General features: G+C 55.2%; 49 protein-coding genes and 3 tRNA genes (2 of these 52 cut by a window edge). 37 read left to right on the forward strand and 15 right to left on the reverse strand.

From position 1 onward, the window contains the following. Together recB and recD are read left to right on the forward strand one after the other, a co-directional pair. Positions 1-2,729: the 3' portion of an exodeoxyribonuclease V subunit beta gene (recB, locus tag ABGB15_RS04740; protein ID WP_369064113.1), read on the forward strand. The gene continues 814 nt to the left of window position 1, outside the view; 2,729 of the gene's 3,543 nt are visible here — the last part of the coding sequence; the start codon falls outside the window, past its left edge; it ends in the stop codon at positions 2,727-2,729. Next, entirely contained in the window at positions 2,726-4,546 is a 1,821-nt protein-coding gene (recD, locus tag ABGB15_RS04745; protein WP_215722587.1) for an exodeoxyribonuclease V subunit alpha, read from the forward strand. Before recB ends, recD begins: the two co-directional genes overlap by 4 nt. 33 nt (positions 4,547-4,579) lie before the next feature. Here recD and argA read toward each other — a convergent pair whose 3' ends face one another. Continuing rightward, on the reverse strand, positions 4,580-5,911 hold the full coding sequence (argA, locus tag ABGB15_RS04750) for an amino-acid N-acetyltransferase (protein WP_152082081.1): 1,332 nt from the start codon (positions 5,909-5,911) through the stop codon (positions 4,580-4,582). A 227-nt stretch (positions 5,912-6,138) separates the two neighbouring features. Between argA and amiC the strand changes: the two genes are divergently transcribed. Further along, positions 6,139-7,392: an N-acetylmuramoyl-L-alanine amidase AmiC gene (amiC, locus tag ABGB15_RS04755; protein WP_152082080.1), complete on the forward strand. Its 1,254-nt coding sequence runs from the start codon at positions 6,139-6,141 to the stop codon at positions 7,390-7,392. Positions 7,393-7,479: 87 nt separating this feature from the next. Here amiC and ABGB15_RS04760 read toward each other — a convergent pair. The 3 genes from ABGB15_RS04760 to ABGB15_RS04770 all read right to left on the reverse strand — a co-directional run bounded on the left by ABGB15_RS04760 (position 7,480) and on the right by ABGB15_RS04770 (position 7,776). Then, positions 7,480-7,556: transfer RNA gene (locus ABGB15_RS04760), tRNA-Met, on the reverse strand. Positions 7,557-7,589: 33 nt separating this feature from the next. Then, positions 7,590-7,666, reverse strand: a tRNA-Met gene (locus ABGB15_RS04765). 33 nt (positions 7,667-7,699) lie between these two features. After that, positions 7,700-7,776, reverse strand: a tRNA-Met gene (locus ABGB15_RS04770). 208 nt (positions 7,777-7,984) lie between these two features. On the opposite strand from ABGB15_RS04770, the gene mltA reads away from it, so the two are divergent. Together mltA and tcdA are read left to right on the forward strand one after the other, a co-directional pair. Next, complete coding sequence (mltA, locus tag ABGB15_RS04775) at positions 7,985-9,082, forward strand: murein transglycosylase A (protein WP_152082079.1); 1,098 nt, start codon at positions 7,985-7,987, stop codon at positions 9,080-9,082. 77 nt (positions 9,083-9,159) lie between these two features. Next, positions 9,160-9,966, forward strand: coding sequence for a tRNA cyclic N6-threonylcarbamoyladenosine(37) synthase TcdA (gene tcdA / locus ABGB15_RS04780; RefSeq protein ID WP_152082078.1), 807 nt, complete (start codon positions 9,160-9,162; stop codon positions 9,964-9,966). Here the strand turns inward: tcdA and csdE are convergent. Continuing rightward, on the reverse strand, positions 9,957-10,403 hold the full coding sequence (gene csdE, locus ABGB15_RS04785) for a cysteine desulfurase sulfur acceptor subunit CsdE (protein WP_215722588.1): 447 nt from the start codon (positions 10,401-10,403) through the stop codon (positions 9,957-9,959). The genes tcdA and csdE overlap by 10 nt on opposite strands. After that, on the reverse strand, positions 10,403-11,608 hold the full coding sequence (csdA, locus tag ABGB15_RS04790) for a cysteine desulfurase CsdA (protein WP_215722630.1): 1,206 nt from the start codon (positions 11,606-11,608) through the stop codon (positions 10,403-10,405). The genes csdE and csdA overlap by 1 nt, the downstream gene beginning before the upstream one ends. Before the next feature lie 192 nt (positions 11,609-11,800). Between csdA and ABGB15_RS04795 the strand changes: the two genes are divergently transcribed. The 4 genes from ABGB15_RS04795 to rlmM all read left to right on the forward strand — a co-directional run bounded on the left by ABGB15_RS04795 (position 11,801) and on the right by rlmM (position 14,822). Then, a complete protein-coding gene (locus tag ABGB15_RS04795; RefSeq protein ID WP_008499648.1) occupies positions 11,801-12,028 on the forward strand; it encodes a YgdI/YgdR family lipoprotein in 228 nt (75 codons plus the stop codon). A 348-nt stretch (positions 12,029-12,376) separates the two neighbouring features. Further along, a complete protein-coding gene (gcvA, locus tag ABGB15_RS04800; RefSeq protein WP_152082076.1) occupies positions 12,377-13,294 on the forward strand; it encodes a glycine cleavage system transcriptional regulator GcvA in 918 nt (305 codons plus the stop codon). Between the two features lie 39 nt (positions 13,295-13,333). After that, positions 13,334-13,729 carry a DUF423 domain-containing protein gene (locus tag ABGB15_RS04805; protein ID WP_152082075.1) on the forward strand — a complete coding sequence of 132 codons (396 nt, stop codon included), beginning with the start codon at positions 13,334-13,336 and terminating at the stop codon, positions 13,727-13,729. Continuing rightward, positions 13,722-14,822, forward strand: a complete 1,101-nt coding sequence (rlmM, locus tag ABGB15_RS04810; protein WP_215722589.1) for a 23S rRNA (cytidine(2498)-2'-O)-methyltransferase RlmM — start codon at positions 13,722-13,724, stop codon at positions 14,820-14,822. Before ABGB15_RS04805 ends, rlmM begins: the two co-directional genes overlap by 8 nt. A 41-nt stretch (positions 14,823-14,863) precedes the next feature. Here rlmM and xni read toward each other — a convergent pair whose 3' ends face one another. From xni to queF, 5 genes are all read right to left on the reverse strand, one after another. Next, complete coding sequence (gene xni / locus ABGB15_RS04815; protein ID WP_215722590.1) at positions 14,864-15,619, reverse strand: flap endonuclease Xni; 756 nt, start codon at positions 15,617-15,619, stop codon at positions 14,864-14,866. Positions 15,620-15,731: 112 nt separating this feature from the next. Then, positions 15,732-17,099 carry an L-serine ammonia-lyase gene (locus ABGB15_RS04820; protein WP_215722591.1) on the reverse strand — a complete coding sequence of 456 codons (1,368 nt, stop codon included), beginning with the start codon at positions 17,097-17,099 and terminating at the stop codon, positions 15,732-15,734. Between the two features lie 63 nt (positions 17,100-17,162). After that, the gene (locus ABGB15_RS04825) at positions 17,163-18,452 is read right to left on the reverse strand and encodes an HAAAP family serine/threonine permease (protein ID WP_152082071.1); all 1,290 of its coding nucleotides are present in this window, start codon (positions 18,450-18,452) and stop codon (positions 17,163-17,165) included. Between the two features lie 514 nt (positions 18,453-18,966). Next, a complete protein-coding gene (gene ppnN, locus ABGB15_RS04830; protein WP_152082070.1) occupies positions 18,967-20,331 on the reverse strand; it encodes a nucleotide 5'-monophosphate nucleosidase PpnN in 1,365 nt (454 codons plus the stop codon). Between the two features lie 116 nt (positions 20,332-20,447). Continuing rightward, positions 20,448-21,290: an NADPH-dependent 7-cyano-7-deazaguanine reductase QueF gene (queF, locus tag ABGB15_RS04835; protein ID WP_152082069.1), complete on the reverse strand. Its 843-nt coding sequence runs from the start codon at positions 21,288-21,290 to the stop codon at positions 20,448-20,450. Positions 21,291-21,359: 69 nt separating this feature from the next. On the opposite strand from queF, the gene syd reads away from it, so the two are divergent. From syd to ABGB15_RS04875, 8 genes are all read left to right on the forward strand, one after another. After that, a complete protein-coding gene (gene syd / locus ABGB15_RS04840) occupies positions 21,360-21,905 on the forward strand; it encodes a SecY-interacting protein (RefSeq protein WP_369064114.1) in 546 nt (181 codons plus the stop codon). Positions 21,906-22,536: 631 nt separating this feature from the next. Then, positions 22,537-22,866 carry a YqcC family protein gene (locus ABGB15_RS04845; protein WP_152082067.1) on the forward strand — a complete coding sequence of 110 codons (330 nt, stop codon included), beginning with the start codon at positions 22,537-22,539 and terminating at the stop codon, positions 22,864-22,866. Further along, positions 22,863-23,648, forward strand: coding sequence for a tRNA pseudouridine(65) synthase TruC (truC, locus tag ABGB15_RS04850; RefSeq protein WP_152082066.1), 786 nt, complete (start codon positions 22,863-22,865; stop codon positions 23,646-23,648). The genes ABGB15_RS04845 and truC overlap by 4 nt, the downstream gene beginning before the upstream one ends. Before the next feature lie 15 nt (positions 23,649-23,663). After that, positions 23,664-24,113: a flavodoxin gene (locus tag ABGB15_RS04855; protein ID WP_152082065.1), complete on the forward strand. Its 450-nt coding sequence runs from the start codon at positions 23,664-23,666 to the stop codon at positions 24,111-24,113. 332 nt (positions 24,114-24,445) lie between these two features. Next, the gene (locus ABGB15_RS04860) at positions 24,446-25,801 is read left to right on the forward strand and encodes an MFS transporter (RefSeq protein WP_152082064.1); all 1,356 of its coding nucleotides are present in this window, start codon (positions 24,446-24,448) and stop codon (positions 25,799-25,801) included. Beyond that, positions 25,801-27,141 (forward strand): glucarate dehydratase family protein, encoded by a 1,341-nt coding sequence (locus tag ABGB15_RS04865; RefSeq protein WP_215722593.1) that lies wholly within the window; start codon positions 25,801-25,803, stop codon positions 27,139-27,141. The genes ABGB15_RS04860 and ABGB15_RS04865 overlap by 1 nt, the downstream gene beginning before the upstream one ends. A 15-nt stretch (positions 27,142-27,156) precedes the next feature. Next, positions 27,157-28,494, forward strand: coding sequence for a glucarate dehydratase (gene gudD / locus ABGB15_RS04870; protein WP_152082062.1), 1,338 nt, complete (start codon positions 27,157-27,159; stop codon positions 28,492-28,494). A gap of 77 nt (positions 28,495-28,571) precedes the next feature. Next, positions 28,572-29,717, forward strand: coding sequence for a glycerate kinase (locus ABGB15_RS04875; RefSeq protein WP_152082061.1), 1,146 nt, complete (start codon positions 28,572-28,574; stop codon positions 29,715-29,717). Positions 29,718-29,800: 83 nt separating this feature from the next. On the opposite strand, the gene barA is transcribed toward ABGB15_RS04875, so the two are convergent. Beyond that, positions 29,801-32,563 (reverse strand): two-component sensor histidine kinase BarA, encoded by a 2,763-nt coding sequence (barA, locus tag ABGB15_RS04880; RefSeq protein WP_369064115.1) that lies wholly within the window; start codon positions 32,561-32,563, stop codon positions 29,801-29,803. Between the two features lie 57 nt (positions 32,564-32,620). Here barA and rlmD point away from each other — a divergent pair, with 57 nt between their 5' ends. The 5 genes from rlmD to eno all read left to right on the forward strand — a co-directional run bounded on the left by rlmD (position 32,621) and on the right by eno (position 40,305). Continuing rightward, positions 32,621-33,919 (forward strand): 23S rRNA (uracil(1939)-C(5))-methyltransferase RlmD, encoded by a 1,299-nt coding sequence (rlmD, locus tag ABGB15_RS04885; protein ID WP_215722594.1) that lies wholly within the window; start codon positions 32,621-32,623, stop codon positions 33,917-33,919. A 51-nt stretch (positions 33,920-33,970) separates the two neighbouring features. Further along, a complete protein-coding gene (gene relA, locus ABGB15_RS04890; protein WP_152082058.1) occupies positions 33,971-36,202 on the forward strand; it encodes a GTP diphosphokinase in 2,232 nt (743 codons plus the stop codon). Positions 36,203-36,271: 69 nt separating this feature from the next. Then, entirely contained in the window at positions 36,272-37,063 is a 792-nt protein-coding gene (gene mazG / locus ABGB15_RS04895) for a nucleoside triphosphate pyrophosphohydrolase (RefSeq protein WP_152082057.1), read from the forward strand. A gap of 223 nt (positions 37,064-37,286) precedes the next feature. Further along, positions 37,287-38,924: a glutamine hydrolyzing CTP synthase gene (gene pyrG / locus ABGB15_RS04900; protein WP_152082056.1), complete on the forward strand. Its 1,638-nt coding sequence runs from the start codon at positions 37,287-37,289 to the stop codon at positions 38,922-38,924. Positions 38,925-39,006: 82 nt separating this feature from the next. After that, positions 39,007-40,305, forward strand: a complete 1,299-nt coding sequence (gene eno / locus ABGB15_RS04905) for a phosphopyruvate hydratase (RefSeq protein WP_152082055.1) — start codon at positions 39,007-39,009, stop codon at positions 40,303-40,305. A 52-nt stretch (positions 40,306-40,357) separates the two neighbouring features. Here the strand turns inward: eno and ABGB15_RS04910 are convergent, their stop codons facing one another. Next, positions 40,358-41,182: a MurR/RpiR family transcriptional regulator gene (locus tag ABGB15_RS04910; RefSeq protein WP_152082054.1), complete on the reverse strand. Its 825-nt coding sequence runs from the start codon at positions 41,180-41,182 to the stop codon at positions 40,358-40,360. 167 nt (positions 41,183-41,349) lie between these two features. On the opposite strand from ABGB15_RS04910, the gene ABGB15_RS04915 reads away from it, so the two are divergent. Genes ABGB15_RS04915 through queE form a run of 3 tightly spaced genes read left to right on the forward strand, consistent with a single transcriptional unit; the run spans position 41,350 to position 44,342 of the window. Further along, complete coding sequence (locus ABGB15_RS04915; protein WP_215722595.1) at positions 41,350-42,909, forward strand: maltose/glucose-specific PTS transporter subunit IIC; 1,560 nt, start codon at positions 41,350-41,352, stop codon at positions 42,907-42,909. Beyond that, a complete protein-coding gene (locus ABGB15_RS04920) occupies positions 42,909-43,616 on the forward strand; it encodes an N-acetylmannosamine-6-phosphate 2-epimerase (protein WP_215722596.1) in 708 nt (235 codons plus the stop codon). The genes ABGB15_RS04915 and ABGB15_RS04920 overlap by 1 nt, the downstream gene beginning before the upstream one ends. Positions 43,617-43,670: 54 nt before the next feature. Next, positions 43,671-44,342, forward strand: coding sequence for a 7-carboxy-7-deazaguanine synthase QueE (queE, locus tag ABGB15_RS04925; protein ID WP_148388027.1), 672 nt, complete (start codon positions 43,671-43,673; stop codon positions 44,340-44,342). 86 nt (positions 44,343-44,428) lie between these two features. On the opposite strand, the gene queD is transcribed toward queE, so the two are convergent. Continuing rightward, positions 44,429-44,794, reverse strand: coding sequence for a 6-carboxytetrahydropterin synthase QueD (gene queD / locus ABGB15_RS04930; protein ID WP_167515535.1), 366 nt, complete (start codon positions 44,792-44,794; stop codon positions 44,429-44,431). 303 nt (positions 44,795-45,097) lie between these two features. On the opposite strand from queD, the gene cysJ reads away from it, so the two are divergent. From cysJ to cysH, 3 genes are all read left to right on the forward strand, one after another. After that, entirely contained in the window at positions 45,098-46,903 is a 1,806-nt protein-coding gene (cysJ, locus tag ABGB15_RS04935) for an NADPH-dependent assimilatory sulfite reductase flavoprotein subunit (protein ID WP_215722597.1), read from the forward strand. Beyond that, complete coding sequence (cysI, locus tag ABGB15_RS04940; protein ID WP_152082050.1) at positions 46,903-48,615, forward strand: assimilatory sulfite reductase (NADPH) hemoprotein subunit; 1,713 nt, start codon at positions 46,903-46,905, stop codon at positions 48,613-48,615. Before cysJ ends, cysI begins: the two co-directional genes overlap by 1 nt. A gap of 76 nt (positions 48,616-48,691) precedes the next feature. Further along, positions 48,692-49,426 carry a phosphoadenosine phosphosulfate reductase gene (gene cysH, locus ABGB15_RS04945; protein ID WP_152082049.1) on the forward strand — a complete coding sequence of 245 codons (735 nt, stop codon included), beginning with the start codon at positions 48,692-48,694 and terminating at the stop codon, positions 49,424-49,426. A 93-nt stretch (positions 49,427-49,519) separates the two neighbouring features. Here the strand turns inward: cysH and ABGB15_RS04950 are convergent, their stop codons facing one another. Further along, positions 49,520-50,563, reverse strand: a complete 1,044-nt coding sequence (locus ABGB15_RS04950) for an aminopeptidase (protein ID WP_152082048.1) — start codon at positions 50,561-50,563, stop codon at positions 49,520-49,522. Between the two features lie 237 nt (positions 50,564-50,800). On the opposite strand from ABGB15_RS04950, the gene cysG reads away from it, so the two are divergent. The 9 genes from cysG to truD form a co-directional block, all read left to right on the forward strand. After that, the gene (cysG, locus tag ABGB15_RS04955) at positions 50,801-52,159 is read left to right on the forward strand and encodes a siroheme synthase CysG (protein ID WP_215722598.1); all 1,359 of its coding nucleotides are present in this window, start codon (positions 50,801-50,803) and stop codon (positions 52,157-52,159) included. 9 nt (positions 52,160-52,168) lie between these two features. After that, on the forward strand, positions 52,169-53,077 hold the full coding sequence (gene cysD, locus ABGB15_RS04960; protein WP_006811770.1) for a sulfate adenylyltransferase subunit CysD: 909 nt from the start codon (positions 52,169-52,171) through the stop codon (positions 53,075-53,077). Positions 53,078-53,086: 9 nt separating this feature from the next. Then, the gene (cysN, locus tag ABGB15_RS04965; protein WP_152082046.1) at positions 53,087-54,511 is read left to right on the forward strand and encodes a sulfate adenylyltransferase subunit CysN; all 1,425 of its coding nucleotides are present in this window, start codon (positions 53,087-53,089) and stop codon (positions 54,509-54,511) included. Beyond that, positions 54,511-55,116, forward strand: coding sequence for an adenylyl-sulfate kinase (gene cysC, locus ABGB15_RS04970; RefSeq protein ID WP_152082045.1), 606 nt, complete (start codon positions 54,511-54,513; stop codon positions 55,114-55,116). The genes cysN and cysC overlap by 1 nt, the downstream gene beginning before the upstream one ends. Positions 55,117-55,174: 58 nt before the next feature. Beyond that, positions 55,175-55,501 (forward strand): DUF3561 family protein, encoded by a 327-nt coding sequence (locus tag ABGB15_RS04975; protein ID WP_152082044.1) that lies wholly within the window; start codon positions 55,175-55,177, stop codon positions 55,499-55,501. Positions 55,502-55,580: 79 nt separating this feature from the next. Next, entirely contained in the window at positions 55,581-55,892 is a 312-nt protein-coding gene (gene ftsB, locus ABGB15_RS04980) for a cell division protein FtsB (protein ID WP_003862095.1), read from the forward strand. A gap of 19 nt (positions 55,893-55,911) precedes the next feature. Next, positions 55,912-56,622 (forward strand): 2-C-methyl-D-erythritol 4-phosphate cytidylyltransferase, encoded by a 711-nt coding sequence (gene ispD / locus ABGB15_RS04985; RefSeq protein ID WP_215722599.1) that lies wholly within the window; start codon positions 55,912-55,914, stop codon positions 56,620-56,622. Further along, on the forward strand, positions 56,622-57,101 hold the full coding sequence (gene ispF, locus ABGB15_RS04990) for a 2-C-methyl-D-erythritol 2,4-cyclodiphosphate synthase (RefSeq protein ID WP_006811766.1): 480 nt from the start codon (positions 56,622-56,624) through the stop codon (positions 57,099-57,101). The genes ispD and ispF overlap by 1 nt, the downstream gene beginning before the upstream one ends. After that, positions 57,098-57,671, forward strand: partial view of a tRNA pseudouridine(13) synthase TruD gene (gene truD / locus ABGB15_RS04995; protein WP_215722600.1) — the 5' portion only. It continues 476 nt past the right edge of the window; 574 of the gene's 1,050 nt are visible here — the first part of the coding sequence; its start codon is at positions 57,098-57,100; its stop codon lies off the right edge, out of view. Before ispF ends, truD begins: the two co-directional genes overlap by 4 nt.

The following is a 57,671-nucleotide window of genomic DNA, read 5'->3' on the forward strand; positions in this document are numbered from 1 at the left end:
GGGCGCAGGAAGAGACGCGTGGTTATCAGCTCCCGGATGCGCTGGAAAAATTCTCCCAACGCTTTCTGATTGAGCGGACCAAAGCCGATGGCATCGTCCCGGAGCATCCCCTGTTTGTTGCCATTGAGACACTCCTTGCGGAGCCATTAACGCTCAATGACCTGATGATCACCCGAGCCATGGCGGAGATTCGTGAAGCCGTGGCGCGTGAAATGCGTCGCCGGGGCGAGCTTGGGTTTGACGATATGCTAAGCCGCCTGGATGCCGCGCTGTGCAGTGAAAATGGTGAAGCCCTTGCTGCCGCCATTCGAACCCGTTTCCCGGTGGCGATGATTGACGAATTTCAGGATACCGACCCTCAGCAGTACCGCATTTTTCGCCGTATCTGGCGACAGCAGCCGGAGACCGCGCTGTTACTGATTGGTGACCCTAAGCAGGCCATTTACGCTTTCCGCGGCGCAGATATTTTCACCTACATGAAAGCCCGTAGCGAGGTTTCTGCGCACTATACCCTGGAGACTAACTGGCGCTCTTCCCCCGGTATGGTTGAAAGTGTTAATACGCTGTTCAGCCGGATGGATACGGCGTTCATGTTCAGGGAAATTCCTTTCCTGCCGGTGAAATCAGCACCGAAAAATTCTACCCTGCGCTTTGAATACAAGGGGGCGATGCAGCCAGCCATGAATTTCTGGTTGCTGGACGGCGAAGGCTGTGGCGTGGCGGATTATCAAAATGCGATGGCGCAGCATTGTGCTGCACAAATTCGTGACTGGTTAAGCGCAGGTGCTCGCGGTGAGGCGCGTTTGTGGAGAGGGGAGCATGCGAGTCCCGTTAAGGCGTCGGATATCACGGTGCTGGTACGCAGCCGTCAGGAGGCATCGCTGATCCGCGATGCACTGACGTTGCTGAACATTCCTTCAGTCTATCTCTCGAACCGTGACAGCGTATTCGAAACCCTGGAAGCTCAGGAGATGCTGTGGTTGCTCCAGGCCGTACTGTCGCCAGAGCGTGAAAATACGCTTCGCAGCGCACTGGCAAGTTCCATGCTGGGGTTGAACGCGCGCGATATTGATACTCTGAATAACGACGAAACCGCCTGGGATGCGGTGGTGGAAGAGTTTGTCCATTACCGGGAGCGCTGGCAAAAACGCGGTGTGATGGCGATGCTACGCGAATTGATGGCCCAGCGTCATATTGCGGAGAACCTGCTTGCGACATCTGGCGGTGAACGCCGCCTTACTGATATTTTGCATATCAGCGAGCTGTTGCAGGAAGCTGGCACCCAACTGGAGAGTGAACATGCTCTGGTACGCTGGCTGGCGCAGCAAATTGCTGACCCAAACAGCAACGCGTCCAGCCAACAAATGCGTCTGGAAAGCGATAAACATCTGGTGCAAATCGTCACCATCCATAAATCGAAAGGGCTGGAATATCCGCTGGTCTGGCTGCCGTTTATCGCTAATTACCGCGTTCAGGATCAGGCGTTTTATCACGATCGTGAATCTTTCGAAGCGGTCCTCGATCTTAGCAAGGCTGAAACCAGCGTTGAACTGGCGGAAGCAGAACGTCTGGCGGAGGATTTACGTCTGCTGTATGTAGCGCTGACCCGGTCTGTCTGGCACTGCAGCCTGGGTGTCGCACCGCTTTTCCGCCGCCGTGGTGAAAAGTCCGGCGAGACCGATTTTCATTTAAGCGCACTGGGGCGGCTTATCCAGGTTGGTGAGCCAAAAGATGCCGCAGGGCTGCGAGTGTGTCTTGAATCCCTGTGCTGTGAGCATATTGCGCTGCAAATCCCCACGTCACCCGATAACAGCCGCTGGCAGATGCCTGAACAGCGTGAACCGGAACTGCATACCCGTAAGATTGTGCGAACCCTTGTCGATGACTGGCGTGTCACCAGCTATTCAGGCTTACAGCAACACGGCCAGAGTATCGCGCAGGATCTGATGCCAAAACTGGATGTGGATGCCGCAGGCGTGGGGGAGGTTAATGTCGAGCCAACCTTAACGCCTCACCAGTTCCCTCGTGGCGCGTCACCGGGGACATTTTTGCATAGCCTGTTTGAGGAGCTGGATTTCACCCAGCCCGTTTCGGCGGAGTGGGTGCTGAAGATGCTGCAAAGCGGAGGCTATGACGCGCAATGGCAATCGGTGCTGACTGACTGGGTAAATACCATTTTGCAGGTGCCGCTCACGGAGCAGGGCCTCTCCCTCAGCCAGTTGACTGCCAGAGATAAACAGGTGGAGATGGAGTTTTACCTCCCTATCGCCAGCCCGCTCAAGGCGGATGCGCTGGATGCGCTGATACGCGAGTACGATCCGCTATCCGCTGGCTCTCCGCCACTGAACTTCCGTCAGGTTCAGGGGATGTTGAAAGGGTTTATCGACCTGGTGTTCCGCCATGAAGGGCGTTACTACCTGCTGGATTACAAATCGAACTGGCTTGGCGAAAACAGCGAAGCGTATACGCAGCAGGCGATGGCTTCGGCCATGCAAATGCATCGCTACGATCTGCAGTACCAGTTGTATACGCTGGCGCTCCATCGCTACCTGCGCCATCGCATTGCGGATTACCGTTACGACGACCACTTTGGCGGTGTTATCTACCTGTTCCTGCGCGGCGTGGACGCGACGGACGCGCGGTCGGGCATTTTTAGTACGCGCCCGGACGCGGCATTGATTGAAAAGATGGATAACCTGTTTGCCGCAGGTACGGAGGAAGTCGCATGACGATGCAGGAATTATTGCTGGAAGCGGTAGAACAACGCTTGCTGCGTCAACTGGATGTGCAATTCGCCATGATGGTCGCAGGTGAGCATCCCGCCGTCATGCTCGCGGCTGCCATCCTCAGTAAAGATGCGGGCGAGGGGCATGTCTGCCTGCCGCTTTCGCGCCTGGAGGTTGATGAGAAAACGCCTCCGGTGCTGCAATCCTGTTTTTCCTTGCTTGGTGAACGGGTGGACTGGCAGGACGTACTTTTGAATTCAACTGCCGTGAGCGGCGGAGAGAGACAAACACCCATAATATTTATCGGCGATCGTTTATACCTTAACCGCCTGTGGCGCAACGAGCTGACTGTTGCTCGTTTCTTCTGCGAGTCAAATGCGCCTCTTCCCTGCGATGAAGCGCAACTCCGGAAAACGCTGGATGCCTTGTTTACTTCTGACGAGGCTACCGACTGGCAGAAAGTGGCGGCAGCCGTCGCCTTAACGCGGCGGATTTCGGTGATTTCCGGAGGGCCGGGAACCGGAAAAACAACCACCGTGGCGAAGCTGCTTGCTGCGCTGATCCAGCTTGCGGGTGAGCAAAAGTGTCGTATTCGCCTGGCTGCACCTACGGGCAAGGCTGCGGCGCGACTGACGGAATCGTTAGGCGGCGCACTGCAAAAATTGCCGCTCACTGAGGATCAGCTTGCACTGTTTCCTGACGAGGCCAGTACATTACACCGCTTGCTCGGTGCACAGCCGGGAAGCCAGCGGCTGCGCTACCATGCCGGAAACCCGCTGCATCTGGATGTGCTGGTGGTGGATGAAGCCTCTATGATTGACCTGACTATGATGTCACGGTTGATTGATGCCCTGCCTCCTCATGCGCGCGTTATTTTCCTGGGCGATCGCGATCAGCTCGCCTCCGTTGAAGCCGGAGCGGTACTGGGTGATATTTGCACCTATGCCAGCTTTGGCTATACGGCTTCGCGCGCTCAGGAACTGGCGCGTCTGACCGGCTGCGCGCTTGAAGGGGATAGCTCCCCGCTGGCAAGCGCGCTGCGCGATAGCCTGTGTCTGCTGCAAAAAAGTTACCGCTTCGGCAGTGATTCCGGCATTGGTCAACTGGCGGCGGCGGTAAATCGGGGCGATCGGCATACCACGCGCGCTGTCTTTGACGGTACGTTTACGGATATCGAGAAAAAATCCCTGCAGAGTGGGGAAGAGTATCAGGCCATGCTTGAGGATGCCCGGCAGGGCTACCAGCATTTCCTGGCCTGCGTACAGCAGAAAAGCACGCCAGAAGAGGTCATCGCCGCGTTTGCTGAATACCAGTTGCTGTGCGCCTTGAGAGAAGGGCCATTCGGCGTAACGGGGCTTAACGAGAGGCTGGAACAACTGCTGGCGCAGAAGCGCAAAATTACCCGCTTGCCGCACTCGCGCTGGTATGAGGGGCGGCCAGTGATGATCTCCCGTAATGATAGTGCGCTGGGCCTGTTTAACGGTGATATCGGCATTGCGCTCGACCGCGGACAAGGGCTGCGCGTCTGGTTCCAGATGCCGGACGGTAGCGTGAAGTCGGTGCAGCCCAGCCGCCTGCCTGAACATGAAACCGCGTGGGCGATGACGGTTCATAAATCGCAGGGGTCTGAGTTCAACCATGCGGCGCTGATCCTGCCAACGCAGCTGTCGCCGGTGGTTACACGCGAATTGATTTACACCGCCATTACCCGCGCGCGTCAGCGTTTGTCTCTTTATGCCGATGACCGCGTGCTGGTACAGGCGATAGCCACCCGCACAGAACGCCGGAGCGGTTTAAGCGCGATATTCGAGTCTGTGTAATCAAAGCCCTCGCCGGACGGAGAGGGCGTTATATTACCCCAGGTCGGCCATCAGTACCTTTGACCGGCGCTGGTAGTTGTACATCTCTTTCTTACTTTCCGGCAGGGAATCAATATCTACCGGCGTAAAGCCGCGCTCCTGGAACCAGTGAATGCTGCGTGTCGTCAGGACAAACAGCTTACTGAGTCCAATCTGGCGCGCCTGGGCCGCCACCCGCTCCAGCAACATTTCGCCCCGCGATGAGCTGCGATAGTCCGGATGCACCGCCACGCAGGCCATTTCGCCGATCTTCTCTTCCGGGAACGGGTAGAGCGCAGCGCAGGCAATGGTCAGGTTATCGCGCTGGATAATGGTGAATTTGTCGATCTCCATCTCCAGCTGTTCGCGGGAGCGACGAACCAGAATCCCCTGTTGCTCCAGCGGGCGGATCAGCTCCAGGATACCGCCGATATCATTGATGGTAGCGCGACGGATCTGCTCGGCACTCTCCATCACGATCTGCGTCCCGATACCATCGCGGGAGAACAGTTCCTGCAGCAGGGCTCCGTCTTCCTGATAGCTAATCAGGTGGCTACGCCGCACACCGCTACGGCAGGCTTTTACTGCGCCACGCAAAAAACGCACGGTGCCGGAGTGATAATCCCCCTCGGCTTCCAGCGCTTCCACGCGGGCCTGGGCTTCGTTAGGGAAAAGCTCCGGCACAATCACCCCTTCATCGTTTACGACGCCCTGCGAGGAGCAAAACCCAATCATTTTTTCCGCCTTCAGTTTGATGGCCAGCTGGGTGGCGATCTCTTCAGACGTCAGGTTAAAACTTTCACCCGTCACGGATACCGCCACGGGCCCCATCAGCACGATGGCACCGCTGTCCAGCTGGCGATGAATGGCGTCTTCATCGATGCGGCGAATGCGACCGCTGTGGCAATAATCCACACCGTCGTCCACGCCAAGAGGCTGAGCGATGATGAAGTTGCCGCTCACCACGTTGATATGCGCGCCCTGCAGCGGCGTATTGTTCAGGCTCATCGACAGGCGCGCAGTGATATCCAGCTGCAACAGCCCCGCAGCCTGCTTAACCAGTTCCAGCGTTTTGGCATCGGTTACGCGGGTGTGCTTGTGGTAAATCGGCTCATGGTGGTGTGCCGCCAGGTTGGCGTCAATCTGTGGACGTGCACCATACACCACAACCAGCCGGATACCGAGGCTGTGCAGCAGGCCAATATCATTGACGATGCTGGAAAAGTTTTCATGCTCAATGGCTTCGCCGCCAAGCATGATGACAAACGTTTTTCCCCGATGGGCGTTGATATAGGGAACAGAATGGCGGAATCCCTGGACCAGTTCGGTTCTACGTTCCTTCACCATGGCACAACCCTTAATGAATGTTTATTCGTAATTTATGTATTTTTATTCGATTGTGGCCGTGCGCGCAAGCCTAAATTTTCTGCGACCCACAGAAATGAATAAGTAATCCGTGCGTTAGCACAGGAATGTTTACCCTTTTATAGATGACAGTTTATGCGTCATTCGTTAAAGTTTTCGGTCAATTTGGACGTTTTGTTTATTAATGAGATTTCTTGCTCGGGAGAAGCATGTCGGGAGCCAATTCAGCAATAAGCCGCCGCCGCTTGTTAAAAGGGGCCGGGGCGATGTGGTTGCTTAGCGTCAGCCAGGTGGGTCTTGCCGCCACAAGTCAGGTCGTGGCGGTGCGCGTCTGGCCGTCGTCGACCTATACGCGCGTGACGGTAGAATCCAATCGCGTGCTGAAATATAAGCAATTTGCCCTCAGCAACCCTGAGCGTGTCGTGGTGGATCTCGAAGGCGTAAACCTGAACTCCGTGCTGAAAGGAATGGCGGCGCAGATCCGTGGCGACGATCCGTTTATTAAGTCGGCGCGTGTCGGGCAGTTTGATCCTCAAACCGTGCGCATGGTATTTGAGCTAAAACAGAACGTTAAACCGCAACTGTTTGCGCTTGCGCCTGTTGCGGCCTTTAAAGAACGCCTGGTGATGGATCTCTATCCGGCCAATGCGACTGACATTCAGGACCCGCTGCTGGCGTTGCTGGAGGACTACAACAAAGGCGATCTCCAGCGTCAGGTTCCCCCGGCGCAAAGCGGTCCACAGCCGGGAAAAGCCGGGCGCGATCGACCGATTGTGATCATGCTCGATCCTGGTCACGGCGGGGAGGACTCCGGTGCTGTCGGCAAATATCACACGCGGGAAAAAGATGTGGTGCTGCAAATTGCGCGCCGCCTGAAGGCCTTAATCGACAAAGAAGGCAATATGCGTGCCTACATGACGCGCAACGAAGATGTCTTTATTCCGCTGAAAGTCCGCGTGGCGAAAGCACAAAAGCAGCGCGCAGACCTGTTCGTCTCTATTCATGCGGATGCGTTTACCAGCCGTCAGCCGAGCGGCTCGTCGGTGTTTGCACTGTCAACGAAAGGGGCGACCAGTACCGCAGCGAGATATCTGGCGGACACGCAGAACGCCTCTGACTTGATCGGTGGCGTGAGTAAAAGCGGCGATCGTTATGTCGATCACACCATGTTTGATATGGTGCAATCACTGACCATCACCGATAGCCTGAAGTTTGGTAAAGCGGTGCTCGGTAAGCTGGGCAATATCAACAAGTTGCATAAAAACAGCGTAGAACAGGCCGGCTTCGCGGTACTGAAAGCGCCGGATATCCCGTCGATTCTGGTCGAAACCGCGTTTATCAGTAACGTGGAAGAGGAGCGTAAGCTCAAGACAGCGAAATTCCAGCAGGAAGTGGCCGAGTCGATTCTGGCAGGGATACGGGCGTATTTCTCGGACGGGGCGACGCTGGCGCGACGCGGGTAGTTTCTTAAGCCGGGTAAACGCCCGGCAAATTCACAAACCGCAGATACAAAAAAACACCCTTAAGGGTGTTTATTGTTTAAGAAGTATTGGTTGCGGGGGCCGGATTTGAACCGACGACCTTCGGGTTATGAGCCCGACGAGCTACCAGGCTGCTCCACCCCGCGTCACCGTACTGCTTTTACTTCATCACATTGTGTTGGTTGCGGGGGCCGGATTTGAACCGACGACCTTCGGGTTATGAGCCCGACGAGCTACCAGGCTGCTCCACCCCGCGTCACCGTACTGCTTGTACTTCATCACATTGTATTGGTTGCGGGGGCCGGATTTGAACCGACGACCTTCGGGTTATGAGCCCGACGAGCTACCAGGCTGCTCCACCCCGCGTCCGTGGAAGCGCACTATACTCGGATAGGTTTGTGATGCAACCCCTTTTTCACATAATTCATTATTTTGTATGTAAATTGAACGGCATTGCGACGTTTGGACTATTTTTTGCGCAAAATTTGCCAAAGGGCATGTGATTGCATTTCATTAAAACGGGCGGTTTGTTATCTTCATCACGCGGAAATGGGCAACTAAAAGACGAGACATAATGAAAGGACGTTGGGCGAAGTATCTGATGACGGGCGCAATGGTAGCCATTCTTGCGGCCTGCTCTTCTAAACCGACCGATCGTGGTCAACAGTATAAAGACGGGAAATTATCCCAGCCTTTCTCTTTAGTTAACCAGCCCGATGCCGTCGGCGCACCGATTAACGCCGGAGATTTTTCCGAACAGGTCTACCAGATCCGCAATGCGTCGCCGCGCCTCTATGGCTCACAGAGCAACATTTATAGTGCGGTACAGGACTGGCTGCGCGCGGGCGGTGATACGCGCAATATGCGCCAGTTTGGTATCGACGCCTGGCAGATGGAAGGGGCGGATAACTACGGTAACGTCCAGTTCACCGGCTATTACACGCCGGTTATTCAGGCGCGCCACACGCGTCAGGGGGAGTTTCAGTATCCCATCTATCGTATGCCGCCAAAACGTGGCCGTTTGCCGTCTCGTGCCGAGATCTACGCCGGTGCGCTTAGCGAAAACTATGTCCTGGCCTACAGTAACTCTTTGATGGATAACTTCATCATGGACGTTCAGGGCAGCGGTTATATTGATTTTGGTGATGGTTCCCCGCTTAACTTCTTCAGCTACTCCGGTAAAAACGGCCATGCCTACCGCAGTATCGGGAAAGTGCTGATCGACCGTGGTGAAGTGAAGAAAGAAGATATGTCGATGCAGGCGATCCGCGAGTGGGGCGAAAAGCACAGCGAAGCCGAAGTGCGTGAGCTGCTGGAGCAGAACCCGTCGTTCGTCTTCTTTAAACCGCAAAACTTTGCGCCGGTGAAAGGGGCGAGTGCGGTGCCGCTGATTGGCCGCGCGTCTGTCGCGTCGGATCGCTCTATTATTCCGGCGGGCACCACACTGCTGGCGGAAGTTCCTCTGCTGGACAACAACGGCAAATTCAACGGCCAGTATGAGCTGCGTCTGATGGTTGCGCTGGATGTGGGGGGCGCGATTAAAGGCCAGCACTTCGATATTTATCAGGGCATCGGCCCGGATGCGGGCCACCGTGCGGGCTGGTATAACCACTACGGGCGCGTCTGGGTGCTGAAAGCCGCCCCAGGTGCCGGAAACGTATTCAGCGGTTGATTGTGGTATTCTGAGCAGTATAAAGATAACTGAGCAGGGGTGAGGATTAACCTCACCCTTTTTACATTTGAGGTTCTATGTCTGTGGTAATCAGCGATGCCTGGCGTCAGCGTTTTGGCGGCACGGCACGTTTATATGGTGAAAAAGCCCTGCAGCTGTTTGCGGATGCGCATGTCTGCGTTGTGGGCATCGGGGGCGTTGGCTCCTGGGCGGCGGAAGCGCTGGCGAGAACCGGTATTGGCGCGATCACGCTGATTGATATGGATGACGTCTGCGTGACCAACACCAACCGCCAAATTCACGCCCTGCGGGATAGCGTCGGGCTGGCGAAATCCGAGGTGATGGCGGAGCGTATTCGCCTGATAAACCCGGAGTGCCGCGTCACGGTGATTGATGACTTTGTAACGGCAGATAACGTTGCAGAGTACATGAGCAAAGGCTACAGCTATGTGATTGACGCCATTGACAGCGTGCGTCCAAAAGCGGCGTTAATCGCATATTGTCGCCGTTATAAGGTTCCACTGGTCACCACTGGTGGGGCGGGCGGGCAAATCGATCCGACGCAGATCCAGGTGGCCGATCTGGCGAAAACCATTCAGGACCCGCTGGCCGCCAAGCTGCGCGAACGGCTAAAAAATGACTTCAACGTGGTGAAAAACAGTAAAGGCAAGCTGGGCGTGGACTGCGTATTCTCTACTGAAGCGCTGGTCTACCCGCAGGCAGACGGTTCGGTGTGTGCAATGAAAAGCACGGCGGAAGGGCCAAAAAGAATGGATTGCGCCTCCGGTTTCGGAGCGGCCACTATGGTGACCGCGTCCTTCGGTTTTGTGGCGGTGTCTCACGCCCTGAAGAAGATGATGGCGAAGGCGGAACGTCAGGCCTGAGCCTGACGCGCCGCGTCCAGTACGGCCTCGCTGAGCGCGATCAATCCCTGACCGCGCGAGGCGCTCAGCTGTGCGCGGAGCCCAAGCTCATCAAACAGCGCCAGCGGCGAGTGCGCCAACAGTTCTGCGGCGCTTTTACCCTCCACGGCGGTTAACAGCACCGCCAGCAGGCCACGCACAATCCGCCCTTCGCTGTCGCCAAAGAAATGCAGCTTCTCACCGGAGACGCTAAACCCAAGCCAGACGCGATTCTCGCAGCCCGCGATCTCTTTTGCCTGAGCTTTAAGATCGTCTGACAGGGCAGGCAATTGCTTGCCGAGTAAAATCAACTGACGGTATTTATCTTCCCATTGACTCAAAGGGCCGAAGGTCTGTTTTAACGTCTCTTCCGTAATAACGGTGCCGAAAGGGTGTCCGGCTAACGCTGAACTCGTCATTAATCCACCAGTAATTCAAGGGCGCGGTCAACAGCGGCAACCAGCGCGTCAACGTCGCTTTTCGTATTGTACGGCGCAAATGAAGCACGCAGCGTACCGCTTACGCCCAGGGCTGCCAGCAACGGCTGGGCACAGTGTTGTCCGGCACGCAGGGCGATACCGTATTCGGCGAGGAGTGTCACCATATCGCTATGATGAACGCCTGCAAAATCAAAGGCTAACAGGCTGGAATCCTGCACCCGGAATGAACGAAAACCAGGGCGTTTTCTGAGTTCTTCCTCTGCCAGCGTTGCCAGACCCCGGCTCCAGCTTTCGGCCTGAACAATGTCTGTCTCAGCCAGCCACTCCAGCGCAGCGCTAAGGCCGATTACGCCCGCCACGTTCGGCGTGCCCGCTTCCAGACGGTAGGGCACGTCCTGGGTTTTGAAACCGTCGAAGGTCACTTCGGTGATCATTTTGCCGCCACCCAGCCACGGCGTCATTTTTGCCAGCAGTTCCGGCTTACCGTACAGCGCCCCGATGCCGGTTGGCCCGTACAGTTTGTGCCCTGAGAAAGCGTAGAAATCGATATCCAGCTTCTGCACATCTGCCGGGAAATGCACGACTCCCTGCGCACCGTCGACCATCACCACCATGCCGCTGGCATGGGCGATATCAATGGCGCGGGCCAGATCCGGGCAGCCTCCGGTCACGTTGGACATCTGCCCCAGCGCCAGAATACGGCTGCGGGGCGTAATCAGTTCAGGTAATCGCGCCACGTCTGGCAGGCAGTCTGCCGCCAGCGGCAGTTTGATGATGCGAGCCCCCGTTTGCCCGGCAACCATCAGCCAGGGCACCAGGTTAGCGTGGTGTTCGGCCTCACTCACGATGATTTCATCACCCGGCTGCAAGAGCGGTCGTGCATAGCACTGAGCCACCATATTGATAGCCTCGGTGGTGCCCCGCGTCCAGACGATATTTTTCCCGCTTTCGGCATTGATCAGGCGTGCAACCTGATCGCGTGCGGCTTCGTAGCGTGCGGTCAGGCGTTGCGCCTCGGCAAACTGGCTGCGATGCACATTGCCTGCACTCAGGCTGTAAAACTGTTGCGTTGCCTCGATGACCGCCTGTGGTTTTAATGCCGTGGCGGCGCTGTCAAGGTATATACCGGCATCAGCCAGCGCCGGAAACTGTGCGCGAAACTGCGCAGGACTGAAAGCGTTCATGGAATTCCTCATGTCGATAGAGAGATCGTCGCGCAATTTCAGCGGCAGGGCAAGGAAGTTGATATCTATCAGATTCGTCTGCATATCCTGGCGACCTCGAAAAAGCAGGTTATGCTAAATAGTGTTAGGTGGATGTTTTAGCCTGTTATAAATCGAGGTTTGAATAGCATTAATTGCTAAAGGAGAATAATCATGAATAAGACAGCTGCAATCATTTCTGCCTGTGCGTTTACCTTTGCCCTGAGCGCCTGTTCTGGTAACAACTATGTGATGCACACCAACGATGGTCGTTCTATCGTTTCGGAAGGGAAACCGACAACCGATAACGATACCGGGATGATTTCATACAAAGATGCTAACGGGAACAAGCAGCAGATCAACCGCACGGACGTGAAAGAGATGAAAGAAATCGAGCATTAACAGTCAGACAGGCAAAAAAAAGCACCGCAAATTGGCGGTGCTACATTAATCACTATGGACAGACAGGGTAAATGTACAGGAAGTGAAAAATTGGTAGCGTTGCTACCGTGGTCTGAATCGCAGACCAATTGCAAACACAACAACACAACATCACAACCGTAAGCCAAAAGTTCTTCAGAACACGCATTCCAAAAAAACTTTTCGTTCCGGCTCAGGAAGTGCCGCCACTATAGGTATTTGCTGGTAGTTCCTCAACGGACAAATTATAATGGCTCAGATAAAAAAAACTAATAGGTTAAACGTTGTTTCCTATATGTTAAATCTCGTTAACATCTAAGCCAGATAACCATGTCGAAGCGATTGCCACCTCTTAATGCATTACGTGTTTTTGATGCCGCAGCACGTCACCTGAGTTTCACCCGCGCAGCAGATGAGCTTTTTGTGACACAGGCCGCAGTAAGTCATCAAATCAAGTCACTGGAGGATTTCCTGGGGCTTAAGCTGTTCCGCCGCCGCAACCGCTCCTTGCTCCTGACCGAAGAAGGTCAGAGCTATTTTCAGGATATTAAAGAGATTTTTTCCCAGCTCACGGAAGCGACGCGTAAGCTGCAGGCGCGCAGTGCTAAAGGCGCGCTGACGGTTAGTTTATTACCCAGTTTTGCCATTCAGTGGCTGGTGCCAAGACTCTCCAGCTTTAACTCAGCTTATCCGGGAATTGATGTCCGAATCCAGGCGGTGGATCGCCAGGAAGATAAACTGGCGGATGATGTGGACGTCGCCATTTTTTATGGTCGCGGTAACTGGCCGGGCTTGCGTGTCGAGAAATTATACGCAGAATATTTGTTGCCGGTCTGCTCACCTTTATTGCTGACGGGCGACAAGGCGCTAAAGACGCCCGCTGATTTGGCACAACATACGCTTTTACATGATGCTTCTCGCCGTGACTGGCAAACTTATACCCGCCAATTAGGTCTTAGTCATATAAATGTGCAGCAGGGCCCCATTTTTAGCCACAGTGCAATGGTGTTACAGGCTGCTATTCACGGGCAGGGCGTTGCGTTGGCGAACAACGTGATGGCGCAGTCCGAAATTGAGGCTGGCCGTCTGGTTTGCCCGTTTAATGATGTTCTGGTCAGCAAGAATGCGTTTTATCTGGTTTGTCATGACAGTCAGGCAGAACTGGGTAAAATAGCCGCCTTCCGACAGTGGATACTGTCCAAAGCGGCAAATGAGCAAGAAAAATTCCGCTTCAGGTATGAACAATAACTTTTGTGTGCTGAGCACGCATCACTTTAGGACCGAAACATGACCAGCCGATTCATGCTGATTTTTGCCGCGGTGAGTGGCTTTATTTTTGTCGCATTGGGTGCCTTTGGCGCGCATGTGTTAAGTAAGTCTTTAGGGGTGGTAGAAATGGGCTGGCTCCAGACCGGCCTCGAATATCAGGCGTTCCATACCCTGGCCATCTTTGGGCTGGCGGTGGCGATGCAGCGCCGTATCAGCATCTGGTTTTACTGGAGCAGCGTGTTTCTGGCGCTGGGCACGGTACTGTTTAGCGGTAGCCTGTATTGTCTCGCACTCTCGCATTTACGCCTGTGGGCGTTTGTTACACCTGTCGGCGGCGTCAGCTTCCTGGCAGGATGGGTATTAATGTTTATCGGAGCTATCCGTCTGAAACGCAAGGGCGTTGTTCATGAATAAGGTTGTTTTATATTGTCGCCCAGGGTTTGAGAAAGAGTGCGCCGCGGAAATTACCGATAAAGCGGCGAAGCGCGAAGTGTTCGGTTTTGCGCGCGTTAAAGAAAACGCGGGCTATGTGGTGTTCGAATGTTATCAGCCTGATGATGCCGACAAGCTGGCGCGTGAACTGCCGTTCAGTTCACTGATTTTCGCCCGTCAGATGTTTGTTGCGGGTGAACTGCTGAAGGATCTTCCGCCGGAAGACCGGATTACGCCGATTGTAGGTATGCTGCAGGGTGTGGTGGAGAAGGGCGGCGATCTGCGCGTCGAGGTGGCTGATACCAACGAAAGCAAAGAGCTGATGAAGTTCTGCCGTAAGTTCACCGTACCGCTACGCGCTGCGTTGCGTGATGCGGGCGTGCTGACGAACTATGAAACGCCGAAACGCCCGGTGGTGCACATCTTCTTTATTGCACCAGGCTGCTGCTACGCCGGTTACTCCTACACCACTAACAACTCTCCGTTCTTTATGGGCATCCCGCGTCTGCGATTCCCGGCGGATGCACCGAGCCGTTCAACGCTGAAGCTGGAAGAGGCGTTCCACGTCTTTATCCCGGCGGATGAGTGGGACGAGCGTCTGGCAAATGGCATGTACGCAGTTGATCTCGGGGCGTGTCCTGGCGGCTGGACCTATCAGCTGGTGAAACGCAACATGTGGGTTGCTTCAGTGGATAACGGCCCGATGGCGCAAAGCCTGATGGATACCGGACAAGTCACCTGGCTGCGTGAAGATGGTTTCCGCTATCGACCTAACCGCAACAACATCTCCTGGATGGTGTGCGATATGGTTGAGAAACCCGCAAAAGTGGCCGCGCTGATGGCCTCCTGGCTGGTCAATGGCTGGTGCCGTGAGACGATCTTCAATCTCAAACTGCCAATGAAAAAGCGCTACGAGGAAGTGTCACAGAACCTGGCGTACATTCAGGAGCAGATGGATGAGCACGGCATTAACGTGGAGATCCAGGCGCGCCAGCTGTATCACGACCGCGAAGAGGTGACGGTGCACATTCGTCGTTGGTGGGCGGCTGTGGGCGGACGTCGCGACGAGCGATAGTCCGAGCTTTGTTTTGCCCGGTGGCGCTGCGCTTACCGGGCCTACAAGACCAACCTTAACTGCTGCAAATTCCCGTCCAGCTGTAAATCCGTCTGTAGCGTTGCGATTTCCCGGCAAATAAATGCCATCTCTTTATGTGCTTCCAGCTTCTTGCGCCATTTTTCCGGTACTTCATCCAGCCGGGCGTAGATCCCTTCAAGATCGTCAAAATCGGTCAGCAATTGTGCGGCACTTTTTGGCCCAATACCGGCGACGCCAGGCACTTTAGAACTGCTGATCCCTGCCAGCCCCCAGTAGTCGGGGAGCTGCTTCGGCGAGACGCCAAACTCACTGGCAATAAACGGCGCATCCAGCCAGCGCTTTTGAAAGTAGTCGCGAATGCGGATAGTTGGAGAGAGAAGCTGGCAGTAGCCTTTGTCGGTTGAAACGATAGTGGCCTGATGCCCCGCCCCCGCCACCTTTACGGCCAGTGTTGCCGCCAGATCGTCCGCTTCATTACCCTGTGCGCCCCAGCAGGGGACACCGCGCTGTTCAAAGGCTGCGCGGATAGCGGGCATTTCGGCATGAAGGTCGTCGGGCATTGGCGCGCGTCCGGCTTTGTAGTCGGGCAGGCGCTGGTGCCGCCAGCCCGTATTTCGTGCTTCGTCGTCAAACACAGCAACGGCATGCGTGGGCTCGCTATGGCGGATAAGCTGCTCAAGCGCGTGCAGACATGTGTCCTTACAGGGCGTGCCCTGTACCGCATGGATACGGCGGATCAGGTTGAGCGCGTCGACGATTAGCAAATGAACAGCCACAGATAATCTCCCTTCTGTTTAATGGGTGAAGGGTAACACTGTCAGAAGTATGAAACTATGCGTGGTGGGGAAAACAGGAAGAAGCCTCGCAAAACGAGGCTTCCTGAGAGGCTTAATCGCAGGTAACGATCTTCATCGCCAGGCCGCCGCGAGAGGTTTCGCGGTATTTGGCGTTCATATCTTTACCGGTTTCGTACATGGTTTCGATAACCTTATCGAGACAGACGCGCGGTTCGCTGGTGCGATGCAGCGCCATACGCGCCGCATTCACCGCTTTGACGGAGGCGATAGCGTTACGCTCGATGCACGGCACCTGCACCTGTCCGGCGACCGGGTCGCAGGTCAATCCCAGGTTGTGTTCCATGCCGATTTCCGCCGCAATGCACACCTGAGCCGGGCTTGCGCCCAACAGCTCTGCCAGACCTGCCGCAGCCATGGAGCAGGCCACGCCGACTTCACCCTGGCAACCCACTTCCGCACCCGAAATGGAGGCATTCATTTTGTACAGCGAACCAATCGCGCTGGCGACCAGCAGGTAGCGCGCCAGTGAGTTCGCATTTACTTCGCGGATAAACTTGTCGTAGTACGCCAGCACGGCGGGCACGATGCCGCAGGCACCGTTGGTCGGCGCAGTCACCACGCGGCCGCCCGCAGCATTCTCTTCGTTTACTGCCAGTGCAAACATGTTGATCCAGTCCACGACCGCCATCGGGTCAGTCGTGGTTTTGTCAGTGCTGACCAGCATACGGCGTAGCGCTGCCGCACGACGCGGTACGCGCAGCTTGCCCGGCAAAACGCCTTCTGTGGTGATCCCGCGTTCAATACCGCCGCGCATCACATCCCAGACGTTAGCAAAGTGCTGCTCAAGCTCTTCTTTGCTGTGCAGGGCCAGTTCGTTTTTCATCATCAGGCCGGAGAGGGAAAGCCCCGTCTCCTGGCAGTGACGCTGCAAATCCGCCGCGTTTTTGTACGGATAAGGCACTTCAACTGCAGAATTGTTGGTCTGACCAAAATGGTCTTCGTCGACGATAAAACCGCCGCCGATGGAGTAATACGTCTGGCTATAAACCGCTTTGTCGCCAGCCAGCGCGGTAATGCGCATGCCGTTTTCGTGTAGCGACAGGTTGTCGGCATGGAAATTCATGCAGTGATCAACCGGAAATTCAACTTCGTACTCGCCGTTTGCCAGCAGTAAACGACCGTGGGTATTCACGTCCTGGATGAAACCAGGGATCGCATCAATATCAACGGTGTCCGGCAGGTTTCCTGCCAGGCCCATGATAATGGCGATATCGGTATGGTGGCCTTTACCGGTCAGGGAAAGGGAACCGTATACATCGACAACCACGCGGGTGATGTCGTGCAAAATGCCGCGTGCAATCAAGTCATCCGTGAATTGTTTACCGGCTTTCATTGGTCCGACGGTGTGAGAGCTGGAAGGACCAATACCGATTTTGAAGATATCGAATACGCTAATCATGATGCGTCCATTGCTATCAGTCAGAGGGGAGGAGTGCGCCGCCCGAGGACGGCGCAGGAGGTATTAGCTGAACAGCGAGTAGAAAATGGCAGAGATGGCAATCAGACCCATAACTACAACGAATACGTTGCTGATATGGCCGCTGTATTTACGCATCGCAGGCACTTTCTGAATCGCGTACATTGGCATCAGGAACAGAATCATTGCGATAACCGGGCCGCCCAGGGTTTCAATCATACCCAGGATGCTTGGGTTCAGGGTCGCGACCGCCCAGGTGGTGACCAGCATGAACAGTGCAGTGATTTTGTTCAGTTTGTTGATTTCAATGCTCTTGCCTTTACCGCGCAGAGATTTAATCACCATACCGTTGAAGCCTTCACGTGCGCCCAGGTAGTGGCCCAGGAAGGATTTGGTGATAGCGATAATCGCGATGATAGGTGCCATCCACGCAATCAGCGGCGCGTTAAAGTGGTTCGCCAGGTAAGAGAGAATAGAGATGTTCTGTTCTTTCGCTGCAGCCAGATCCGCCGGGGAGAGGCTCAGCACGCAGCTGAACACGAAGAACATCACGGTCAGTACCATCATGATGTGTGCACGTGCCAGGATGCTGGAGCACTTCTTCTCTGCACCATTGCCGTACTCTTCACGCTTCGCAACTGCGAAGGAGGAGATGATTGGTGAGTGGTTGAAGGAGAACACCATCACAGGAATTGCCAGCCACAGGGTCAGCATCAGGCCGTTACCGGTTGCGGATGCGCTGCTCAGGGACAGGGTTTCCAGCGCGGCACCGTTCCACTGTGGGATCAGGTACAGCGCCAGTACCATCAGAGCGGCAACAAATGGGAACACCAGTACGCTCATTGCTTTAACGATCATCTGCTCACCGAAGCGCACAATCGTCATCATGCCCACAATCAGGATCAGCGACAGAATGGCACGCGGAGGCGGCGTCATCTGCAACTGGTGCATCATGAAACTTTCAACGGTGTTGGTGATAGCCACGCTGTACACCAGCAGGATGGGGTAAATCGCGAAGAAGTAGAGCAGGGTAATCAGCTTACCTGCGCCTACGCCAAAGTGTTCTTCAACCACTTCAGTGATATCTTCGCCCGGATTTTTACCGGACAGCACGAAGCGGGTCAGGCCGCGGTGTGCGAAGAAGGTCATCGGGAACGCGATGATGGCCATGATGATCAGCGGGATCAGACCGCCGACACCTGCGTTAATAGGAAGGAACAGTACACCAGCGCCGATTGCTGTGCCGTAAAGGCCAAGCATCCACATGGTATCCGTTTTGCGCCAACCGCTTCGGGATTCAATCGAAGCAACGGTGCTGGTTTGAGTGGTTTCCATCTGTATCTCCTGGAGGAAGCAAATTGTCAGGTTTTTAGTCAAATCCGATGAAAAAGTGCCTGACGGTAATATGAAATTCGTTCAGTGACGGTTTTTTAATAATTTTTGCCCGTAACTATTGGCGGGCGGAAAGATACATTCTGGTGATGAATCTATCAGTGATCCCGATCCCAAATGCAATAATCCACTTTTGATATGGATATCTTTAGACCATTTATCTGTTAAAAAAACATCAAAGAGAATTTACGGGCGCGAAGGCTACCATTAACAACATATGGCCTGAAAGACCAGGCCAGTAGATAGGCGTCTTTCTCTGTAAAAACTGGGGTTTTTGGTGTTTTCTGACGATTAATTTGGATTAAGGCTGATAATTTGCGGCTAAAAAAACGAAGTAATCGATTGCGTTTGGGATATGTGTATAAATGATATAAGGGAAGGTTATGAATTGTATCGGTAATAAAAAAGCCGGGTCACGATGAATCGCTACCCGGCCTGGAGGTCTGCTTTAAGACGGTTATGTGCAGATTTCGTAGCAAGGAATGTAAGCTGAACCCGGCAGTTTCATACGGTGCTGGGCGACAAAGCCCTGCAGCATGTCATCCATCCGGCGCATCATGTCGCGGTCACCGTGAATTTTGTACGGACCAAACTCCTCAATAGCCCTGATACCCACCTCTTTTACGTTACCCGCTACGATACCGGAGAAGGCGCGTCGCAGGTCGGCTGCCAGCACTTCAACCGGCTGGTCCGGATAGAGTTTCAGGTTGGCCATGTTTTCGTGCGATGGCTCGAACGGGATCTGCAGATCCGGTGCAATGCGGATTGACCAGTTAAAGCTGTAGGCATCGCCGGTATCACGACGGTTCTCTTTCACCAGCGGCATCGCTTTCTTCATCTGACGTGCCACTTCTGCCGCGTCATCAATGATAATGCGGTAGTGACGACGCGCGGCTTCACCCAGCGTATGCACGATAAATTCGTCCAGCACGCGGAAGTAGTCAGCGCTCTCTTTTGGCCCGGTCAGGATGAGCGGCAGAACCTGATCTTTGTTGGCCGGATTCATCAGAATGCCGAGCAGATAGAGCAACTCTTCCGCCGTACCGACACCGCCAGGGAAGATGATGATGCCGTGGGCGATACGGACAAACGCCTCAAGGCGTTTTTCGATATCCGGCATAATAATCAGTTCGTTAACCAGCGGGTTAGGCGGCTCAGCGGCGATAATGGACGGCTCGGTCATACCGATAAAGCGCCCCTCTTTGTAACGCTGCTGAGCGTGTCCCACCGCCGCGCCTTTCATTGGCGCTTCCATCGCGCCGGGCCCGCAACCGGTGCAAATGTTCAGCTCACGCAGGCCGAGCTGCGTTCCCACACGGCGTGCGTAGAGATATTCGGTTTCGTTAATCGAGTGGCCACCCCAGCAGACGACCATATTCGGTGCCTCGCCAACATGCAGGGCACGGGCGTTACGCAGAATGGAGAACACCAGGTTGGTGATATGAACGGAGCTTTCGAGGTCAAGATGCTGGAAACGGCCAGCGTTATGGATCTGTCCGTTAACGAACAGGATGTCACGCAACACCGCAAACAGGTTGGCCTGCAGCGAACGGATAATTCGCCCGTCGACAAAAGCCTCTTCCGGCGGGTTGATGACTTCGAGTTTTACACCACGCTCCCGGCGCAGCACGTTGATATCAAAACTTTCAAAGCGGGACAGCAGCTCTTTGCTGTTATCTGTCAGACTTCCGGAGTTCAGTACGGCAAGTGAACAGTTACGAAACAGTTGATAGAGGTCGCTACTGGCCGTGCGTTTAAGCATGTCCACTTCCAGCTGCGACAACATATCCATTGAGCCAAGCGGGCTAATATGTGTAATCAAGTGAGCTCCTTACGGGACGATTATCGTCTTTCCCTGTTGATTACAATAGCCCTGGCTTATGACGTTTCACAACACCTCGGGCGGAATACCGCCCGCATATTGTGAAAATATTTATATTACTGACGCACCAGCCGGCCCGTTGCAGGGACAAAATCGGTGTTGGTGCGCCACGGATTGATATCCAGGCCTCCACGACGGGTATAGCGGGCGTACACGCTCAGCTTTTCCGGCTGACAGAAGCGCTGGATATCATTGAAGATGCGCTCCACGCACTGTTCGTGGAATTCGTTGTGATGACGGAACGACACCAGATAGCGCAGCAGTTTTTCCCGGTCAATCTTCGGACCGCGGTACTGGATCTGCACGGAGCCCCAGTCTGGCTGATGGGTGATCAGGCAGTTGGACTTCAGCAGATGGCTTACCAGCGTCTCTTCGACCACTTTTTCACCTGCCGCGTTTTCGAGGTAATCGGTGCTGAAAGCGTAGTTATCCACCTCAATATCCTGATCGTCGATGCAGGTGCCGTTGAAGTGGGCGATAGGTTGCCCTTCAAGTTCATGCAGACGATACAGTGAAACGGTGACGTTACCCTGCGCGCAGGCGCGTAAATCCTGCTCCAGCGTATGCTGGACATCGTCCCAGCTGTTGAATTTCGTCTGGTTAAAGCTGTTGAGATACAGTTTGAAACTCTTGGACTCCACCAGGTTAACGCTGGCGTAATCCAGCTCAACGTGGCCCACCGCCACCTGCGGCAGGCCGCGCGCGTTCAGCCAGGAGAGTTCGTACAGCGTCCAGATATCTCCGCCAACAAACGGCAGTGAATCGGCATGCAGACCGAGCGGATCGCGGTTCAGGCTACGCGGCACACCCTGAAGCAGGCTTGCGTCGTAGGTGTCGCGGTAATCGGTCGATTTCCCCAGCGTTAAGCCCGTTAACGCCTGATGATTTTCGTAGGACATGTTTCATAGCCACTTTGCAGGTAAACTTACAGGCTGAGTTTATCCTGTCTTACCAGAAGAGAGAAACCGGTGGATATTGAAACAGCAAATGCCCTGACTACGTTCACGACCCGTTATTGCGACGCATGGCAGGAAAAGCACGGCACCTGGCCGCAAAGTGCCGAACTGTATGGCGTACCTTCGCCCTGCATCATCTCTTCGCTGAACGAGAGCGTTATCTGGCAACCTAAACCCAACACTGGCGAGCAAAATGTAAATGCGGTTGAACGCGCAATGGACCTTGTGGTACAATCTGCGCTTCACGCGTTTTACACCACGCAATTCGCAGGGGATATGACCGCGCATTTTAATGGCGTGGCGTTGACATTACTGCAGACCTGGAGTGAAGACGATCTGCAACGCGTTCAGGAGAACCTGATAGGTCACCTGGTCACGCAGAAACGCCTTAAACTTTCTCCGACGCTCTTTATTGCGACACTCGACAGTGAACTGGACGTCATCTCAGTCTGCAACCTGTCTGGCGAAGTCATTAAAGAGACTATCGGCACCCGCAATCGCGACGTACTGGCCCCTTCACTTGCGGATTTCCTTACCCGACTTGAGCCACTTCTGTAATCCATCATGCTATTGCATGTGTGAGAGATCTCTTACAAGGTTTGTGAGAGATCGCCGTCGCATTAAGCAATGTCTTATTTGTCTTATAATAATTTCCTCATGTTTTTCAGTTTGTTAATCCTTTTCTTAACTGGCGACGTATCTTTCCCGTGGCTTACAACGCTCACAGGATGGGTTGTAAGACGAAGCGGAATAGCGGATTCTATCTCTGTCGACAGGATGCTGACACGAGAGACGAACATCAGGATGATGACGTTTCTCGCAAAGGACACGTCAGGATGGCGCGACAGGAAGGCTTCAGGATGAAGCGAAGTGGATAACGCAGGACGCGTAAGGGACACCTCCAGGAAGGAGAACGTGAGCCGGTCAGGATGGTCGGCGGGTCAGGATGACCAGGATGTTTCAGGATGAAACAAACACATCAGGATGATGTGAGCAGGATGCAGCGGTCTAAGGATGACCAGGCCTTCGGGCATCAGGAAAAGTTGTCATGGATGAGCAGGGAGCACGAATTGTAGCTGGAATGCTGCGGAACGAACCGGGAGCACTGTTTTTACAGTGCTCCCTTTTTTTATTTCTGCATCACGCAATGCTATGCTGCGCGCCGTTCAGTTTTTCAGTTGAGGTCACTATGACGCATCACGATAGCGTTCGTGCTCAGTTGCACACCATCGAAACTCTTTTGCGCCAGCATCAGCTGTGGCAGGACACTGCGCCACAGCCAGAGGCGTTCGCCAGTACACAACCTTTCTGCCTGGATACGCTGGCACCCTTTGAATGGCTCCAGTGGGTTTTAATTCCCCGTATGCACGCCCTGCTTGAGGGGGGCCACCCGTTGCCGCAGGCGTTTGCCGTGTCGCCTTATTATGAAATGGCGCTTGATGCGACGCACCCTGCGCGCGATGTCATGCTGGCTGAGTTAGAAAGGCTGGATGCGCTGTTTTCTGGTGATAATGCATGACGCTTGAGATCCTTTATCAGGATGAGTGGCTGGTGGCGGTCAATAAACCGTCGGGCTGGCTGGTGCATCGCAGCTGGCTCGATCGCGACGAAAAAGTGGTGGTGATGCAAACCGTGCGCGATCAGATTGGTCAGCATGTTTTTACCGCGCATCGTCTCGACAGACCGACCTCCGGCGTATTGCTGATGGGGCTTTCCAGCGAAGCTGGCCGTCTGCTGGCACAGCAGTTTGAACAGCATCTTATCCAGAAACGCTACCACGCGATTGTACGCGGCTGGCTGACGGAGTCCGCCCGGCTTGATTACCCGCTGGTGGAAGAGCTGGATAAAATCGCTGATAAATTTGCCCGCGACGACAAAGGCCCGCAGCCTGCGGTGACTGACTATCGCGGTATGGCGACCACAGAGTTGCCGGTGGCAATCAGTAAATTTCCTACTACCCGCTACAGCCTGGTTGAGCTTTTGCCCCAAACCGGGCGTAAACATCAGCTTCGCCGTCACCTGAAGCACCTGCGCCATCCGATCATCGGTGACAGTAAGCACGGCGATTTGCGCCAGAATCGCAGCGCAGCGGAACACTTTGGCTGTAATCGCCTGATGTTGCACGCGAGCGAGTTGAGCCTGACGCACCCGTTTACTGGCGAACCGCTGACGATCCGCGCAGGACTGGACGACGTGTGGATGCAGGCGTTGTCACAGTTTGGCTGGCTGGGGCAACTCCCCGAAAATGAAAGGGTTGAGTTTGTATCAGGCAACGTTCAGGATGAACAGCAAGCGCAATAATTAAGGGAGCAAAGCATGGCTGAAGTAGGCATTTTTGTCGGCACAATGTACGGCAACTCATTACTGGTGGCGGAAGAGGCCGAGGCGATCCTCGCGAACCAGGGCCATAAAGCCACCGTCTATGAAGACCCGGAACTGGCGGACTGGGAAAAGTATAAAGATAAATACATCCTGGTCGTCACCTCCACCACCGGGCAGGGCGATCTGCCGGACAGCATCGTGCCGCTTTTCCAGGGGATTAAAGATCAGCTTGGTTACCAGCCTGACGTTCACTACGGCATCATTGCGTTAGGTGACAGTTCGTATGCCAATTTCTGCGGCGGAGGTAAGCAGTTCGATGCGCTTTTACAGGAGCAAAGCGCGCAGCGCGTAGGCGAAATGCTGCTGATTGATGCCGGTGAACACCCGGAACCAGAAAGTGAATCGAACCCGTGGGTTGAGCACTGGGCGACGCTACTGAAATAACCCGCACTGTACGAGTCGTAGGCCGGGTCAGGGGAAGCCGCCACCCGGCAACGAAGCCGCACCAAAACCTTAATTCCGTGAACCATCTTCCACTGCTTTGGGCTTATGCCCCAATCCACGTTCCACACACCCTTTAATGTTGTGTTCCTGCACGGTGAGGGAACGCATCACTCCTTCATATACTTTTCCCGTCAGTTACCAAAAGGCAGTGCGTCACTATAAAACGGCATGTCGCCGTACCAAAACTGCCCAACACTAACCTCTCATTCTGATTACCCTACAGGTGCTGTACAGAATGAACCTGGCGAGAGCCAAGATTCAGGAGTGCAACAATGAGTACATTAAGCCACGCGGCGAGCAGCGCTGAAAAGCGCACCAATGCTCGCTACTGGATAGTGGTGATGCTGTTTATCGTCACATCCTTTAACTATGGTGACCGCGCTACGTTGTCGATTGCCGGGTCTGAAATGGCGAAAGACATTGGACTCGACCCGGTTGGCATGGGTTACGTTTTCTCCGCATTTTCATGGGCCTACGTGATTGGCCAAATCCCAGGCGGCTGGTTGCTTGACCGCTTCGGTTCTAAACGTGTCTACTTCTGGTCCATCTTTATCTGGTCGATGTTTACCCTGCTGCAGGGCTTCGTCGATATCTTTAACGGCTTTGGCATTATCGTTGCGCTGTTCACCCTGCGTTTCCTGGTGGGCCTGGCGGAAGCGCCTTCCTTCCCTGGTAACAGCCGTATTGTGGCGGCCTGGTTCCCGGCGCAGGAGAGGGGAACCGCGGTGGCAATTTTTAACTCGGCGCAATATTTCGCCACCGTTATCTTCGCCCCGATCATGGGCTGGCTGACCCACGAAGTGGGCTGGTCGCACGTCTTCTTCTTTATGGGCGGGCTTGGGATCGTCATTAGCTTCATCTGGCTGAAAGTGATCCATGAACCGAACCAACATCCGGGCGTGAACAAGAAAGAGCTGGAGTACATTGCGGAAGGCGGGGCGCTGATCAACATGGATCAGAAGATTGCCAAAGAGAAAGTGCCGTTCAGCCAGAAATGGGCGCAGATCAAACAGCTCGTTGGGTCACGCATGATGATCGGCATCTATCTGGGTCAGTACTGTATCAACGCGTTAACTTACTTCTTCATCACCTGGTTCCCGGTTTATCTGGTGCAGGCGCGCGGAATGTCGATTCTGAAAGCGGGCTTTGTTGCCTCGATCCCGGCCATCTGCGGCTTCGTGGGCGGAGTGTTGGGAGGTGTGATTTCCGACTGGCTGATGCGCCGTACCGGTTCGCTCAATATTGCCCGCAAAACGCCTATCGTGCTGGGTATGCTGCTCTCGATGACTATGGTGTTCTGTAACTATGTGAGCGCGGAGTGGATGATTATCGGCTTTATGGCGATGGCGTTCTTCGGCAAAGGGATTGGCGCGCTGGGTTGGGCTGTGATGGCGGATACTGCACCGAAAGAGATCAGTGGCCTGAGCGGCGGTCTGTTCAACATGTTCGGCAACATTTCCGGAATTGTGACCCCCATTGCCATCGGCTACATCGTAGGAACGACCGGTTCTTTCAGCGGTGCGCTGATTTACGTCGGTGTGCATGCTCTGGTGGCGGTATTGAGCTACCTGGTGCTGGTTGGGGATATCAAGCGTATTGAGCTTAAACCTGTCGGAGGACACGTATAATGACTACACAATCAAGCCCTGTCGTAACGGAGATGAAGGTTATCCCGGTGGCGGGGCAGGACAGCATGCTGCTCAATATTGGCGGCGCTCATAATGCCTGGTTTACCCGTAATATCGTGGTGCTCACTGACAGCGCCGGTAATACCGGCGTGGGAGAAGCCCCTGGCGGAGAGGTTATCTACCAGACGTTGGTCGATGCCATTCCGCAAGTTACAGGTCAGGAAGTCGCCCGGCTGAACAAAGTGGTTCAGCGGGTGCACAAAGGCAACCAGTCGGCTGATTTCGACACGTTCGGCAAAGGAGCATGGACCTTTGAGCTGCGCGTCAACGCGGTCGCCGCGCTGGAAGCGGCACTGCTCGATTTGCTCGGCAAAACGCTGAATGTACCGGTTTGTGAACTGCTCGGGCCGGGCAAGCAGCGTGATGCCGTCACGGTACTCGGCTATCTGTTTTATGTTGGCGATCGCAACAAAACTGACCTGCCTTATCTTGAACGTTCGCCTGGCAGCCACGATTGGTATCACCTGCGTCATCAGGAAGCGCTTTCCAGCGACGCGGTGGTTCGCCTGGCTGAGGCGGCCCAGGACCGCTACGGCTTTAAAGATTTTAAACTGAAAGGTGGCGTGTTGCCGGGTGAGCAAGAAATTGAAAGTGCGCGAGCGCTGAAAAAACGTTTCCCGGATGCGCGTATTACTGTCGATCCGAACGGTGCATGGCTGCTGGATGAAGCTATCGCCCTGTGTAAAGGCATGGGCGATGTGCTGACCTACGCGGAAGATCCGTGCGGGGCTGAGCAAGGTTTCTCTGGCCGCGAGGTGATGGCGGAGTTCCGCCGGGCGACTGGCCTGCCGGTCGCAACCAACATGATTGCCACCAACTGGCGGGAAATGGGCCATGCGGTGATGCTTAACTCAGTGGATATTCCGCTGGCCGACCCGCATTTCTGGACGCTCTCTGGCGCGGTGCGCGTTGCCCAACTCTGTGACGACTGGGGCCTTACCTGGGGCTGCCACTCCAATAACCATTTTGATATTTCACTGGCGATGTTTACCCACGTTGGTGCGGCGGCACCGGGTAACCCGACAGCTATAGATACCCACTGGATTTGGCAGGAAGGCGAAGCCCGTCTGACGAAAAATCCGCTGGAAATTAAAAACGGCAAAATTGCCGTGCCGGATGCGCCGGGGCTGGGCGTGGAGCTTGACTGGGATCAGATCCACAAAGCGCATGAGGCGTATAAAAAACTGCCGGGCGGCGCACGTAACGACGCAGGCCCCATGCAGTACCTTATCCCCGGCTGGACATTTGACCGTAAGCGCCCTGTTTTTGGACGTCACTGATAAAAGGATTGAACGATGAGCACATTTTCTACCCCAGTAGTCACTTCCATGCAGATCATTCCGGTGGCGGGCCATGACAGCATGCTGATGAACCTGAGCGGCGCACATGCCCCATTTTTTACCCGCAATATCGTGATCATTAAAGACAACGCCGGACATACCGGCGTCGGGGAAATTCCGGGCGGAGAGAAGATCCGTAAGACGCTGGAAGATGCCATTCCGCTGGTCGTGGGTAAAACCCTCGGCGAATACAAAAATGTTCTGAGCACCGTGCGCAGCACTTTTGCAGAGCGTGATGCGGGCGGGCGCGGCCTGCAGACTTTCGATCTGCGTACCACTATCCATGTAGTGACCGGCATCGAAGCCGCGATGCTGGATCTGCTGGGCCAACACCTGGGTGTTAATGTCGCCTCACTGCTGGGGGATGGTCAGCAGCGTAGTGAAGTGGAAATGCTCGGTTACCTGTTCTTTGTCGGCAACCGCAAACTGACGCCGCTGCCTTACCAGAGCCAGCCGGATGAACACTGCGACTGGTATCGCGTTCGTCATGATGAAGCGATGACCCCGGATGCCGTGGTACGTCTGGCAGAAGCTGCTTATGAAAAATACGGTTTCAATGATTTCAAACTGAAGGGGGGCGTGCTGGCAGGCGAGGAAGAAGCGGAGGCAATTACCGCGCTGGCAAAACGTTTCCCGCAGGCGCGCGTAACGCTGGACCCGAACGGTGCCTGGTCGCTTGATGAAGCGATCAAAATCGGTAAGCAGTTGAAGGGGGTACTGGCCTACGCGGAAGATCCGTGCGGGGCTGAGCAAGGTTTCTCCGGGCGTGAAGTGATGGCGGAGTTCCGCCGCGCCACCGGGTTACCCACCGCCACCAACATGATTGCCACCGACTGGCGACAGATGGGGCATACTTTGTCTCTTCAGTCTGTCGACATTCCGCTGGCTGACCCGCACTTCTGGACGATGCAGGGTTCGGTTCGCGTGGCGCAGATGTGCCATGAGTTTGGCCTGACCTGGGGCTCACATTCCAATAACCACTTCGACATCTCTCTGGCGATGTTCACCCACGTGGCAGCCGCCGCGCCGGGCAATATTACGGCTATCGATACCCACTGGATCTGGCAGGAAGGCAACCAGCGCCTGACCAAACAGCCGTTTGAGATCAAAGGTGGCATGGTGCAGGTGCCGACGACGCCAGGCCTTGGCGTTGAGCTGGACATGGATCAGGTGATGAAAGCCCATGAGCTGTACCTGAAACACGGACTGGGGGCGCGCGACGATGCAATGGCAATGCAGTACCTGATCCCGAACTGGACATTCGACAATAAGCGTCCATGCATGGTACGATAAACACACTGGGACCGCTCCCATTGGCGGTTATTTCCATGGTGTATGCTTAACGTAGCTAACATGCGTAAGGATGGCTTATGAAAATAGTTATCGCACCGGACTCATATAAGGAAAGTTTGAGTGCACTTGAGGTCGCGACGGCGATAGAGCGCGGTTTTCGCGAAATCTTCCCCTCGGCTCACTACGTGAAATTGCCGGTTGCTGATGGGGGGGAAGGAACCGTGGAAGCCATGGTTGCCGCCACTCAGGGGCGAATCGTCCATGTCCCGGTCACCGGTCCATTAGGTGAGCGTGTGGAAGGATTCTTTGGAATATCCGGTGACGAGCAGAGCGCATTCATCGAGATGGCAGCCGCCAGTGGCCTTGAGCTGGTTGTGCCTTCTCAGCGTAATCCGCTGAAAACCACCTCGTGGGGAACCGGTGAGCTCATCCGTCATGCGCTGGATGCGGGTGTTAAGCATATTATTATTGGTATCGGCGGCAGCGCCACCAACGATGGTGGTGCTGGCATGGTGCAGGCGCTGGGGGCAAAACTGCTGGATGCGAACGCACAGCCAATCGGTCAGGGCGGCAGTGAGCTGGCAAGGCTGGCACATATCGATCTGAGCGGGCTGGATACGCGCCTGGCCGGTTGCCGGATCGAGGTCGCCTGCGATGTCACAAATCCGCTTACCGGAGAAGAGGGGGCATCTGCGGTGTTCGGGCCTCAGAAAGGGGCCACGCCAGAGATGATCGCCACTCTGGATAACGCGCTGGCACATTACGCCCACGTGATCGCACGGGATCTGGATACCCATGTTTTAGATCTCGCCGGTGGCGGCGCAGCTGGCGGAATGGGGGCGGCACTTTATGCATTTTGCGGTGCCCAGCTACGGCAGGGCATTGAAATTGTCACTGATGCCCTGCATCTGGATGAACAGGTTGCCGATGCTGATTTGGTCATTACCGGAGAGGGGCGCATCGACAGCCAGACGATCCACGGCAAAGTGCCCGTTGGCGTGGCGAAGGTGGCCAAACGCTATAACAAACCGGTTATCGGCATTGCAGGCAGCCTGACAGCGGATGTGGGTGTCGTGCACAATCACGGTATCGATGCCGTGTTTAGCGTGATCTATACCATCTGCTCACTGGAAGAGGCGCTCGAAAATGCGCAGCAAAATGTCCAGATGGCGGCAAGGAATATTGCGGCGGTGTTGAAAGTGGGGCAGATGATTCAGCCGTAAATGCCCGGTGATGCTACGCTTACCGGGCCTGCAGGATTGCGATCGCAGGCCGGGTAAGGCGAAGCCGCCACCCGGCATTTCCTTTAACTCCCCAGCACCTTCATCGCTTCCCGCGTCACATTATCCATCTCATCCAGCAACTCCAGAAACTCGGGTTCAAGCTCAGATTCCGGTGTGCCTGCACGCAGTTGCTGCTCCAGCAATTGGCAAAGATTTTTCAGCCTTGGCACGCCGCTGTAGCCACAACTGCCATGTAGCTTGTGGATAGCATCAAGTAGTTCGTCCGGGCTTTCCCCGACCAGCTGCTCTTCAACTTTATTGCGGATTTCCGGCAAAAACGCGACCAGCATCTGAAGCATTTCGCGCGCGAGATCAGGTTTACCTGCCGCCTGGCGTAGCGCCAGCTGCCAGTCGAATGTGGCGTTCTGATTAACGCTTATTTCTACGGGGTCTGCTGAAACGACGGTATACGTCCCACCGAGTTGTCCGGGCTTATAGCGCAGCAGCAGGCTATGCAGTTTCTCTTCGTCGATGGGCTTTGCCAGGTAATCATTCATCCCGGCGCTCAGCAGCTTCTCTTTTTGGCCTGCCATCGCGTGCGCGGTCACCGCAATGACCGGCGTTTGCTGCTGGTGGGGGAGCTGGCGAATCAACTCGCAGGCGCGGATACCGTCCATGCCTGGCATCTGAATATCCATCAATATCAGATCGAACTGCATCTGTTTAGCTCGTTCAACCGCCTCAGCGCCGCAGGTGCACAACTCAACGTGCTGAACCTGATCTTCAAGCAGTACGCCGATCAGCTTCAGGTTTGCCGGGTTGTCATCTACCGCCATTACGGTCATGGGCAGCTTATGTTCATCGCTGACCAGCGGCAGGACCTGGTGCGTCAGACGGCAGTATTCTGTCAGCGCAGGAAGCAACCTTGTCGCGGTAAGTGGTTTTAGCAGACAGGCTGCAGCGCCGTCGTTTTTCAGCTCTTCCGCGTTAATCTGGGCATGACACGGCAGCGCCAGCAGCAGGTAATCGGTCATTGAGGCCGCTTTCGCCAGCCGTTCCTGCTGCATGGTCAGCTCACCGGTAAAGGTGACCGGAATGCCCATCAGCAGAATATCGTAATGGTCGACGGTCAGCGCGGAGAAGGTTGGGCTGTAGATAACCTCAAGCGGCTTTGTGCTTAAGATATCCAGCGTACACTGAGCCGCAGCTGCATTCGGTTCAACATAGGCCAGACGCATCCCTTTCAGGCAGTTAGTGACCGGCCCGTCCGTCATCACGTTTGGATTGAGATCGAGGTTGATATGGAACCAGAAGGTTGAACCACGGTTTGGCTGGCTGTGGAAGGAGATATCTCCCCCCATCTCTTTCACCAGTTTTTGGGTGATCACCAGCCCCAGGCCTGTACCTCCGTGGCGGCGGGAGATACTGGCATCCGCCTGACGGAACGCCTGGAACAGACGCGACTGGTCGCGCTCAGGAATACCAATGCCGGTATCGCGGATCTGAACCTCAATCTGCACTTTATTGTTACTGAGCGCCCGTTTCTCGACCAGAATATCGATATTGCCGCTCTCGGTGAACTTGATGGCGTTACCCACCAGGTTGGTGATGACCTGCTGCAAACGCAGCGGATCGCCAATAACATTATCCGGTACGTCGTTCTTGATATTGAGCGTCAGCTCCAGCCCTTTATCATGCGAGGAGTGCGCGAGAAGCGTGACCACTTCATCCAGCGTACTGCGCAGCGGGAAGGGAATGCTTTCCAGAATCAGTTTGCCTGCTTCCAGCTTGGAGAAGTCCAGCACGTCGTTAATGATCGCCAGCAGGTTGTTAGCCGACCGTTCGATGGTGTGCAGGTGATCGCGCTGGGTTGGGTTCAGCTCGCTTTTCAGCGTCAGACGGGTAAAACCGATCACGCCGTTCAGCGGTGTTCGCAGCTCGTGTGACATATTGGCAAGGAATTCGGACTTAATACGTGCCGCTTCCTGGGCGCGTTTTTTCGCCAGATCCAGCTCGACGTTCTGGATCTCCATCTGTTCCAGCGTTTCGCGCAGATCGGACGTTGCCTGGTCGACGTTGTGCTGCATCTCTTCATGATAGGCCGCCAGCGACATCGCCATCGAGTTGATGCCGTTTTTCAACATATCCAGCTCGCCCAACATAAACCCTTCCACGCGGCTGTCGAGCTGGCCGCGGCGGATACGGTCAACGGTGTTGACCATATTACGGATAGGCCCCGTGACGTCGCGCATCAGTCGCCAGCCGAAAATAAGCGCGATGCCAATGCAGAACAGCATCATCATGCCGGAGATGAAAATTTCTTTGTACTGCTGCAGCCTCACCGACTTGAGATCCAGCTCCAGCGCCACATATCCCAACATATTATTGCCGGACTTGGCATCCGACATAGCCGATTCATCAGGTGAATAACTTTCCGAAATGATGGGGGTTCGCAGGATCATGATATCGCCACGCCGCAGCACGCTGAGATGACGCGGGAAGGGCGTGCCGTCCGGGATTTTCAGTTCAGCAGGATCGAGGTGAAAATTTGAGGTGACGAACAGACGGTTATGCTCGTCGTAAACGGAAATCGCGCGCACGATCTCCGAATGACGGCGGTGCAGCACGCTAATTAACTGACCAATGGATTCGCGGTTTTGCAGGTTCATACCGTACTCACTGGAGACGGCGAGCGGCTCAATAATGCTCGCGCCGGCATCTTCCAGTTGCCTCTGCAAATCGTTATAGCGATGCACCACAAAGAAGATACTCAACAACAAACCGATAAGTACGGTGGGGGCGAGGATCAAAATCATCATGCGCGCACGCAGGCTGTAGTTGGTCATGGCGTTCCGTTATGGGACAATTAGGGTAATTATGTTTATTTGAGAAAAATCTCGGCAATGGCGCAATTCTACTCTGCAAAGCGACGTGTGACGACGCGTCAGATCATAACTGTTGAAGCCACAGACCTCGATCCCTTTGGTCAGGGGGTGGCGCGTCACAATGGTAAGACAGTGTTTATATCAGGTTTGCTGCCAACAGAACGAGCAGAAATTACCCTCACGGAAGATAAACGCCAGTACGCGCGCGGTCTGGTGAAACGTCGTCTTAATGATAGCCCTGAACGTGTGATACCTCGCTGCCCGCATTTTGGCGTTTGCGGAGGCTGTCAGCAACAGCATGCCAGCGTAGTTTTACAGCATAAAAGCAAAAGTAACGCACTGGCGCGCCTGATCAAACATGACGTGAACGAGATTATTGCGGATCAGCCCTGGGGTTATCGCCGTCGTGCTCGGCTGAGCCTCAGCTACCAGCCAAAAACCGAACGGCTGGAGATGGGATTTCGCAAGGCTGGCTCCAGCGATATCGTTGATATCAATCAGTGCCCCATTTTGGTGCCCCGTCTGGAGGCATTGCTCCCGGACGTGCGCAACTGCCTTGCGTCGCTGGAAGGCGTTCGCCACCTGGGCCATGTCGAACTGGTTCTTGCCAATAACGGCCCGTTGATGGTGCTGCGCCACACCGCGCCACTGTCGAAAAAAGATCGCGAAAAACTGGAACGCTTTTCGCATTCTCACGAGCTTGCGCTTTTCCTCGCGCCACAAAGCGAGATACTTGATCAGGTTACAGGTGAGGCCCCCTGGTATGCGTCAAACGGGCTACGCTTAACGTTCAGCCCGCGGGATTTCATCCAGGTGAATGACGGCGTTAACCAGCAGATGATTGCTCACGCGCTGGCGTGGCTGGATGTACAGCCAACGGACCGGGTGCTCGATCTGTTCTGCGGTATGGGCAATTTCACACTGCCTCTGGCTCAGAAAGCTGCGAGCGTGGTGGGTGTGGAGGGTGTCGAGGCGCTGGTGGCGAAAGGGCAGGAAAATGCTCAACAGAACGGGTTGCAAAATGTGACATTCTTTCATCAAAATCTTGAGGATGATGTCACCAGACAACCCTGGGCAAAACAGGGTTTCGACAAAATCCTGCTCGACCCGGCGCGTGCAGGCGCTTCGGGGGTGATGCAACATATAATTAAACTCGCGCCGAAGCGCGTGGTCTATGTCTCCTGTAACCCGGCGACGCTCGCCAGGGATAGTGAGGCACTAACGGGTGCGGGTTACCAGATTCAGCGTCTGGCAATGCTGGACATGTTCCCGCACACTGGACATCTGGAATCAATGGTGTTGTTTGAGCACATCTAATTTGTTTGGCTTGTCGACTTCGACAGGCCCTGGTCCCTAAAGGAGAGGACGATGGTTGCGGTAAGAAGTGCACATCTTAATAAAGCTGGTGAGTTTGACCCTCAAAAATGGATCGCAAGTCTGGGGATTTCCAGCCAGCAGTCGTGTGAACGCTTAACCGAAACCTGGGCCTATTGTTTGCGCACCACGCAGGGGCATCCGGACGCTGATTTGCTGTTATGGCGCGGCGTGGAAATGGTGGAAATTTTGTCCATGCTGAACATGGACATCGAAACGCTACAGGCTGCGCTCTTATTCCCGCTGGCCGATGCTGATGTTGTCAGTGAAGATGTACTGCGTGAAAGCGTCGGTAAGCCCGTTGTCGCGCTTATTCACGGCGTGCGTGATATGGCGGCAATTCGCCAGCTTAAAGCCGCGCAGACAGACTCCGTCTCCTCAGAGCAGGTGGATAACGTTCGCCGTATGCTGCTGGCTATGGTGGATGATTTTCGCTGCGTGGTCATCAAGCTGGCCGAACGTATTGCTCACCTGCGTGAAGTGAAGGATGCGCCGGAAGACGAGCGCGTACTGGCCGCCAAAGAGTGTACAAATATTTATGCGCCGCTGGCGAACCGCTTAGGGATCGGTCAGCTTAAATGGGAGCTTGAGGACTACTGCTTCCGTTATCTCCATCCGGCGGAATACAAGCGCATTGCTAAACTGCTGCACGAGCGTCGCATCGATCGCGAGCACTATATCGATGAGTTTGTCAGCGGGTTACGCAAGGCGATGAAAGAAGAGAATGTGCGCGCCGAAGTGTATGGGCGTCCGAAGCACATCTACAGCATCTGGCGCAAAATGCAGAAGAAACATCTCGCTTTTGACGAGCTGTTCGATGTGCGAGCGGTGCGTATTGTCGCGGAGCGTTTGCAGGACTGCTATGCCGCGCTGGGGATAGTACATACTCACTTCCGCCATCTGCCGGACGAGTTCGATGACTATGTCGCGAACCCGAAACCCAACGGCTACCAGTCCATTCATACCGTTGTGCTTGGCCCTGGCGGCAAAACGGTTGAAATCCAGATCCGCACCAAACAGATGCATGAAGACGCCGAGCTGGGCGTAGCTGCGCACTGGAAATATAAAGAGGGGACCTCTGGCGGCGCGCGCTCCGGCCATGAAGATCGTATCGCCTGGCTGCGTAAGCTGATTGCGTGGCAGGAGGAGATGGCTGATTCCGGCGAAATGCTCGATGAAGTGCGCAGCCAGGTCTTTGATGACCGGGTGTACGTCTTTACACCAAAAGGCGATGTTGTCGACCTGCCGGCAGGTTCGACACCGCTCGACTTCGCCTACCACATCCACAGTGATGTGGGGCACCGCTGCATCGGTGCGAAAATCGGCGGGCGTATTGTACCGTTTACCTATCAGTTGCAGATGGGCGATCAGATTGAAATCATCACCCAGAAGCAGCCAAACCCGAGCCGTGACTGGCTTAACCCGAACCTGGGTTACGTCACGACCAGCCGTGGCCGCTCCAAAATTCACGCCTGGTTCCGTAAGCAGGATCGTGACAAAAACATTCTTGCCGGACGCCAGATCCTTGATGATGAGCTGGAGCATATCGGCATCAGCCTCAAAGAGGCGGAAAAATTCCTGTTGCCGCGCTACAACTTTAACGAGCTGGATGAGCTGCTAGCGGCGATTGGCGGCGGTGATATCCGTCTGAACCAGATGGTCAACTTCCTGCAGGCGCAGTTTAACAAGCCAAGCGCAGCAGAGCAGGATGCCGCCGCACTGAAGCAACTGCAGCAGAAAACCTATGCCCCGCAGCAGCGCAGCAAAGACAATGGCCGCGTGGTTGTCGAAGGGGTCGGTAATCTGATGCACCATATTGCCCGCTGCTGCCAGCCGATTCCGGGCGATGATATCGTGGGCTTTATCACGCAGGGGCGCGGGATTTCGATTCACCGGTCTGACTGCGACCAGCTTGCCGAGCTGCAATCTCATGCGCCGGAACGTATCGTGGAAGCCGTCTGGGGTGAAAGCTACTCCGCTGGCTACTCGCTGGTGGTGCGCGTCACCGCGAACGATCGGAGCGGCCTGCTGCGCGACATCACCACCATTCTCGCCAACGAGAAGGTCAACGTGCTGGGCGTCGCCAGCCGCAGCGATACCCGCGAGCAGCTTGCCACCATCGATATGACTATCGAAATCTATAACCTGCAGGTGCTGGGCCGCGTGCTTGGCAAACTGAACCAGGTACCGGATGTGATTGACGCGCGTCGTCTGCACGGCGGTTAAGATTTCCCTCTGTTGTAGGCCGGGTAAGGCGTAAGCCGCCACCCGGCATTTTTTTATCAGGACATAACCATGACTCAAATCGACCGCCTGCTCGGCATCATGAAACGCCTGCGCGACCCGGAAAACGGCTGCCCGTGGGACAAAGAGCAGACTTTCGCGACCATCGCGCCTTATACCCTCGAAGAGACTTACGAGGTGCTGGACGCTATTTCACGCGAAGATTTCGACGACCTGCGCGGTGAACTCGGCGACCTGCTGTTCCAGGTAGTGTTCTACGCCCAGATGGCGCAGGAAGAGGGGCGCTTTAACTTTGACGATATCTGCGCCGCGATCAGCGACAAACTGGAGCGCCGCCATCCGCATATCTTTGGCGACGCCACCGCAGGGAACAGCGCGGAAGTGCTGGCTCGCTGGGAGCAAATCAAAAGCGCCGAGCGCGCCGAAAAATCCCAGCATTCCGCACTGGATGATATCCCGCTGAGCCTGCCTGCGCTGATGCGCGCGCATAAAATTCAGAAACGCTGCTCCGCTGTCGGCTTTGACTGGCACTCCCTGGGCCCGGTGCTGGATAAAGTACACGAAGAGATCGACGAAGTGATGCATGAAGCGCAACAGGCCGTGGTGGATGAAGCGAAGCTGGAAGAGGAGATGGGCGACCTGCTGTTCGCGACCGTTAACCTTTCGCGCCATTTGGGTGTAAAAGCGGAAACCGCGCTACAAAAAGCCAACATTAAATTTGAGCGACGCTTCCGTGAAGTCGAGCGGATTGTGGCCTCGCGTGGCCTGGAAATGACCGGGATTGACCTCGCTGCGATGGAAGATGTCTGGCAGGAAGTAAAACGCCAGGAATCTGATCTCTAACGGAATTTTGCGATCAAGCGCAATTTGTGTGATTTTTTAAATGACAAGCGCTTGATTTGCGTCAAAAACATTTACCCAAAAGGGGCTATTTTCTCACTCCTTATGTTTGTCATGACCTGGAAAGGAGACGGAGAATGAAAGTTTGTGGCGCTCGCCGTGTTCGGGTATACTACTTTCCCGTCCTGGTTATTCCATCGTTTCACCCTAACTTCTCAGGTTCAGCATGACAACGAACTATATTTTTGTGACCGGCGGGGTCGTATCCTCTCTGGGTAAAGGCATTGCCGCAGCCTCCCTCGCAGCCATTCTTGAAGCCCGTGGCCTCAATGTGACCATGATGAAACTGGACCCGTACATCAACGTCGATCCGGGCACCATGAGCCCAATCCAACACGGGGAAGTGTTCGTTACTGAAGACGGCGCTGAAACCGATCTGGATCTTGGCCACTACGAGCGTTTCATCCGCACCAAAATGACCCGTCGTAACAACTTTACGACTGGCCGCATCTACTCCGACGTTCTGCGTAAAGAGCGCCGCGGTGACTATCTGGGCGCGACCGTTCAGGTTATCCCACACATCACTAACGCCATCAAAGAACGCGTCCTTGCTGGTGGCGAAGGGCATGACGTGGTGCTGGTTGAAATCGGCGGTACGGTAGGTGATATCGAATCCCTGCCGTTCCTGGAAGCGATTCGTCAGCTGGCGGTAGATATTGGTCGTGAACACGCGCTGTTCATGCACCTGACGCTGGTGCCATACATGGCAGCCGCAGGTGAAGTGAAAACCAAACCGACTCAGCACTCTGTTAAAGAACTGCTCTCTATTGGTATTCAGCCAGACATCCTGGTTTGCCGCTCCGATCGCGCGGTTCCGGCGAACGAGCGTGCGAAAATTGCATTGTTCTGTAACGTGCCAGAAAAAGCCGTTATTTCAATGAAAGATGTCGATTCCATTTATAAAATCCCAGGCCTGTTGAAATCACAGGGCCTGGACGATTATATTTGTAAACGATTCAGCCTGAACTGTCCGGAAGCTAATCTGTCTGAATGGGAACAGGTTATCTATGAAGAAGCGAATCCGGCGGGTGAAGTGACTATCGGTATGGTCGGCAAGTACATTGAACTGCCGGATGCCTATAAGTCAGTTATCGAAGCGCTGAAACATGGCGGTCTGAAGAACCGCGTCTCCGTGAACATCAAGCTGATTGATTCGCAGGATGTTGAAACACGTGGCGTGGAAATTCTGAAAGATCTGGATGCTATTCTGATCCCTGGCGGCTTCGGCTACCGTGGTGTGGAAGGCAAGATCGCCACCGCGCGCTATGCGCGTGAAAACAATATTCCATACCTCGGTATCTGCCTGGGTATGCAGGTTGCGCTGATCGAATTTGCGCGCAACGTAGCGGGCATGGAAAACGCGAACTCTACGGAATTTGTGCCAGACTGTAAGTACCCTGTAGTGGCGCTTATCACTGAATGGCGTGACGAAGAAGGTAACGTCGAAGTCCGTACCGAGAAGAGCGATCTGGGTGGCACAATGCGTCTTGGCGCACAGGCCTGCCAGCTGTCTGACGATAGCGTGGTTCGTAAGCTGTATGGCGAGCCGGTGATCACCGAGCGCCATCGTCACCGCTATGAAGTCAACAACATGTTGTTGAAACAAATTGAAGCTGCGGGTCTGCGTGTTGCGGGCCGTTCCGGGGATGATCAGTTAGTCGAGATCATCGAGGTGCCAAACCATCCGTGGTTCGTTGCCTGCCAGTTCCACCCGGAATTTACTTCAACGCCACGTGACGGACATCCGCTGTTTGCAGGCTTTGTGAAAGCCGCCAGCGAGTACCAGAAGCGTCAGGCGAAGTAAAAAAAGTTAGAACGGCAACGCGTACCTTTGGTACGCGTTGTTTGTCTGGAGTTTTAGTTTAACTTGTACTGAGGAAAATCTAATGTCCAAAATCGTTAAAGTCATCGGTCGTGAAATCATCGACTCCCGTGGTAACCCGACCGTTGAAGCTGAAGTTCATCTGGAAGGTGGTTTCGTCGGTATGGCAGCTGCTCCATCAGGTGCTTCTACTGGTTCCCGCGAAGCGCTGGAACTGCGCGATGGCGACAAATCCCGCTTCCTGGGCAAAGGCGTACTGAAAGCTGTTGGCGCTGTAAACGGTCCTATTGCTCAGGCAATCCTGGGTAAAGACGCTAAAGACCAGGCTGGCATCGACAAGATCATGATCGATCTGGACGGTACTGAAAACAAATCTAACTTCGGTGCGAACGCAATCCTGGCGGTTTCCCTGGCGAACGCCAAAGCAGCCGCTGCCGCTAAAGGCATGCCACTGTTCGAACACATCGCTGAACTGAACGGCACCCCAGGCAAATACTCCATGCCTGTACCAATGATGAACATCATCAACGGTGGTGAGCACGCAGACAACAACGTTGATATTCAGGAATTCATGATTCAGCCAGTTGGCGCGAAATCCCTGAAAGAAGCTGTACGTATGGGTTCTGAAGTGTTCCACAACCTGGCTAAGGTTCTGAAAGCTAAAGGTATGAACACTGCTGTGGGTGACGAAGGTGGCTACGCGCCAAACCTGGGTTCTAACGCAGAAGCACTGGCTGTAATCGCTGAAGCGGTTAAAGCTGCTGGCTACGAGCTGGGCAAAGACATCACCCTGGCGATGGACTGTGCAGCGTCTGAATTCTACAAAGACGGTAAATACGTTCTGGCTGGCGAAGGCAACAAAGCGTTCACCTCCGAAGAGTTCACCCACTTCCTGGAAGACCTGACCAAACAGTACCCAATCGTTTCTATCGAAGACGGTCTGGACGAGTCTGACTGGGATGGTTTCGCATACCAGACCAAAGTGCTGGGCGACAAAATTCAGCTGGTTGGTGACGATCTGTTCGTAACCAACACCAAGATCCTGAAAGAAGGCATCGAGAAAGGCATCGTTAACTCCATCCTGATCAAATTCAACCAGATCGGTTCTCTGACCGAAACGCTGGCTGCAATCAAGATGGCGAAAGACGCTGGCTACACTGCTGTTATCTCTCACCGTTCTGGCGAAACTGAAGACGCGACCATCGCTGACCTGGCTGTGGGTACTGCTGCAGGCCAGATCAAAACTGGTTCTATGAGCCGTTCTGACCGTGTTGCTAAATACAACCAGCTGATTCGTATCGAAGAAGCGCTGGGCGAAAAAGCACCATACAACGGCCGTAAAGAGATCAAAGGCCAGGCATAAGCCTGAACTTTCGTTCTTCTAAAAAAACCCGCTTCGGCGGGTTTTTTATTTTCTATAGCAGAAGCGGCAATGTGGCGCTGGCGGTTTGTTGGCTAACGTCACCATAATGGCTATCGATTGCGATAAGTGAAGTGGTAAGCAACTCGACCAGCAGCATGACGCCAACTTTAGCGTTGAGCGCACCCGCGCTGAGTGGCCCCTCTGGCTTGGCTGCAACCAGTTGCATGTCGCTAAGGGAAGCCAGAGGGCTTCGTGGCGTATTGCTGAGCGCCAGAACCTGAACACCGCGTTTGCGCGCAAGTTTCACGACATGGAGTAAGTCCCGCGTTGAGCCAGAGCTTGAAATGGCCACAACCAGCGTCTCTTTAGAGAGCGTTGTCGCATTCATGGCTGCGCGGTGCATATCGCTAAAAAGCTGTGCAGGTTTGCCCAGTCGCAACAGCTTATAGTGCAGATACTCACCGAGGATCGCGCTGGCTGCTACCCCATAAATCTGCACCGACTTCGCCTGATGCAGAGCCAGCGCCGCTTTTTCCAGCAGCGTTCTGTCGAGGAGTCTGGCGGTATCCTGCAGAGCCTGCACCGACTCATCCACCACGTTATCAATTTCATCCCCGGCCTGACGTGCGGGCTGACCCTGCTGGATATCCAGCGCCAGCGCCATTTTGAATTCGTTATATCCCTTACACCCCAGCGTCCGGCAAAGACGCGTCACGCTGGCCTCGCTGGTTTGGCTCTCACGCGCCAGCTCGGTGATCGTCAGGTAGAGCACCCGCGCAGGATCGTTGAGAACAAACTCCCCCAGTTTTTGTTGTGTAGGGCTATACCCGGAAGCCTCCTGGCGTAGCTTCAGCAGCAGGTTTTCATGGTCTGACATGCTAGATCCTTAATACGTTTCTCTGTCGGCTAGTGTGGCGGAAAGCGGGGGAAAGATGCCAGTCATTTCGAAAAAGTATGATCCGCCTCCTGGTTTTTGATGGTAATTTTCACTTTAACATTAAATTATGGTAAAAATTTTCATCATTATACCAGGGGGATGAAAAAATGATGCACATGTTCAGCGGAGCTTCTTCCGGCGGATGGTTTGAAAAAGCGCAGCGCTTTGGCAAATCTTTTATGTTGCCCATTGCCGTTTTGCCGGCGGCGGGGCTGCTACTGGGGATCGGCGGGGCGCTGTCGAACCCCAACACGCTCACGGCTTATCCGTTTTTAGACGTAGCCTGGCTGCAGGCCATCTTCACCATTATGAGCAGTGCGGGTTCGATTGTATTTGCAAATCTCTCCGTGCTGTTTGCCGTTGGGGTTGCCGTCGGGTTGGCCAAAAATGATAAAGGCACGGCCGGGCTGGCGGCGCTGCTCGCGTTTCTGGTGATGAATGCCACCATCAACGCCCTGCTGATCCTGACCGGGAAGCTGGCGCTTGAAAATCCGGGTGCTGTGGGGCAGGGCATGACGCTGGGCATTCAGACGCTGGAAACCGGCGTGTTTGGCGGCGTGGTCATTGGACTGGTGACCTGCGCGCTCCATCATCGCTTCAACAAAATTGCGCTTCCGCAGTTCCTCGGCTTCTTTGGCGGCTCACGCTTTGTCCCCATTATCAGCTCGCTGGCGGCGATACTCGTCGGGGCTCTCATGACGGTAGTCTGGCCGCATTTCCAGAAGCTGATCTTTGGCCTCGGCGGGCTGGTGGATGCCACCGGCTATCTGGGCACCTTGCTGTACGGCTTCATCCTGCGCATGCTTGGCCCGTTTGGTCTGCACCACATCTTCTATCTTCCGTTCTGGACCACCGCGCTTGGCGGCAGTGAAATCGTCAACGGCCATCTGGTTGAGGGCACACAGCGGATCTTCTTCGCCCAGCTTGCCGACCCGAACACGCAGCATTTCTATGAGGGCACATCGCGCTTCATGTCCGGGCGCTTTATTACGATGATGTTTGGTCTGCTGGGTGCTTGCCTCGCGATGTACCACACGGCAAAACCCGAGAATAAAAAGCGCGTTGCGGGGCTGCTGCTTTCAGCGGCGTTAACCTCTTTCCTGACGGGAATTACTGAGCCCATCGAGTTCTCATTCCTGTTTATTGCGCCGGTGCTGTACGTCATTCATGCGGTATTCGACGGGCTGGCGTTCATGCTCGCGCACATGCTGCACATCACCATCGGACAGACTTTCTCCGGCGGTTTTATTGATTTCGTGCTGTTCGGCATTCTGCAGGGTGAGGCAAAAACCAACTGGATGTTCGTCCCGCTGATGGGCGTGCCGTGGTTCTTCCTTTACTACTTCACCTTCCGCTATCTGATTAACCGTTTTGATTTTGCCACGCCGGGCCGTGAAAAGGAGGCGGTGGCTGACGAGGTTACCCTGCCGCAAAGCGACCGCGCCACGGCGGTGATTGCCGGATTAGGCGGCAGAGACAATCTGGATGACGTTGACTGCTGCGCCACGCGCCTTCGCGTCACGGTGAAAGACGGTAGCAAAGTGAATGAAGCGGCATTAAAAGCGACTGGCGCGCGCGGCGTCATCGTGCGCGGTAACGGTGTTCAGGTCATTTATGGCCCGCACGTCACCATTATCAAAAATGAAGTGGAAGAGATCTTATCGTAATGAAAACTGTACTGGATAACCTGAAGGGAAAACTGGTCGTCTCCTGTCAGGCGCTGGAAAACGAACCGCTGCACAGCCCGTTTATTATGTCGAGAATGGCGCTGGCGGCGGCGCAGGGCGGGGCTGCGGCGATCCGCGCCAACAGCGTGGTGGATATCGAAGCCATCAAGGGGCAGGTCTCGCTGCCGATCATCGGGATCATCAAACGGGACTATCCGGATAGCGAGGTGTTCATCACCGCGACGATGAAGGAAGTCGATGAGCTCATGGCGGTCACCCCGGACATCATCGCGCTGGATGCGACCGCCCGGAAGCGTCCCGGTGGGGGAACTCTGGAAACGTTGGTCGCGCAGATCCGCGCCCGTTACCCCTCGCTGCTGCTGATGGCGGATATTTCCACCGTGCAGGAGGCCGTGACGGCGCAGGCACTCGGCTTTGATTGTGTCGGGACCACGCTTTACGGCTATACGGCGGAGACCGCAGGCCATTCGCTTCCGGAGAATGACTGCGGGTTACTGAAAGCGGTACTGGCTGCCGTCACGATCCCGGTGATTGCCGAAGGCAACGTGGATACTCCCGAGCGCGCGGCCAGATGTCTGGCGCTTGGGGCGCATGCGGTGGTTGTCGGGGGAGCCATCACCCGTCCGCAGCAAATTACGGAACGGTTTATGGCGGCGATTGTCGCGCAAAGCACCGATGGAGCATGACCATCCGGCGGGGATCTGCGATACTTATCGTTTATCCCCTTAACTGAGATGACTATGCAGTACCCGATTAACGAGATGTTCCAGACCCTGCAAGGCGAGGGTTACTTTACCGGCGTTCCCGCTATCTTTATTCGTTTACAGGGATGCCCGGTTGGCTGTGCCTGGTGTGATACCAAACATACGTGGGATAAACTCGCAGATCGGGAAGTGTCGCTGTTTAGCATTCTGGCGAAAACCAAAGAGAGTGATAAGTGGGGGGCAGGCAGCCCGGAAGATCTGCTGGCCATCATTGGTCGTCAGGGCTGGACGGCTCGCCATGTAGTGATCACCGGCGGTGAGCCCTGCATCCACGACCTGATGCCGCTGACCGAACTGCTTGAAAAAAACGGTTATAGCTGTCAGATCGAAACCAGCGGTACTCATGAAGTGCGCTGCTCCCACTCCACGTGGGTGACGGTGTCGCCAAAGGTGAATATGCGCGGCGGGTATGACGTGCTTTCTCAGGCGCTGGAGCGTGCAGATGAGATCAAACACCCGGTCGGCCGCGTGCGTGATATTGAAGCGCTGGATGAGTTGCTGGCGACGCTGACGGACGAAAAACAGCGCGTGATTGCGCTACAGCCGATCAGCCAGAAAGACGATGCGACGCGTCTGTGCATTGAAACCTGTATCGCCCGCAACTGGCGGTTGTCGATGCAGACGCACAAGTACCTGAATATTGCCTAAAAAAGCCCGGTGGCGCTCCCGCTTACCGGGCCTGCGGTTCGAGGCTTTTGCCGGCCGGGTAAGGCGAAGCCGCCACCCGGCAAGCATCATTCTCCGCGATACACACAGCCTGCGGTGCAGGTCTCTTTGATCATCACCGCGCTCAGCAGCGGCACCAGCGGTTTCATCTGATCCCAAATCCATTTTGCCAGCACTTCGCTGGTCGGGTTCTCAAGACCCGGAATGTCATTCAGATAGTAGTGATCCAGACGATCGTAGGTTGGCTTAAACGCGGCCTTCAGTTCAGCAAAGTCCATGATCCAACCGGTATGCGGATCGACTTCACCGGTGATCTCAAGACGCACCATAAACGAGTGCCCGTGCAGGCGGCCACATTTATGCCCTTCAGGGACATGCGGAAGGTGATGGGCGGCTTCGAAGGTGAAATCTTTAAACAGTGTGGTGGACATCATCGCTCTCAGTAATGCGGAAAAAACCGCCGCATAGTACCGGAAAGCACAATTTTTATCATTAACTAAAACGGCTCTGATACCGGAACGCCGTTTATGAGGCCTTTCCTTCATTTATTCTATTTAAATTTCAACAAGTTAATTAATCTGTTTTACCGTTAAGAACGATAACTAAAAGAGGTTAGTCCTTTTGGTTATTTATTATTTCCATCCCTTCTTTAATTGTTATTATCCCCGCCGTTAACCTTATCTTCAGTTTGGATTTATTCGCTTAAATTCCGCTTTGCTACTGGAACATAACGACGCATGACAACACAGGCCCCACCTTCAAATTTGCTTCCCCTGAACCCGGAGCAACTGGCGCGCCTTCAGGCCGCGACCACTGATTTTTCACCCACTCAGCTTGCCTGGGTTTCCGGCTATTTCTGGGGAATGCTCAACCAGCAGCCTGGTGCCGTGGCTGGCGCACCGGCAACGGCCGTTGAAATTCCTGCCATTACGCTGATCTCCGCCTCACAAACGGGCAACGCCCGCCGCGTGGCGGAAGCGCTGCGTGATGACCTGCTCGCCGCCAAACTGAACGTGAACCTGGTGAATGCCGGGGAGTATAAATTTAAGCAAATCGCGTCAGAAAAACTGCTGGTGGTTGTCGCCTCAACGCAAGGGGAAGGTGAACCCGCAGAAGAAGCGGTGGCGTTGCACAAGTTCCTGTTCTCGAAAAAAGCCCCCAAACTGGATGGCACCGCCTTTGCCGTATTCGGCCTGGGTGACACCTCCTATGAATTCTTCTGCCAGTCCGGTAAAGATTTTGACAGCAAGCTGGCGGAGCTGGGCGCAGAGCGCCTGCTGGACCGTGTAGATGCGGATGTTGAATACCAGGCGGCTGCCGCGGAATGGCGTGCACGCATCGTTGAGGTACTGAAAGCCCGCGTCCCGAAAGAGACGCCAGCACAGGCCGCCGTTACCGCAGCGGGCACTGTCAATGAGATCCACACCAGCCCTTACACCAAAGAGGCTCCGCTGGCGGCGAGCCTGTCGGTGAATCAGAAAATCACCGGCCGCGATTCGGAAAAAGACATCCGCCATATTGAGATCGATCTCGGTGATTCCGGCCTGCGTTATCAGCCTGGCGATGCGCTGGGCGTCTGGTATCAGAACGATCCGGCACTGGTGAAAGAACTGGTTGAGCTGCTGTGGCTGAAAGGCACGGAGCCAGTCACCATTGAGGGCAAAACGCTGCCGCTCTCCGAAGCGCTGCAGTGGCATTTCGAGCTGACGGTGAATACCGCCAATATTGTGGAAAACTACGCCACGTTAACGCGCAGCGAATCGCTGCTGCCATTAGTGGGTGATAAAGCGAAACTGCAGCATTACGCGGCAACGACGCCAATTGTCGATATGGTACGTTTCTCGCCAGCTCAGCTGGATGCGGAAGCCCTGATCGGCCTGCTGCGTCCGCTGACACCGCGTCTTTACTCCATTGCCTCCTCGCAGGCCGAAGTGGAAAGCGAAGTGCACATCACCGTCGGTGTGGTGCGTTACGACATCGAAGGCCGCCCGCGTGCGGGTGGTGCGTCGAGCTTCCTGGCTGACCGCGTAGAGGAAGACGGCGAAGTCCGCGTCTTTATCGAGCACAACGACAATTTCCGTCTGCCAGCGAACCCGGAAACACCGGTCATTATGATTGGTCCGGGAACCGGTATTGCACCGTTCCGCGCTTTTATGCAGCAGCGTGCCGCAGATGACGCGCCAGGCAAAAACTGGCTCTTCTTCGGCAACCCACACTTTACAGAAGATTTCCTCTACCAGGTGGAGTGGCAGCGTTACGTGAAAGAGGGCGTGCTGACCCGCATCGATCTGGCCTGGTCCCGTGACCAAAAAGAAAAAGTATACGTACAAGACAAACTGCGCGAACAGGGCGCAGAGCTGTGGCGCTGGATCAATGACGGTGCCCACATTTACGTCTGCGGCGACGCCAATCGCATGGCGAAAGACGTTGAGCAGGCGTTGCTGGAAGTGATTGCCGAATTCGGCGGTATGGATGCCGAAACGGCGGATGAATTTTTAAGTGAGCTGCGCGTTGAGCGCCGTTATCAGCGAGATGTCTACTAATGAGCGAAAAACATCCAGGCCCACTGGTGGTCGAAGGCAAACTGTCTGACGCCGAACGCATGAAGCTGGAAAGCAACTACCTGCGCGGCACCATTGCCGAAGATTTAAATGACGGTCTGACCGGCGGTTTCAAAGGCGACAACTTCCTGCTGATCCGTTTCCACGGTATGTACCAGCAGGACGACCGCGATATTCGCGCCGAACGTGCTGAACAGAAGCTGGAGCCGCGCCACGCGATGCTGCTGCGCTGCCGTCTGCCGGGCGGGATCATCACCACCAGACAGTGGCAGGCGATCGACAAGTTTGCCGGTGAAAACACGATTTACGGCAGCATCCGTCTGACCAACCGTCAGACCTTCCAGTTCCACGGCATTCTGAAGAAGAACGTGAAGCCGGTACACCAGATGCTGCACTCGGTTGGACTGGACGCGCTGGCGACCGCCAACGACATGAACCGCAACGTGCTCTGCACCTCGAACCCGTTTGAGTCTGAGCTGCATGCCGAAGCCTATGAATGGGCGAAGAAGATCTCTGAGCACCTGCTGCCGCGCACCCGCGCCTATGCGGAGATCTGGCTCGATCAGGAAAAAGTCGCCACCACTGACGAAGAACCGATCCTCGGCCAGACCTATCTGCCGCGTAAGTTCAAAACCACGGTGGTGATCCCGCCGCAGAACGACATCGATCTGCACGCCAACGACATGAACTTTGTGGCGATTGCGGAAAACGGCAAGCTGGTCGGCTTCAACCTGCTGGTGGGCGGTGGTTTGTCCATTGAGCACGGTAACAAGAAAACCTACGCCCGTACCGCGAGCGAGTTCGGCTTCCTGCCGCTCGAACACACGCTGGCCGTGGCGGAAGCGGTGGTCACGACCCAGCGCGACTGGGGCAACCGTACCGACCGTAAAAACGCGAAAACCAAATACACGCTGGAGCGCGTGGGCGTTGAGACGTTCAAAGAAGAGGTGGAGCGTCGTGCGGGCATCAAGTTTGAGCCGATCCGCCCTTACGAATTCACCGGTCGCGGCGATCGCATTGGCTGGGTAAAAGGCATCGACAATAAATGGCACCTGACGCTGTTTATCGAAAATGGCCGCATTCTGGATTATCCCGGCCGTCCGCTGAAAACCGGGCTGCTGGAAATTGCTAAGATCCATAAAGGCGAGTTTCGCATTACTGCTAACCAGAACCTGATCATTGCTGGTGTGCCGGAGAGCCAGAAGGCGAAGATCGAGAAACTGGCGCGCGATCACGGGTTAATGAATGCGGTGAAACCGCAACGTGAAAACTCTATGGCCTGCGTGTCGTTCCCGACCTGCCCGCTGGCGATGGCCGAAGCCGAACGCTTCCTGCCGTCGTTCACCGACAAAGTGGAAACGATCCTGGAAAAACACGGTATCCCTGACGAACATATCGTGATGCGCGTGACGGGCTGCCCGAACGGCTGTGGCCGCGCGATGCTGGCAGAACTGGGCCTGGTCGGTAAAGCACCGGGTCGCTACAACGTGCATCTTGGCGGCAACCGTATGGGCACACGTATTCCGCGTATGTACCGCGAAAACATCACGGAACCGGAAATTCTTGAATCTATCGATGAGCTTGTCGGGCGCTGGGCAAAAGAGCGCGAAGCGGGTGAAGGCTTCGGCGACTTTACGGTGCGTGCGGGCATCATTCGCCCGGTGCTCGATCCCGCAAGGGATTTCTGGGAGTAATATCCCGACGGTTTAACAGGTGTTGTAGGCCGGGCAAACGCAGTGCCGCCCGGCAAAACAGGCAAGTGAGGTTCTTATGTCCGTACTCGATCTAACCGCCCTTAATGACCTGCCAAAAGTCGAACGCATCCTGGCGCTGGCAGAAACCAACGCCCATCTGGAAAAGCTCGACGCCGAAGGGCGCGTGGCGTGGGCGCTGGAAAACCTGCCGGGTGACTATGTGCTCTCGTCGAGCTTTGGTATTCAGGCGGCTGTCAGCTTGCATCTGGTGAATCAGATCCGCCCGGACATTCCGGTGATCCTCACCGATACCGGCTATCTGTTCCCGGAAACCTACCAGTTTATCGACGAGCTAACGGACAAGCTCAAGCTGAATCTGAAAGTCTACCGCGCAGAGCAGAGTGCGGCCTGGCAGGAGGCGCGCTACGGCAAACTGTGGGAGCAGGGCGTTGAAGGCATTGAGAAATACAATGAGATCAACAAAGTCGAGCCGATGAACCGGGCGCTGAAAGAGCTGAACGCGCAGACCTGGTTTGCGGGCCTGCGTCGTGAGCAGTCCGGCAGCCGGGCGACGCTACCGGTGCTGGCGGTGCAGCGTGGAGTATTCAAAGTGCTGCCGATTATCGACTGGGATAACCGCACGGTGTACCAGTACCTGCAAAAACACGGGCTGAAGTACCATCCTCTGTGGGATCAGGGGTATCTGTCTGTGGGCGATACCCACACCACGCGTAAATGGGAACCGGGAATGGCGGAAGAAGAGACGCGATTCTTTGGATTGAAGCGCGAGTGCGGGTTGCACGAAGGGTGATGTCTTTTCGCCCGGTGGCGCTGCGCTTACCGGGCCTACAAAGGCACGAAACGTAGGCCCGGTAAGGCGTAGCCGCCACCGGGCTTAACTACATCAGGCTTTTCCCGCTTTCGCCAGCTCCTTCACCAGCGGTAGCATCACTTTCACCACATCCCGGCTGCGGTGCTCAATCCGCTGCGGCAGTGCGCTATCGATGTGCTGCAGATTATCCAACCTCACGTCGTGCCAGCTTGTCCCGTCCGGGAAGGCTTTCGATTTGGCGCGCTGCTGGTAGCCATCTTTCTTACCCAGCGTCCAGTTGGTGGCCTCAACGTACAGCACCGGAATACCGGCTTTATCGAACACTTCCCCGTCGTTACAACATCCCGTGCCTTTTGGGTAATCCGGGTTTCCGCCAGGATTGGTGGTGGCATAAACTCCGTGGCTGCGCGCAATCGCCAGCGCCCGATCGCGGGTTAATTTACGCACGCTGCTCGGCGTACGTTGTCCGCTATTGAAATAGAGTTTATCGCCCACGATAAGATTATCGAGGTTAATTACCAGCAGTGTATTTTTCTTCTCTTCAGCACTCATACGCTTAAGGAGATTCTCAGCGCCGAGTTTTCCCTCTTCTTCACCGCTGGTCGCAATAAAGCGAATGCCGTATTTCGTCGGAATATTTTTCATGCGCTCGGCCAGCTCTAACATCACGCCCAGACCCGCCGCGTTATCATCTATTCCCTGTAGCGTCAGCCCGCCGAGATTATTGTCGGTATCGGTGTCGCTCAACGGCGCGAAGGTATCCAGGTGCGCCAGAATAATAATCTGCTGCGCGGTTTTACCTTCGTGTGCCGCAATAACGGTACTGCCGGTCACGTTATGCCAGTTTTGCGTTTTATTACGTGAGGTATAAATGTAGCGGCTGTGAAATGAGCGAATATCGCTCTGGTAGCCCATCTCCGCAAACTGCTGGCGAATATAGTCGGCGGAAAGCATCTCTGCAGGCGTTCCGGTCATTCGGCCTGGGAATACTGTCGCAATATGCCGCGCCTGCATATTGGCGATTTCACCATACGGTTGATTTTTTGCCTGAACCGGAAAGATAAAGCAAACGCCGAGCGCCAGGGCTGCGTATCGGTGGCGCGTTGCGGAAAACATAGTGAGTCCTTAAAAACAGAGCAAAATTTTAACTCGCTTAGTATGAAACTGTGATCGTGTAGACACAATTTGAATTGCTCTTAAATGCCCGAAATTTCGAACGTTAAGCACTTTTTGATATTTGCTTTTTCAGGGCGTTATTCCATTGAGTAACTACTCATTCCAATTCGTAATTTCATTCGATCTAAGCCGCCCCCTATAGTCCCACTATTCCTGGTTGTTAGTGAGTTGTAGCTTGTGGACTTTCTGCCCTTATTTGCCGCGATTAAAGAGAGACCTGTACTGGTGGTGGGTACGGGCGAAATTGCCGATCGCAAAATCGCATTCCTCCATCGCGCAGGTGCGAAGGTGCAGGTGGTCGAAGACGCGGATTTCGCAGAATCGCAAATCGACAATGTGGTGCTGGTGATTGCGGCTACCAGCGATCGTGAACTTAACCGCCGGATCTCCGAAGCTGCGCAGGTTCGCCACCGTCTGGTGAATGTGGTGGATGATCCGCCGCTGTGCTCGTTTATCTTTCCGTCGATTGTCGATCGATCGCCGCTGTTGGTTGCCATCTCCTCCGGCGGAAATGCCCCTGTTCTGGCGCGTCTGCTGCGCGAGAAGATTGAAGCGCTGCTTCCGCCACGCCTTGGGCGTATGGCCGAAGTGGCAGGACAGTTTCGTGATCGGCTTAAAGCGCGGGTTAACACCACTGACGGACGTCGCCGTTTCTGGGACCGGGCCTTTCGTGGTCGTTTCGCCAGCCTGATGGCTGCGGGAAATGAACGTGAGGCCGAACAGGTGCTTGAGGCGTCGTTGTCACAGTCGGAGCCGTCGCAGGGGGAAATTATTCTGGTGGGAGCAGGCCCTGGTGACGCGGGGTTACTCACCCTGCGCGGCCTGCAGGTTATTCAGCAGGCCGACGTCGTCTTTTACGATCATCTGGTCACCGATGCCGTGCGTGAGCTGATTCGTCGCGACGCCGAACAAATTTGCGTCGGCAAGCGGGCGGGCGAGCACTCCGTGCCGCAGCACGACACCAATCAAATGCTGATTGCCGCAGCGAAAGCGGGCAAAACCGTGGTGCGCCTGAAAGGTGGCGATCCGTTCATCTTTGGCCGCGGCGGTGAAGAACTGCAGGCGGCAGCAGAAGCTGGCGTACCGTTCCAGGTTGTGCCTGGCATCACAGCGGCGTCAGCAGTGACGGCTTATGCCGGTATCCCGCTGACTCATCGCGATTACGCTCAGAGCGTAACTTTTGTAACCGGCCACTACAAAGCCGACAGCACGCCGTTTGACTGGTCACATCTCGCCCGAAGCCGACAAACGCTTGCCATCTATATGGGCACGATGAAAGCGGCGGATATCAGCGAACAGCTTATTCAGCACGGTCGCGAGGCAACCACGCCCGTGGCCGTGATCTCACGCGGTACGCGCGTCGATCAGACTGTTGCTACCGGCACACTACAAGACCTTGCACACCTGGCGAAAGACGCCCCGATGCCCGCCCTGATCTTGGTCGGTGAAGTGGTGCGGCTGCACAGCACGCTCGCCTGGTTTCAACATACAACAGACTCAGAGGGGTTTGGCTCCTCTGTGGTGAATCTGGCTTAAGGAACGGTTATGGACCAAAAACGACTTACTCACCTGCGGCAACTCGAAGCGGAAAGCATCCATATTATCCGCGAAGTGGCTGCCGAGTTCTCTAACCCGGTGATGATGTACTCCATCGGTAAAGATTCCAGCGTCATGCTGCATCTGGCGCGTAAAGCGTTTTATCCGGGTACGCTGCCGTTCCCGCTGCTGCACGTGGATACCGGCTGGAAATTCCGCGAAATGTACGAATTCCGCGACCGTACCGCCAAAGCCTACGGCTGTGAGCTGCTGGTGCACAAAAACCCGGAAGGGGTGGCGATGGGTATTAACCCGTTCGTCCACGGCAGCGCCAAGCACACTGATATCATGAAAACTGAAGGGCTGAAGCAGGCGCTGAACAAATACGGTTTTGATGCGGCTTTCGGCGGTGCGCGCCGTGACGAAGAGAAATCCCGTGCGAAAGAGCGTATCTACTCCTTCCGCGATCGTTTCCACCGCTGGGACCCAAAAAACCAGCGCCCGGAGCTGTGGCACAACTACAACGGCCAGATTAACAAAGGCGAAAGTATCCGCGTTTTCCCGCTCTCTAACTGGACCGAGCTGGATATCTGGCAGTATATCTACCTGGAAAATATCGAGATCGTTCCGCTGTATCTGGCGGCTGAGCGTCCGGTGCTGGAGCGCGACGGCATGCTGATGATGATCGACGACGATCGCATCGACCTCCAGCCAGGCGAAGTGATCAAAAAACAGATGGTGCGTTTCCGTACCCTCGGCTGCTGGCCGCTGACCGGCGCGGTGGAATCCAGTGCGCAGACGCTGCCGGAGATCATCGAAGAGATGCTGGTATCAACCACCAGCGAGCGACAAGGGCGCGTGATTGACCGCGACCAGGCAGGCTCCATGGAGCTGAAGAAACGTCAGGGTTATTTCTAAGGAGCCGCCATGAACACTACGATTGCACAACAAATTGCCAATGAAGGCGGCGTTGAAGCCTATCTGCACGCGCAACAGCACAAAAGCCTGCTGCGTTTTCTGACCTGCGGCAGCGTGGATGACGGGAAAAGTACCCTGATTGGCCGCCTGCTGCACGACACGCGTCAGATTTATGAAGATCAGCTCTCTTCTCTGCACAACGACAGTAAGCGCCACGGTACGCAGGGTGAAAAGCTCGACCTTGCCCTGCTGGTGGATGGCCTGCAGGCGGAGCGCGAGCAGGGCATCACTATCGACGTGGCCTATCGTTACTTCTCTACCGAGAAGCGCAAATTTATTATTGCCGACACGCCGGGGCATGAGCAGTACACCCGCAATATGGCGACCGGAGCCTCGACCTGTGAGCTGGCGATCCTGCTGATCGACGCCCGTAAAGGCGTGCTGGATCAGACCCGTCGCCACAGCTTCATCTCCACGCTGCTGGGGATCAAACACCTGGTGGTGGCGATCAATAAAATGGATCTCGTTGGTTACAGCGAAGAGACCTTCAACCGTATTCGTGAAGAGTATCTGACCTTTGCCGAACAACTGTCGGGCAATCTGGATATTCGCTTTGTACCGCTCTCAGCACTGGAAGGGGATAACGTGGCTTCCCAGAGTGCGAGCATGCCGTGGTACAGCGGCCCGACGCTGCTGGAAGTGCTGGAAACCGTTGAAATCCAGCGTGTGGTTGATACCCAGCCGATGCGCTTCCCGGTGCAGTACGTTAACCGTCCGAACCTTGATTTCCGCGGTTTCTCCGGGACTCTCGCTTCCGGAACGGTGCACGTTGGCCAGCGCGTGAAAGTGCTGCCGTCTGGCGTGGAATCTGCCATTGCCCGGATCGTCACCTTCGATGGCGATTTACAGGAAGCCGGTGCCGGTGAAGCCGTCACCCTGGTGCTGAAGGATGAGATTGATATCAGCCGCGGCGATCTGCTGGTGGACGCGCAAGAAACGCTGACCGCGGTGCAGGGCGCTGCCGTAGATGTGGTATGGATGGCCGAACAGCCGCTGACCGCAGGCCAGAGCTACGACATTAAAATTGCGGGCAAGAAAACCCGCGCCCGCGTGGATGGCATTCAGTTCCAGGTGGACATCAATAACCTGACCCGGCGCGAAGTGAGCGAGCTGCCATTGAATGGTATCGGGCTCGTGGATCTGACCTTCGACGAGCCGCTGGTGCTGGATCAGTATCAGCAAAACCCGGTAACCGGCGGGCTGATCTTTATCGACAGACTGACCAACGTGACCGTTGGGGCTGGCATGGTGCGTGAGCCAAATGAACAGGCTACCGCCGTGTCTGAATTCAGCGCCTTTGAGCTGGAGCTGAACGCGCTGGTGCGCAAGCACTTCCCGCACTGGGGCGCACGCGATCTGCTGGGAGGCAAGTAATGGCCGCCCATGATGAGAACGTCGTCTGGCATCCTCATCCGGTCACCGTCGCTCAGCGTGAGCAACTCCACGGCCACCGTGGGGTTGTGCTGTGGTTTACCGGGCTTTCCGGCTCCGGTAAATCCACGGTGGCGGGCGCGCTGGAGGAGGCGCTACACCAGCAGGGCGTAAGCACTTACCTGCTGGATGGCGATAACGTGCGTCACGGCCTGTGCAGCGATTTAGGGTTTAGCGATCAAGACCGCAAAGAGAATATCCGCCGGGTGGGTGAAGTCGCCAGCCTAATGGCGGATGCCGGGCTGGTGGTGCTGACCGCGTTTATCTCACCTCATCGTGCCGAACGTCAGATGGTACGTGAGCGCGTGGGTCACGATCGCTTTATCGAAGTGTTTGTCGATACCCCACTGGAAATTTGCGAAGCACGCGATCCGAAAGGGCTGTATAAGAAAGCCCGAGCGGGTGAACTGCGAAACTTTACCGGCATTGACTCGGTATACGAAGCGCCTGAATCGCCTGAAATTCACCTGGAAGGTCAACAATTGGTAACAAATTTGGTAAGCCAATTATTAGACCTGCTCAGACGGGACGATATTATCAGATCCTGAGACGGTATCGTTCGGGCGCTGTCTTCCCGAGCGATGAGTCACGGTCACAGGATTAGCTATGCGCAACAGTGAAAATTACATTATTACCACCGGGTCGGAGCCGTTAGCGACCGACGACGAGACGACCTGGTCTTTTCCTGGGGCCATTGTCGGTTTTTTTGCGTGGCTACTCGCGCTGGGTATCCCTTTTCTGATATACGGCGGCAACACGCTGTTCTTTTTCCTCTACACCTGGCCCTTCTTCCTGGCGCTAATGCCTGTCGCGGTGGTGGTGGGGATTGCGCTGCACTCCCTCTTCAATGGCAGGCTCCTGTATAGTACGGTTATCACGATGACGACCGTTGTGGTGATGTTTGGTCTGCTGTTTTTATGGCTGATGGGCTAACGTGCGACATAATTAAAACCCCGGAGTAGAGTCGAACGGAAAGTTATGGGATGATGATGCCGTTTTTTCAGGGGGCAGGATGGGTAAACTAACGCTGCTGTTGCTGGCTTTGCTGGTCTGGCTGCAATATTCGCTGTGGTTCGGTAAGAACGGACTGCACGACTATAGCCGGGTAAGTGATGACGTCGCGGCTCAGCAGGCAACAAATGCCAAACTTAAGGCGCGAAACGATCAACTCTTTGCTGAAATTGATGACCTCAATGGCGGGCAGGAGGCGATTGAGGAACGCGCACGCAATGAACTCAGTATGACTAAGCCGGGCGAAACCTTTTATCGTCTGGTTCCGGATGCGTCTAAACGCAATCAGGGCTCAGCACAAAACAATCGATAATCAGGCCCAGGATTACGACATGGCAGCAACTTTTTCGGACGTATGTGCCGTAGTGCCGGCCGCGGGTTTTGGCCGACGCATGCAGACAGAATGTCCCAAGCAGTACCTCTCAATTGGCGATAAAACGATCCTCGAACACTCTGTGGCGGCGCTGCTGGCGCACCCGCGGGTGACGCACGTCGTCATTGCCATTAGTCCGGGTGATGTTCGTTTTGCCGAACTACCGCTGGCGAATCATCCGCACATCACCGTTGTTGATGGCGGTGCTGAACGCGCCGACTCCGTGCTGGCGGGTATTCATGCCGCAGCAGACGCACAATGGGTGCTGGTGCATGACGCCGCGCGCCCGTGCCTGCATCAGGACGATCTTGCGCGTCTGCTGGCGCTGAGTGAGACCAGCAAGGTTGGCGGCATTCTCGCCGCTCCGGTGCGCGATACCATGAAGCGCGCCGAGCCGGGTAAACAGGCTATCGCCCACACCGTTGAGCGCGTCGAACTCTGGCACGCGCTGACGCCACAATTTTTCCCCCGCGAATTACTCCACGACTGCTTAACGCGAGCCCTTAACGAAGGGGCAACCATCACTGATGAAGCCTCAGCGCTGGAGTATTGCGGTTTTCACCCTGAGCTTGTTGAAGGGCGCGCTGATAATATAAAAGTGACGCGCCCTGAAGATTTACAGCTCGCGGAATTTTATCTTACCCGTTCGACCCACCAGGAGAAGGCATAATGCGAATTGGACACGGTTTTGATGTACACGCCTTTGGCGGAGAAGGCCCAATTATCATTGGCGGCGTGCGCATTCCTTACGAAAAAGGACTGCTGGCGCATTCTGATGGCGACGTGGCGCTGCATGCGCTGACCGATGCATTGCTGGGCGCTGCGGCGCTGGGCGATATCGGCAAGCTGTTCCCGGACACCGATCCGGCGTTTAAAGGCGCGGACAGCCGTGAACTGCTGCGCGAAGCCTGGCGTCGTATTCAGGCTAAAGGCTACACGCTGGGGAACGTTGATGTGACGATCATCGCGCAGGCCCCCAAAATGCTGCCGCACATTCCGCAGATGCGCGTGTTTATTGCCGAAGATCTGGGCTGCCATATGGACGACGTCAACGTTAAAGCGACCACCACCGAGAAACTGGGCTTTACCGGCCGTGGCGAAGGCATTGCCTGTGAAGCCGTAGCGCTGTTGGTGAAGGCGGCCAAATGATCGACTTCGACAACCTGACATACCTGCACGGTAAGCCGCAGGGACATGGCCTGCTGAAAGCCAGTCCCGAAGATTTTGTGGTGGTGGAAGATTTAGGCTTTGAGCCGGACGGTGAAGGCGAACACATCCTGGTGCGCATTCTTAAAAACGGCTGCAATACCCGTTTTGTGGCCGACGCGCTGGCTAAATTCCTGAAAATTCACGCCCGCGAAGTGAGCTTCGCCGGGCAAAAAGACAAACACGCGGTCACCGAACAGTGGCTTTGCGCGCGCGTGCCCGGCAATGCGATGCCTGATTTAAGTAAATTTGAGCTTGAAGGCTGTAAAGTGCTGGAGTACGCCCGCCACAAGCGCAAGCTGCGTCTGGGCGCTCTCAAAGGTAACAACTTTACGCTGGTGCTCCGTGAAGTGACAAACCGCGACGACGTTGAAAAGCGTTTACAGGCTATCAACGCGCAGGGTGTACCGAACTACTTTGGCGCGCAGCGTTTTGGGATCGGCGGCAGCAACCTGCAGGGGGCTCTGCGCTGGGCGCAAAGCGATGCGCCGGTGCGCGACAGGAATAAACGCA

It is taken from the genome of Enterobacter sp. MALB-1 (genome assembly GCF_041021625.1).
GTDB classification, from domain to species: domain Bacteria; phylum Pseudomonadota; class Gammaproteobacteria; order Enterobacterales; family Enterobacteriaceae; genus Enterobacter; species Enterobacter oligotrophicus.

Excerpts from the sequence above, each read along its gene's own strand:
- cysC (WP_152082045.1), top strand. The coding sequence starts at position 54,511 with ATGGCCGCCCATGATGAGAACGTCGTCTGGCATCCTCATCCGGTCACC.
- argA (WP_152082081.1), bottom strand. The coding sequence starts at position 5,911 with ATGGTGAAGGAACGTAGAACCGAACTGGTCCAGGGATTCCGCCATTCT.
- ABGB15_RS04855 (WP_152082065.1), top strand. The coding sequence starts at position 23,664 with ATGGCTGAAGTAGGCATTTTTGTCGGCACAATGTACGGCAACTCATTA.
- ispF (WP_006811766.1), top strand. The coding sequence starts at position 56,622 with ATGCGAATTGGACACGGTTTTGATGTACACGCCTTTGGCGGAGAAGGC.
- queF (WP_152082069.1), bottom strand. The coding sequence starts at position 21,290 with ATGTCCTACGAAAATCATCAGGCGTTAACGGGCTTAACGCTGGGGAAA.
- ABGB15_RS04910 (WP_152082054.1), bottom strand. The coding sequence starts at position 41,182 with ATGTCAGACCATGAAAACCTGCTGCTGAAGCTACGCCAGGAGGCTTCC.
- mazG (WP_152082057.1), top strand. The coding sequence starts at position 36,272 with ATGACTCAAATCGACCGCCTGCTCGGCATCATGAAACGCCTGCGCGAC.
- cysD (WP_006811770.1), top strand. The coding sequence starts at position 52,169 with ATGGACCAAAAACGACTTACTCACCTGCGGCAACTCGAAGCGGAAAGC.
- ispD (WP_215722599.1), top strand. The coding sequence starts at position 55,912 with ATGGCAGCAACTTTTTCGGACGTATGTGCCGTAGTGCCGGCCGCGGGT.
- cysJ (WP_215722597.1), top strand. The coding sequence starts at position 45,098 with ATGACAACACAGGCCCCACCTTCAAATTTGCTTCCCCTGAACCCGGAG.
- recD (WP_215722587.1), top strand. The coding sequence starts at position 2,726 with ATGACGATGCAGGAATTATTGCTGGAAGCGGTAGAACAACGCTTGCTG.
- ABGB15_RS04950 (WP_152082048.1), bottom strand. The coding sequence starts at position 50,563 with ATGTTTTCCGCAACGCGCCACCGATACGCAGCCCTGGCGCTCGGCGTT.
- csdE (WP_215722588.1), bottom strand. The coding sequence starts at position 10,403 with ATGACGAGTTCAGCGTTAGCCGGACACCCTTTCGGCACCGTTATTACG.
- mltA (WP_152082079.1), top strand. The coding sequence starts at position 7,985 with ATGAAAGGACGTTGGGCGAAGTATCTGATGACGGGCGCAATGGTAGCC.
- amiC (WP_152082080.1), top strand. The coding sequence starts at position 6,139 with ATGTCGGGAGCCAATTCAGCAATAAGCCGCCGCCGCTTGTTAAAAGGG.
- ftsB (WP_003862095.1), top strand. The coding sequence starts at position 55,581 with ATGGGTAAACTAACGCTGCTGTTGCTGGCTTTGCTGGTCTGGCTGCAA.
- ABGB15_RS04805 (WP_152082075.1), top strand. The coding sequence starts at position 13,334 with ATGACCAGCCGATTCATGCTGATTTTTGCCGCGGTGAGTGGCTTTATT.
- gcvA (WP_152082076.1), top strand. The coding sequence starts at position 12,377 with ATGTCGAAGCGATTGCCACCTCTTAATGCATTACGTGTTTTTGATGCC.
- ABGB15_RS04820 (WP_215722591.1), bottom strand. The coding sequence starts at position 17,099 with ATGATTAGCGTATTCGATATCTTCAAAATCGGTATTGGTCCTTCCAGC.
- ABGB15_RS04795 (WP_008499648.1), top strand. The coding sequence starts at position 11,801 with ATGAATAAGACAGCTGCAATCATTTCTGCCTGTGCGTTTACCTTTGCC.
- csdA (WP_215722630.1), bottom strand. The coding sequence starts at position 11,608 with ATGAACGCTTTCAGTCCTGCGCAGTTTCGCGCACAGTTTCCGGCGCTG.
- cysI (WP_152082050.1), top strand. The coding sequence starts at position 46,903 with ATGAGCGAAAAACATCCAGGCCCACTGGTGGTCGAAGGCAAACTGTCT.
- barA (WP_369064115.1), bottom strand. The coding sequence starts at position 32,563 with ATGACCAACTACAGCCTGCGTGCGCGCATGATGATTTTGATCCTCGCC.
- ABGB15_RS04825 (WP_152082071.1), bottom strand. The coding sequence starts at position 18,452 with ATGGAAACCACTCAAACCAGCACCGTTGCTTCGATTGAATCCCGAAGC.
- ABGB15_RS04915 (WP_215722595.1), top strand. The coding sequence starts at position 41,350 with ATGATGCACATGTTCAGCGGAGCTTCTTCCGGCGGATGGTTTGAAAAA.
- rlmD (WP_215722594.1), top strand. The coding sequence starts at position 32,621 with ATGGCGCAATTCTACTCTGCAAAGCGACGTGTGACGACGCGTCAGATC.
- ABGB15_RS04845 (WP_152082067.1), top strand. The coding sequence starts at position 22,537 with ATGACGCATCACGATAGCGTTCGTGCTCAGTTGCACACCATCGAAACT.
- ABGB15_RS04875 (WP_152082061.1), top strand. The coding sequence starts at position 28,572 with ATGAAAATAGTTATCGCACCGGACTCATATAAGGAAAGTTTGAGTGCA.
- ABGB15_RS04860 (WP_152082064.1), top strand. The coding sequence starts at position 24,446 with ATGAGTACATTAAGCCACGCGGCGAGCAGCGCTGAAAAGCGCACCAAT.
- cysH (WP_152082049.1), top strand. The coding sequence starts at position 48,692 with ATGTCCGTACTCGATCTAACCGCCCTTAATGACCTGCCAAAAGTCGAA.
- tcdA (WP_152082078.1), top strand. The coding sequence starts at position 9,160 with ATGTCTGTGGTAATCAGCGATGCCTGGCGTCAGCGTTTTGGCGGCACG.
- gudD (WP_152082062.1), top strand. The coding sequence starts at position 27,157 with ATGAGCACATTTTCTACCCCAGTAGTCACTTCCATGCAGATCATTCCG.
- pyrG (WP_152082056.1), top strand. The coding sequence starts at position 37,287 with ATGACAACGAACTATATTTTTGTGACCGGCGGGGTCGTATCCTCTCTG.
- truC (WP_152082066.1), top strand. The coding sequence starts at position 22,863 with ATGACGCTTGAGATCCTTTATCAGGATGAGTGGCTGGTGGCGGTCAAT.
- relA (WP_152082058.1), top strand. The coding sequence starts at position 33,971 with ATGGTTGCGGTAAGAAGTGCACATCTTAATAAAGCTGGTGAGTTTGAC.
- rlmM (WP_215722589.1), top strand. The coding sequence starts at position 13,722 with ATGAATAAGGTTGTTTTATATTGTCGCCCAGGGTTTGAGAAAGAGTGC.
- queD (WP_167515535.1), bottom strand. The coding sequence starts at position 44,794 with ATGATGTCCACCACACTGTTTAAAGATTTCACCTTCGAAGCCGCCCAT.
- eno (WP_152082055.1), top strand. The coding sequence starts at position 39,007 with ATGTCCAAAATCGTTAAAGTCATCGGTCGTGAAATCATCGACTCCCGT.
- ABGB15_RS04865 (WP_215722593.1), top strand. The coding sequence starts at position 25,801 with ATGACTACACAATCAAGCCCTGTCGTAACGGAGATGAAGGTTATCCCG.
- ABGB15_RS04975 (WP_152082044.1), top strand. The coding sequence starts at position 55,175 with ATGCGCAACAGTGAAAATTACATTATTACCACCGGGTCGGAGCCGTTA.
- queE (WP_148388027.1), top strand. The coding sequence starts at position 43,671 with ATGCAGTACCCGATTAACGAGATGTTCCAGACCCTGCAAGGCGAGGGT.
- cysN (WP_152082046.1), top strand. The coding sequence starts at position 53,087 with ATGAACACTACGATTGCACAACAAATTGCCAATGAAGGCGGCGTTGAA.
- ABGB15_RS04920 (WP_215722596.1), top strand. The coding sequence starts at position 42,909 with ATGAAAACTGTACTGGATAACCTGAAGGGAAAACTGGTCGTCTCCTGT.